Origin of the sequence: Streptomyces sp. NPDC004629 (assembly GCF_042873595.1) — a bacterium.
Classification (GTDB): Bacteria; Actinomycetota; Actinomycetes; order Streptomycetales; family Streptomycetaceae; genus Streptomyces.
The window spans coordinates 1-57,671 of sequence record NZ_JBIALO010000035.1; the positions used below are offsets into that span (position 1 = coordinate 1).

At 70.7% G+C, this 57,671-nt stretch carries 18 protein-coding genes and 3 pseudogenes (1 of these 21 running past the window's edge); 17 read left to right on the forward strand and 4 right to left on the reverse strand.

Annotated elements, in window-relative coordinates; translation table 11 throughout:
• Nucleotides 1–9: 9 nt before the first annotated feature.
• The 6 genes and pseudogenes from ACFYTE_RS35710 to ACFYTE_RS35735 all read left to right on the forward strand — a co-directional run bounded on the left by ACFYTE_RS35710 (nt 10) and on the right by ACFYTE_RS35735 (nt 38,028).
• Nucleotides 10–2,865 carry an SDR family NAD(P)-dependent oxidoreductase gene (locus ACFYTE_RS35710; protein WP_388719695.1) on the forward strand — a complete coding sequence of 952 codons (2,856 nt, stop codon included), beginning with the start codon at nt 10–12 and terminating at the stop codon, nt 2,863–2,865.
• Nucleotides 2,866–2,986: 121 nt separating this feature from the next.
• Nucleotides 2,987–6,487 (forward strand): annotated as a pseudogene (locus ACFYTE_RS35715) (type I polyketide synthase); the annotation flags it as partial.
• 117 nt (nt 6,488–6,604) lie between these two features.
• Nucleotides 6,605–7,270, forward strand: a pseudogene (locus ACFYTE_RS35720) (alcohol dehydrogenase catalytic domain-containing protein); the annotation flags it as partial.
• Nucleotides 7,271–7,279: 9 nt separating this feature from the next.
• Complete coding sequence (locus ACFYTE_RS35725; RefSeq protein ID WP_388719698.1) at nt 7,280–20,017, forward strand: type I polyketide synthase; 12,738 nt, start codon at nt 7,280–7,282, stop codon at nt 20,015–20,017.
• A gap of 18 nt (nt 20,018–20,035) precedes the next feature.
• Nucleotides 20,036–37,333, forward strand: a complete 17,298-nt coding sequence (locus ACFYTE_RS35730; RefSeq protein WP_388719701.1) for an SDR family NAD(P)-dependent oxidoreductase — start codon at nt 20,036–20,038, stop codon at nt 37,331–37,333.
• A gap of 164 nt (nt 37,334–37,497) precedes the next feature.
• Complete coding sequence (locus tag ACFYTE_RS35735; RefSeq protein ID WP_388719603.1) at nt 37,498–38,028, forward strand: carboxymuconolactone decarboxylase family protein; 531 nt, start codon at nt 37,498–37,500, stop codon at nt 38,026–38,028.
• A 64-nt stretch (nt 38,029–38,092) separates the two neighbouring features.
• Here the strand turns inward: ACFYTE_RS35735 and ACFYTE_RS35740 are convergent, their stop codons facing one another.
• Together ACFYTE_RS35740 and ACFYTE_RS35745 are read right to left on the reverse strand one after the other, a co-directional pair.
• Nucleotides 38,093–39,397 carry a LuxR C-terminal-related transcriptional regulator gene (locus ACFYTE_RS35740; protein ID WP_388719605.1) on the reverse strand — a complete coding sequence of 435 codons (1,305 nt, stop codon included), beginning with the start codon at nt 39,395–39,397 and terminating at the stop codon, nt 38,093–38,095.
• 548 nt (nt 39,398–39,945) lie between these two features.
• A pseudogene (locus ACFYTE_RS35745) lies at nt 39,946–40,092 on the reverse strand (IS5/IS1182 family transposase); the annotation flags it as partial.
• Between the two features lie 396 nt (nt 40,093–40,488).
• On the opposite strand from ACFYTE_RS35745, the gene ACFYTE_RS35750 reads away from it, so the two are divergent.
• Nucleotides 40,489–40,869: a hypothetical protein gene (locus ACFYTE_RS35750; RefSeq protein WP_388719607.1), complete on the forward strand. Its 381-nt coding sequence runs from the start codon at nt 40,489–40,491 to the stop codon at nt 40,867–40,869.
• Nucleotides 40,870–40,940: 71 nt separating this feature from the next.
• Here ACFYTE_RS35750 and ACFYTE_RS35755 read toward each other — a convergent pair whose 3' ends face one another.
• Nucleotides 40,941–43,073, reverse strand: a complete 2,133-nt coding sequence (locus ACFYTE_RS35755) for an alpha-galactosidase (RefSeq protein ID WP_388719608.1) — start codon at nt 43,071–43,073, stop codon at nt 40,941–40,943.
• 178 nt (nt 43,074–43,251) lie between these two features.
• On the opposite strand from ACFYTE_RS35755, the gene ACFYTE_RS35760 reads away from it, so the two are divergent.
• From ACFYTE_RS35760 to ACFYTE_RS35790, 7 genes are read left to right on the forward strand one after another with little or no spacing between them, the layout of a single operon-like run.
• Nucleotides 43,252–44,427: an ROK family protein gene (locus tag ACFYTE_RS35760; protein ID WP_388719610.1), complete on the forward strand. Its 1,176-nt coding sequence runs from the start codon at nt 43,252–43,254 to the stop codon at nt 44,425–44,427.
• An 18-nt stretch (nt 44,428–44,445) separates the two neighbouring features.
• Entirely contained in the window at nt 44,446–45,759 is a 1,314-nt protein-coding gene (locus ACFYTE_RS35765; protein ID WP_388719612.1) for an ABC transporter substrate-binding protein, read from the forward strand.
• 24 nt (nt 45,760–45,783) lie between these two features.
• Nucleotides 45,784–46,704, forward strand: a complete 921-nt coding sequence (locus ACFYTE_RS35770) for a carbohydrate ABC transporter permease (protein WP_388719614.1) — start codon at nt 45,784–45,786, stop codon at nt 46,702–46,704.
• 35 nt (nt 46,705–46,739) lie between these two features.
• Nucleotides 46,740–47,624 carry a carbohydrate ABC transporter permease gene (locus tag ACFYTE_RS35775; RefSeq protein ID WP_388719703.1) on the forward strand — a complete coding sequence of 295 codons (885 nt, stop codon included), beginning with the start codon at nt 46,740–46,742 and terminating at the stop codon, nt 47,622–47,624.
• Between the two features lie 48 nt (nt 47,625–47,672).
• Entirely contained in the window at nt 47,673–49,505 is a 1,833-nt protein-coding gene (locus ACFYTE_RS35780) for an alpha-galactosidase D (protein WP_388719616.1), read from the forward strand.
• Between the two features lie 53 nt (nt 49,506–49,558).
• Complete coding sequence (locus ACFYTE_RS35785; protein WP_388719618.1) at nt 49,559–51,937, forward strand: glycoside hydrolase N-terminal domain-containing protein; 2,379 nt, start codon at nt 49,559–49,561, stop codon at nt 51,935–51,937.
• The gene (locus ACFYTE_RS35790; protein ID WP_388719620.1) at nt 51,934–53,148 is read left to right on the forward strand and encodes an SGNH/GDSL hydrolase family protein; all 1,215 of its coding nucleotides are present in this window, start codon (nt 51,934–51,936) and stop codon (nt 53,146–53,148) included. The genes ACFYTE_RS35785 and ACFYTE_RS35790 overlap by 4 nt, the downstream gene beginning before the upstream one ends.
• Before the next feature lie 653 nt (nt 53,149–53,801).
• Here ACFYTE_RS35790 and ACFYTE_RS35795 read toward each other — a convergent pair.
• Nucleotides 53,802–54,524, reverse strand: coding sequence for a GntR family transcriptional regulator (locus ACFYTE_RS35795; RefSeq protein WP_388719622.1), 723 nt, complete (start codon nt 54,522–54,524; stop codon nt 53,802–53,804).
• A 243-nt stretch (nt 54,525–54,767) separates the two neighbouring features.
• On the opposite strand from ACFYTE_RS35795, the gene ACFYTE_RS35800 reads away from it, so the two are divergent.
• The 3 genes in view from ACFYTE_RS35800 to ACFYTE_RS35810 are tightly spaced (at most 32 nt apart) and all read left to right on the forward strand, a layout consistent with a single transcriptional unit that may run on beyond the window.
• Nucleotides 54,768–55,733, forward strand: coding sequence for a 2-dehydropantoate 2-reductase (locus ACFYTE_RS35800; protein WP_388719624.1), 966 nt, complete (start codon nt 54,768–54,770; stop codon nt 55,731–55,733).
• Nucleotides 55,721–56,809, forward strand: a complete 1,089-nt coding sequence (locus ACFYTE_RS35805) for a mandelate racemase/muconate lactonizing enzyme family protein (protein WP_388719626.1) — start codon at nt 55,721–55,723, stop codon at nt 56,807–56,809. Before ACFYTE_RS35800 ends, ACFYTE_RS35805 begins: the two co-directional genes overlap by 13 nt.
• A gap of 32 nt (nt 56,810–56,841) precedes the next feature.
• Nucleotides 56,842–57,671: the 5' portion of an MFS transporter gene (locus ACFYTE_RS35810; protein WP_388719628.1), read on the forward strand. The gene runs 529 nt beyond the window's last position; only the first 830 of its 1,359 coding nucleotides appear in the window; the start codon lies at nt 56,842–56,844; its stop codon lies off the right edge, out of view.

The following is a 57,671-nucleotide window of genomic DNA, read 5'->3' on the forward strand; positions in this document are numbered from 1 at the left end:
GTGCAGCCGGTGTTGTGGGCGGTGATGGTGTCGTTGGCTGCGGTGTGGCGGTCGTTCGGTGTGGAGCCGGCTGCGGTGGTGGGGCATTCGCAGGGCGAGATCGCGGCAGGGTGTGTGGCCGGTGGTCTGTCGTTGGCGGATGGGGCGCGGGTGGTGGCGTTGCGCAGCCGGGCGATTGCGGACTCTCTGGCCGGTGCGGGTGGGATGGTGGCTTTGCCGATGTCGGCCGGGCGGGTGCGTGATCTGCTTGCGGAGCATCCGGATGTGTCGCTGGCGGCGGTCAATGGGCCGGTGTCGGTGGTGGTCGCGGGCGAGAGCGGGGCTCTGGAGCGGCTGCTGGCGGAGTGTGAGGAGCGGGGTGTCCGGGCGCGGCGGATTGCGGTGGACTATGCGTCGCATTCGCGGCTGGTGGAGCGGATCGAGGAGCGGTTGCTGTCGGATCTGGCGCCGATCACGCCGCGGCGCGCGGCGATCCCGGTCTTTTCGTCCGTGACGGGCGATCAGGCGGACACCGCGGAGTGGGATGCGGGGTACTGGTACCGGAACCTGCGGAGCACGGTGCGGTTCGAGGAGGCGCTGACGGCGGCGCTGGACGCTGGTGACCGGGTGGTGCTGGAGGTGAGCCCGCATCCGGTGCTGGTGCCAGCGGTGCAGGACATTGTGGACGGTCGTGAGGACGCGGTGCCCGTCGCGGGCACGCTCCGCCGTGGCAAAGGGTCCCTGCGCCGCATGGTGCTGGCCCTCGCCCAGGCCTCCACCTACGGCCTCGTGGTGGACTGGTCCAAGGTGTTCGCGGGCCGGGACGCCGTGCGGGTGCCGCTGCCCACGTACGCGTTCCAGCACGAGCGCTACTGGCCCGATCCGGAACCGCTTGCCGCGCGGGTCGCGGTGGATCCGGCCGACGAGCGGTTCTGGGCCTCGGTGGAACAGCAGGACGTGCGGTCGGTGGCCGAGACGCTCGGGCTGGACAGCGGCGTGGTCGCGGCCATGGTGCCGGCGCTGGCGTCGTGGCGTGCCCGCCGCCGGGACGAGAACGCGGCCGACGGCTGGCGCTACCGGGAGACGTGGAAACCACTCGGTGGCAGCCACTTCCAGGTGACCTCCGGGCGCCGGCTGGTCGTGGTCCCGGCGGGGAAGAGCGACGACGCCTGGGTGAGTGACGTGGTTGCCGTGCTCGGCGCGGACACTCTCGTGCTGGAGCACAGCGACGATGCGGCGTTGAGCGGCAGGCTGCGGGCCGCGCTCGACGCCGACGTCCCGGTGACCGCCGTGCTGTCCCTCACCGCAGCGCTGGAACCGGACACGACCACCGCGCTCGCGAGCACCATCGCTCTCCTGCGGGCACTGCGCGACACCGGTGCGCCGCCACTGTGGGTGGCGACTCGGGGCGCGGTGTCGGTCGGCGGCCAGGATCCGGTGACGGCTCCGGGGCAGGGCGCCGCGTGGGGCCTGGGCCGCGTCGCCGCGCTGGACCAGCCCGGCCTGTGGGGCGGTCTGGTCGACCTGCCCGACATCCTGGACACGCGCAGCGGGCGCCTGGTCACCGCGGTGATGTCGGGCACCTCGGGTGAGGACCAGGTGGCCGTGCGCCCGTCCGGGTTGTTCGGCCGGCGGCTGGTCCACGCGCCGGCACCCCGGTCCCGCACCGGATCGTGGACGACCTCGGGGACGGCGCTGGTCACCGGTGGCACCGGCGGGCTGGGCGCATACGTGGCCCGGTGGCTGGTGGAGCGGGGCAGTGAACACGTCGTGCTGGTGAGCCGGCGTGGCCCCGACGCCGACGGCATGGAACAGCTGCGGCTGCAACTGGAGGCCGCCGGCGCCGACGTGACGGTGGAGGCGTGCGACGTGGCCGACCGAGCGGCGCTGGCCGACGTGCTCGCCGCCATTCCCGAAGACCGTCCACTGCGGACAGTCGTGCACGCCGCGGGGGTCGTGGGCGAAACGGCACCACTGCCGTCGATGACCCGGGACCAGCTCGAATGGCCGGTGCGGGTCAAGGTGGACGGCGCACGGCATCTGGACGAGCTGACCCGGGACCTGGACCTCGACGCGTTCGTGCTGTTCTCCTCCGGCGCGGCGGCGTGGGGCAGCGGCGGGCAGGCGGGTTACGCCGCGGGCAACGCTTTCCTCGACGCGCTGGCGCTGCACCGCCGTTCGCAGGGCCGGACCGCGACGTCGGTCTCCTGGGGGGCATGGGACCAGGTCGGCATGCTGAGCGGTTCGGGTGTGGCACAACGGGACCAGCTGGCCGCACTGGGCGTGGTGCCGATGCGGCCCGAGCTCGCGATCAGCCAGTTGGAGCACGCTGTGCGGGAGGGCGAGACCTCGCTCGTGGTCACGGACATGGACTGGGCGCGGTTCGCGCCGGTGTTCACCGCGATGCGACCGAGTGCGCTCCTGTCGGACCTGTCGGAGGTCCAGGCGGCGTTGAACGGTGGCGGGCAGGACGCCGAAGCACCCGGCGGGTTGCGAGGCCGGCTGACCGGTCTGTCCGAGGCGGACCGTGAGCGGGCGGTGCTGGAGCTGGTTCGCGGTTCCGCCGCGGTCGTGCTCGGACACAGCTCGGGCACGCAGATTCCGCGGGAGAAACCCTTCAGCGAGCTGGGCTTCGACTCGCTGACCGCGGTCGAGCTGCGCAACCGGCTGCAATCGGAATCGGGTGCCGCGCTGCCCGCCAGCGTGGCCTTCGACTATCCGACGGCGGCCCGGCTGGCCCATTACCTCAGCGGCGTCCTGGAGCTGGGTGCGGCCGTGGAAGCCGAAGACGTCGCGGCGCCGCCGGCGCTGCCGGACGAAGACGAGACGGCCCTGCTCGCCGCGAACGCGGACGACCTCATCGACCTCGCGCTGCGCGAAGACTGACCGGAACCGGGAGCTCACGATGACTGCGTCTGTGGACAAGCTGACGGAGGCCTTGCGCGCTTCACTGCTGGCCAACAAAAGGCTGAAGCAGGAGAACAAAGCCCTGACCGAGGCGGCGCACGACCCGGTCGTCCTCGTCGGGATGGCGTGCCGGTTCCCGGGCGGTGTGCGGGGGCCTGAGGACCTGTGGCGGCTGGTCGCGAACGGGGCCGAGGGCATCGGCCCGTTCCCCCTGGACCGAGGCTGGGACCTCGATGCCCTGCTGGGCACCGACGGCCCCGGTTCCGGGATCTCGGCGACGGGCGAGGGCGGGTTCCTTGAGGGGCCGGGTGACTTCGACGCGGCGTTCTTCCGGATGTCGCCGCGGGAAGCGCTGGCGACCGATCCACAGCAGCGGCTGTTGCTGGAGGTCTCGTGGGAGGCGCTGGAACGCGCCGGGATCGATCCCACGTCGCTGGCCGGGAGCCGGACCGGGGTGTTCGCCGGCGTCTACCAGTCCGGTTACAACGAACTTCTCTCGCATGCCGACGAGCAGCTGCGCGGTCACCAGATCACCGGCGGCGCGCCGAGTGTGATCTCCGGCCGGGTCTCCTACACCCTCGGGCTGGAGGGCCCCGCGGTGAGCGTGGACACCGGCTGCTCCTCGTCCCTGGTCTCGATGCACCTGGCCGCCCAGGCGCTGAGGGCGGGGGAGTGCACGCTGGCGCTGGCCGGCGGGGTCGCGGTGATGGCCGCGTCCGACGCGTTCGTCGGGTTCACGGCGCAGGGCGGCCTCGCCACCGACGGCCGGTGCAAGTCCTTCGCCGACGCCGCCGACGGCACGGGATGGTCGGAGGGTGTCGGGATCGTGGTGATGGAGCGGCTGTCCGTCGCCCGCCGCCACGGCCATGAGGCGCTGGCGGTGTTCCGCTCAAGCGCGATCAACCAGGACGGTGCCTCCAACGGCCTGACCGCGCCTAACGGGCCGTCGCAGCAACGCGTGATCCGGCAGGCGCTGACCGCCGCCGGTCTGTCCGCTTCGGACATCGACGCGGTGGAAGCCCACGGCACAGGGACGAGGCTGGGTGACCCGATCGAGGCGCAGGCGCTGCTGGCGACCTATGGTCAGGACCGCCCCGAGGGACGGCCGCTGTGGCTCGGCTCGCTGAAGTCCAACATCGGCCATACCCAGGCGGCCGCCGGTGTCGGTGGCGTGATCAAGATGGTCATGGCGCTGCGGCACGGAGTGCTGCCGAAGACGCTCCACGTGGACGCGCCGACCACGCAGGTCGACTGGACGCAGGGCGACGTGCGCCTGCTGACCGAATCCCGGCCCTGGCCCGAAAGCGGCCACCCCCGGCGTGTCGGGGTGTCGTCGTTCGGCGTCAGCGGAACGAACGCGCATGTGATCCTCGAAGCGCCCACCGACACCGGCTCGCCCGCCGCGGGCCCCTCCGGCCCCGGTGTTTTCGGCGCCGCAGGCGTGGTGCCCTGGATCCTGTCGGGGAAGACCGAAGACGCCGTGCGCGCTCAGGCGGCGAAACTGCTGGCACATCTGGACGGGGATCCGGCGCCGGGTCCGGTCGACGTGGGTTGGTCGCTGGTCACCACGCGGGCGATGTTCGAACACCGCGCCGTACTGCTGGGCAACGAGCGCGACGAACTGCTGACCGGGCTGAGGGCTGTCGCGTCCGGTGAATCCGCTCCGGGCACGACGCTGGGCACAGCGGCCGAGGACAACCAACTGGGTGTGTTGTTCACGGGGCAGGGTGCGCAGCGGGTCGGGATGGCGCGTGGGCTCTATGGGGAGTCGCCGGTGTTCGCCGCCGCGCTGGACGGGGTTCTCGCCGAGTTGGATCCGTTGCTGGATCGGCCGTTGCGTGAGGTGATGTGGGGTGATGACGCGGAGCTGATCAACGAGACCGGTTGGGCGCAGCCGGCGTTGTTCGCGGTCGAGGCGGCGTTGTTCGAGGTGTTGAGCGCGTTCGGCGTGACTCCGGATTTTCTGCTGGGGCATTCGATCGGTGAGGTGACGGCGGCCTACATCGCGGGTGTGTGGTCGCTCGGTGACGCGTGCCGGGTGGTGGCCGCGCGGGCGCGGTTGATGCAAGCGCTGCCTCCGGGTGGGGCGATGGCAGCGATTTCGTTGCCGGAGGCCGACGTTGTCGAGTTGCTGCCGGAGAGCGTGTCGGTCGCGGCGGTCAACACCGCGGATTCGGTGGTGATCTCCGGGCCGCGGCAAGCCGTGGACGGTGTCGTCGAGGTCGTGTCCGGGCAGGGACATCGGGTGTCGCGGTTGCGGGTGTCGCACGCGTTCCATTCGTCGTTGATGGAGCCGATGCTGGCGGGTTTCCAGCAGGTTCTGGAGTCGGTGAGCTTCGCGCCGCCGCGGATTCCGGTGGTGTCGAACCTGACAGGGGTCCGGGCGACGGACGAGGAGTTGTGTTCGCCGGAGTACTGGACCCGTCAGGTGCGGGCGGTGGTGCGGTTCGCCGATGGCGTGCGCTGGTTGGGCGAGCAGGGTGTAACGGCGCTGGTCGAGCTGGGGCCGGACGGTGTGCTGTCGGGCCTGGCGCGGCAGAGCTGCCCGCCGGAGACGGTCGTCGTGCCATTGCTGCGCCGCGAACAGGGTGACGTTCGGACCCTGGCGTCGGCGTTGGCCCACCTGTGCGCGCAGGGCGTCGAAGTGGACTGGACCACGCTGTTCGCCGGCCGTGACGCCACGCGGGTGCCGCTGCCGACCTACGCCTTCCAGCACCAGAGGTACTGGCACACCTCCAGCGGTTCGGCCGACGTGTCGGCGGCCGGCCTGACGGCGGCGGAGCATCCGCTGCTGGGGGCGATGCTGCCGTTGCCACAGACGGACGGGCTCGTGTTCACCAGCCGGCTCTCGGTGCGCACCCACCCCTGGCTCGGGGATCACATGGTGCGTGGTGCCGTGATGTTCCCCGGCGCCGGTCTCGTGGAGCTGGTGATCCGAGCGGGCGACAGCGCCGGCTGTGACCGGCTCGACGAACTGGTGCTGGAGACTCCGCTCGTCCTGCCCGCGCAAGGCGGAGCGCAGCTTCAGGTCGTCGTCGGCGAGGAGGATGCGCACCGGCGCGCTGTCGCGGTGTACGCCCGGCCGGACGGCGAAGAGACCTGGACCCGGCACGCCACAGGCACCGTGAGCACGGCCGCGACCGGGCCCGCGGACGACGCTCTGTTCGACGTGCTCGGTCGGCAGTGGCCCACGGCGGGCGCGGCGCCCCTGGACACCGAGCGGTTCTATGAGCGGCTCGACGGCGGTGAGTTCGCCTACGGACCGGCGTTCCGGGGTCTGCGCGAGGCATGGCGGGACGGCGACCGGATCCTCGCCGAGATCGAGCTGCCCGAGCCCGGCCGCGGTTCGGCGGAGTCGTTCGGAATCCACCCCGCTCTGCTGGACGCGGCATTGCACGCGATGGTCTTCGCGGACCTGGAGTCGGCCGGGGTCGGCTGGCTGCCGTTCAGCTTCGCCGACGTCGTGCTGCGGGCCTCGGGCGCCTCGCGGTTGCGGGTGGCGCTGACCCGGACGGGTTCGGACGAGGTCACCCTCGCGGTCGCGGACGGCACCGGGTCGCCCGTGCTGTCCATCGGCTCGCTCGCCGTGCGGCCGCTGGCCGCCGGCAGCCTCACCGCCGGTGACGTCGGCACTGTGCTGAAGCCGGAGTGGACCGCGATCACCGGCACCGCCGCCGCGGTGGACGAGTGGCTGATCGCGGATCCCGCCGACGTGACCGCCGTGGCGGCCGGCGCCGGGTCCCAGGCGGTGGTGCTGGCGGTTTCCGGCGACTCGGAGGCAGTGGTCGCTTCCACACACGAGCTGACGGGCCATGTGCTGCGGCAACTGCAGCAGTGGCTGTCGGACGACCGGTTCGCCTCGATCCCGCTGGTGGTCGCGACCTCGGGTGCGATCGCCGTGGAGCGGGAGCCGGTGCGCGACCTGGCCGCCGCGGCGGTGTGGGGCCTGGTGCGGTCGGCGCAGACGGAACACCCCGGCCGCTTCGTCCTGCTCGACGCCGACTCCGCCGTGGACGCCGACGTGCTGGGTCAGGTCCTGGCCGCCGGCGAGCCGCAGCTGGCGGTGCGGAAAGGGCAGCTCCTCGCGGCCCGGCTGACGAGAACCGGACCGGCCGACGAGCTGGCCGCGCCGCGGGACACGCCGTGGCGGCTTGAGTCCACCGAGAAAGGCATGCTGGAGAACCTCGCGTTGCTGCCGTGCCCCGAAGCGGCTGAGCCGCTGGAGAGCGGGCAGGTCCGGATCCGGGTGCACGCGGCCGGCCTGAACTTTCGCGATGTGCTCAACGCGCTGGGGATGTACCCCGGCAAGGCGGGACCGCTGGGCGGCGAGGCGGCGGGCGTGGTCACCGAGACCGGCCCTGGTGTGACCGGCCTGCGCGTGGGCGACCGCGTGATGGGCCTGGTCCCCGGCGGGTTCGGGCGTGTCGCGGTGACCGATCACCGGCTCCTGACGGTGGTGCCGGACGGATGGTCGTTCACCACGGCCGCCTCCGTGCCGATCGTGTTCCTCACGGCCTACTACAGCCTGGCCGATCTCGCGGGCCTTCGCACCGGGGAGTCGGTCCTGGTGCACGCGGGTGCCGGTGGAGTGGGTCTGGCGGCGATCCAGGTCGCGCGGCACCTCGGTGCGGAGGTCTACACCACTGCGAGCGAGGGTAAGTGGGACGTCCTGCGTGAGTGGGGTGTCCGGCCGGACCGCCTCGCGTCCTCGCGGGATCTGGGCTTTCGCGAGGCTTTCCGCACCGCCACCGCCGGACGGGGCGTCGATGTTGTGCTCAACTCTCTGGCGGGGGAGTTCGTGGACGCCTCGCTGGACGTGCTCGCGTCCGGCGGCCGGTTCGTGGAGATGGGCAAGACCGACGTCCGTTCGGCCGAGAGCCTCACGGACCGGTACCCCGGCCTGAGCTACCACGCCTTCGACCTGACCGACGCCGGCGCCGAGCGCGTCCAGCGCATGCTGCGCGAGCTGGTCGGCCTGTTCGAAGCCGGCGTCCTGCGGCCGCTGCCGGTGACCACGTGGGACGTGCGGCAGTCGCCGGAGGCGTTCCGGTTCATGAGCCAGGCCAGGCACATCGGCAAGCTGGTACTGACCGTGCCGCACGAGCCGGACGTCGCGGGCACCGTGGTGATCACCGGCGGCACCGGCGCTCTGGGCGCTGTGGTGGCGCGGCATCTGGTCGGCGAGCACGGTGTCCGGCACCTGATGCTGCTGAGCCGCCGCGGCCCGGATGCCCCGGGAGCAGCGGAGCTGGTCGCCGAGCTGGCCCGCCACGGCGCCGAGGTCACGGTGGCCGCGTGTGACGTGACGGATCGGCGGGTGTTGGCGGACGCGCTCGCGTCCGTCACCCCGGAGCATCCGCTGACCGGTGTGGTGCACACAGCGGGGGTGGTCGACGACGGGGTGCTCGGCTCCCTGTCACAGGACCAGGTGGACCGGGTCCTGTCGCCGAAGGTGGACGCGGCCTGGCATCTGCACGAGCTGACCCGGGACCTGGATCTCTCGCTGTTCCTGGTGTTCTCGTCGCTCAGCGGCATGCTCGGCAGCGGCGGCCAGGCGAACTACGCGGCGGGCAACTCGTTCCTGGACGCGCTGATGCAGCGGCGGCGGGACCTCGGGCTGCCCGGACTGTCGATGGCGTGGGGGCCGTGGACCACCGAGATAGGCATGGCCGGCGCCTTGTCGCGGACCGGCCTGAAGCGGCTCGCGCGTTCGGCGATGCCACCACTGACCAGGGAGCAGGGCATGGACCTGTTCGACCGGGCGGCGTGTTCCGCGCAGCCGGTACTGGGACTCGCCCGCCTGAATCTGCCGGCACTGCGCAAGCAGCACGACCTGCCCGTGTGGCGCACGCTGGCGGGCGGGCGCAGGCGCGCCGCGAACCGCCGCTTTGCCGGCAGGGGACTGGGCGGGCAGCTCGCGTCGATGTCCACAGCGGACCGTGAGCGGGCGCTGGCGGAGCTGGTCCGCGAATCCGCCGCCACGGTGCTGGGACACAGCTCGGGTGCCGGGATCGATCCGGCCCGGCTCTTCAGCGACCTGGGGTTCGACTCGCTGACCGCCGTCGAGCTGCGGAACCTGATCCAGGCCAGGACCGGGATCGACCTGGCGGCCGGCGTGGTGTTCGACCACCCGACCGTCACCCGGCTCGCCGGGCACCTGGCGGACCGGTTCGGCGACCCGCACACGACGGGGCCGACCGCCGTGCCGGAGCCGGTGTCCGTGGCCACCGAGCCGATCGTGCTGGTCGGGATGGCGTGCCGGCTCCCGGGCGGGGTCACGGGTCCGGACGACCTCTGGCGGCTCGTCAGTGAGGCGGGGGACGGGATCGGCCCGTTCCCGGTCGATCGCGGCTGGGACCTGGACGAGCTGGTGGGCCCGGACCGGACCGGCATGTCGGCCACCGGCGAAGGCGGCTTCCTCACGGGCGCCGACGAGTTCGACGCGCCGTTCTTCCGGATCTCGCCCCGCGAGGCGGTGGCGACGGACCCGCAGCAGCGGTTGCTGCTGGAGGTCTCGTGGGAGGCGCTTGAGCAGGCGGGCATCCTCCCCGAAACGCTGGCGGGCAGCCGGACGGGGGTGTTCACCGGCGCCTACCAGATGGGCTACGGCGAACTGGTCGCCCGGTCCGACGACCAGCTGCGGGGACACCAGATCACCGGCGGCGCGACAAGCGTGATCTCGGGCCGGGTCGCCTACACGCTCGGTCTTGAGGGGCCGGCGGTGAGTGTGGACACGGCGTGCTCCTCGTCGCTGGTCGCCATGCACCTGGCGGCGCAGGCTCTGCGCGCCGGTGAGTGCTCGCTGGCGCTCGCCGGTGGTGTCACGGTGATGGCCACGCCGGAGGCGTTCGTCGGGTTCACGATGCAGGGCGGGCTGTCCGCGGACGGCCGGTGCAGGTCCTTCGCCGAGACCGCGAACGGGACCGGCTGGTCCGAAGGCGTGGGCGTGGTGGTGATGGAGAGGCTGTCGGACGCCCGCCGCAACGGTCATGAGGTGCTCGCGGTTCTCCGTTCGAGCGCAGTGAATCAGGACGGTGCGTCGAACGGTTTGACGGCGCCGAACGGTCCGTCTCAGCAGCGGGTGATCCGGCAGGCCCTCGCCGCGGCCGGTCTGTCCGCTTCGGACGTGGATGCGGTGGAAGCGCATGGCACCGGGACGCGGCTGGGTGATCCGATCGAGGCCGACGCGCTGCTGGCGACGTACGGTCAGGATCGGCCGGAAGACCGTCCGTTGTGGCTGGGCTCGTTGAAGTCGAACATCGGGCACGCGCAGGCGGCCGCTGGTGTCGCGGGTGTGATCAAGATGGTGTTGGCGCTGCGCCACGGAGTGCTGCCGAAGACCCTGCACGCCGAGCGGCCGACCACGCAGGTGGACTGGGCGCGGGGCGAGGTGCGGCTGCTGACCGACGCCGTCCCGTGGCAGGAGGACGGGCATCCGCGCCGGGCCGGGGTGTCGTCGTTCGGCGTCAGCGGCACGAACGCCCACGTCATCCTTGAGGCCCCGGCCGAAACCGGCGCGCCGCACGAGGCCGCGCCGGGTACCGGTGTGGTCGGTGCCGACGGTGTGGTGCCGTGGGTGCTGTCGGGCCGGTCGGACGAGGCGGTGCGGGCGCAGGCCGCCCGGTTGCTGGAGTACGTGGAGGGCGCGCCCTCGGTGCGTCCCGTCGACGTCGGCTGGTCGCTGGTCACCTCGCGTACCGCGTTCGACCACCGGGCCGTGGTGGTGGGCGGCGACCGGGAGGAGCTGATCAGCGGAGTGCGTGCGGTCGCCGGCGGTGCGCCCGGTGTCGTACGGGGCACGGCCCGCAGCGGGCACCGGCTGGGTGCGCTGTTCACGGGGCAGGGTGCGCAGCGGGTCGGCATGGCGCGTGGGCTCTACGAGGAGTCGCCGGTGTTCGCGGCGGCGTTGGACGAGGTCTGTGCGGAGCTGGATCCGTTGTTGGACCGGCCGTTGTGCGAGGTGATGTGGGGCGATGACGCGGAGCTGATCAACGAGACGGGCTGGGCTCAGCCGGCGTTGTTCGCGGTCGAGGCGGCGTTGTTCGAGGTGCTGCGGGCGTTCGGGACGACCCCGGACTATCTGCTGGGACATTCGATCGGTGAGGTCACGGCGGCCTACGTCGCCGGGGTGTGGTCGTTGGCCGATGCGTGTCGGGTGGTGGCGGCGCGGGCGCGGTTGATGCAGGCGCTGCCGTCCGGCGGGGCGATGGCCGCGGTCGGGATGTCCGAGGCGGAGATCGCCGGACTGCTACCGGAGACGGTGTCGGTGGCGGTGGTCAACACCGCGGATTCGGTCGTGGTGTCGGGGCCGCAGGCCGATGTCGACCAGGTGCTGAGCCTGGCTTCGCAGTGCGATGCCCGGGTGTCGCGGCTGCGGGTGTCGCACGCGTTCCACTCGGCGTTGATGGATCCGATGCTGGAGGACTTCCGGCAGGTTCTGGGATCGGTGCGGTTTGCGCCGCCGCGGATTCCCGTGGTGTCGAACGAGACGGGGGTGCGGGCGTGCGACGAAGAGCTGTGTTCGCCGGAGTACTGGGTGCGGCAGGTGCGGTCGGCGGTGCGCTTCGCCGACGGCGTGCGGTGGCTGGGCGAGCAGGGTGTCACCACGATGGTCGAGCTGGGCCCGGATGGTGCGCTCTGCGGGTTGGCGCAGGACAGTTCGGCTGTGGCCGCCGTGCCGATGCTGCGCCGGCAGAAGTCCGGCGGGCAGTGCGACTCGGGCCTGGTGCTGTCGGCGATCGGGCAGTTGGCTGCCCACGGTGTGGCAGTGGACTGGACTGCGGCGTTCGCCGGTCGTGGCGCTGTCCGGGTTCCGCTGCCGACGTACGCCTTTCAGCACCAGCGGTACTGGCCCGACAAGGTGCGGGCCGCCCCGGAACCGTCCGAGGACCAGGCGGACCGGCGGTTCTGGGCGTCGGTCGAACACCAGGACGTGCAAGGCCTGGCCACGACGCTGGGACTCGACGGCGGCGTCGTGGCGCCGGTCGTGCCCGCGCTGGCTTCGTGGCGGGCCCGCCGGCACGAACAGTCCCTTGTGAACGGCTGGCGCTACCGAGAGGTGTGGAAACGGCTGGCCGTCGCGGGAGCGCCGACGACCGGACAGTGGTTGGTCGTGGTCCCGGAAGGCGCGCACGACGACGCCTGGGCGGCGGAGGTGGCGGAGGCCCTGGGCGCGAGCACACTCGTGCTCGACCACAGCGGGGCCGAGCTGACCGAGCGGCTGAAGGAAGCCGGTGACTGCGCTGCCGGAGTGACCGGTGTGGTGTCGCTGGCCGCCGTCCTGGAGCCGGGCATCACCGCCGGACTGGCGGCGACGACCTCGTTGCTGCGAGCCGTGCTGGACAGCGGCCTCGCCGCCCGGATCTGGGTGGTCACCCGCGGCGCGATGTCCGTCGGGCCCCACGACCCGGTGACCTCCCCGGCACAGGGCGGGGTGTGGGGCCTGGGCCGGGTCGCCGCACTCGAACTGCCCGCGCTGTGGGGCGGGCTGGCTGATCTGCCCGAGGTGCTCGATCCGCGCAGCGCGCGCTGGCTGGCCGCCGCGCTGCCGGGGACGACCGGCGAGGACCAGATCGCGGTGCGCCCGGCAGGTGTGTTCGGTCGCCGGCTCGTTCACGCGCCGGTGACCGGATCCCGTGCGCCGTCGTGGACGACGTCCGGGACGGCGCTGGTCACCGGGGGCACCGGTGAGCTGGGTGCGTACGCGGCGCGATGGCTGGTCGAGCGCGGCGCGGAGCACGTCGTGCTCGTGAGCCGCCGTGGTCTCGACGCCGAGGGCGCGGACGCGCTGCGGCTGGAGCTGGAGGTCGCCGGCGCCCGGGTCACCGTCGCCGCCTGCGACGTGACGGACCGGCAGGCGCTGGCCGAGGTGGTGGCGGGCATCCCGGAGGAGTGGCCACTGCGGACCGTCGTGCACGCGGCCGGTGTCGTGAGCGAAGACCGTGCGCTCACCTCGGCGACCGCCGACGACCTCGACCAGCAGGTACGGGCCAAGGTCCACGGCGCGCACCACTTGGACGCGTTCACCCGCGAGCTGGAGCTCGACGCGTTCGTGCTGTTCGGCTCCGGTGCAGGCGTCTGGGGCAGCGGCGGGCAGGCCGGATTCGCGGCGGCCGACGCGTACCTGGACTCGCTGGCCCGCCACCGCAGGGCGGCGGGACGCACCGCGACCGCGATTGCATGGGGTTCGTGGGACCAGGTCGGGGCGCTGAGCGATCCGGCTGCCGCGCAACGCGAGCAGCTCCGCCTGCTCGGGGTCGTGCCGATGCGGCCCGAGCTGGCGGTCGCCGCGTTGCAGCGTGCGGTGCACGACGACGAGACCGCGATCGTCGTCGCGGACCTGGACTGGGCGCGGTTCGCGCCCGTGTTCACCGCCGCGCGGTCGAGCGCCTTGCTGTCCGGGCTCCCGGAGGCCGAAGCGGCACTGACCGCAATGCGGGACGACACCGCGATCTCCGGAGAACTGCGGGACCGGCTCGCCGCACTGTCCGAGGTGGACCGCCGAGAGATGCTGCTCGGCCTCGTCCGTGACTCGTCCGCGGCCGTGCTGGGCCACGGGTCGAGCGCGGAGATCGAGAGCGACCAGCCGTTCAGCGAGCTGGGCTTCGACTCGCTGACGGCGGTGGAACTGCGCAACCGGTTGCAGGCGGCGACCGGGGTCGCGCTGCCCGCGAGCCTGGTGTTCGACTACCCCACAGCGAATCGCCTCGTGGACCACCTCGCCGGCCGGTTCGGCGTGACGGAATCGGCCGAACCGTCGGTCGTGCCGGCGTTGGTGCCGGCCGCCGACGATCCGATCGTGCTGGTGGGCATGGCGTGCCGGTTCCCGGGCGGGGTGTCGAGCCCGGATGCGCTCTGGCGGCTGGTGGCCGCCGGGGCGGACGGCATCACACCGTTCCCGGTCGACCGTGGCTGGGACCTGGACACGCTGGTGGGCACGGACGGTCCCGGTTCCGGGACGTCGGCGACGGGTGAGGGAGGGTTCCTCGACGAGGTCGCCGACTTCGACGCGGCGTTCTTCCGGATCTCGCCGCGTGAGGCGCTGGCCACGGATCCGCAGCAGCGGTTGCTGCTCGAAGTGTCCTGGGAGGCGCTGGAGCAGGCGGGAATCGATCCGACCTCGCTGGCCGGCAGCTCGACCGGCGTGTTCGCCGGCGCCTACCAGTCCGGGTATCTGGAGCTGGTTTCCCGGGCCGACGAACAACTGCGGGGCCATGCGCTCACCGGTGGTGCGGGCAGTGTGATCTCCGGGCGGATCGCTTACACGCTGGGCTTGGAAGGTCCCGCGGTGAGTGTGGACACGGCGTGTTCCTCGTCGCTGGTGGCGATGCACCTGGCGGCGCAGGCATTGCGCGCCGGCGAGTGCTCACTGGCGTTGGCCGGCGGGGTGACGGTCATGGCGGCGGCGGACACCTTCGTCGGGTTCAGTATCCAGGGCGGCCTGGCCGAGGACGGCCGGTGCAAGTCGTTCTCGGACGACGCGGACGGTACCGGGTGGTCCGAGGGTGTCGGTGTGGTGGTGCTGGAGCGGATGTCGGACGCGCGCCGCAACGGTCATGAGGTGCTGGCGGTGCTGCGGTCGAGCGCGGTGAATCAGGACGGTGCGTCGAACGGTTTGACGGCGCCGAACGGTCCGTCTCAGCAGCGGGTGATCCGGCAGGCCCTCGCCGCGGCCGGTCTGTCCGCTTCGGACGTGGACGTGGTCGAGGCGCACGGCACCGGGACGAAGCTGGGTGATCCGATCGAGGCGCAGGCGGTACTGGCAACCTACGGTCGGGACCGGCCCGAGGACCAGCCGTTGTGGCTGGGGTCGTTGAAGTCGAACATCGGGCACATGCAGGCCGCCGCGGGTGTCGGTGGTGTGATCAAGATGGTGCTGGCGCTGCGGCACGGCGTGTTGCCGAAGACGCTCCACCTGGCCGAGCCGACCAGCCAGGTGGACTGGTCCGAGGGCAACGTGCGGCTGCTCGCCGAGGCGATGCCGTGGCCGGAGCACGGCCATCCGCGCCGGGCCGGGGTGTCCTCGTTCGGCGTGAGCGGGACCAACGCGCACCTGATCCTCGAAGCCCCCGCCGACTCGCCTGCGCACCCGGCCGCCGCCGGCACCGACGGGGTGGTGCCGTGGGTGCTCTCGGGCAGGACCGAGGAAGCGGTGCGGGCGCAGGCGGAGCGACTACTGGAGTTCGTCGAGGCGGATCCCGCACTGCGTCCCGTGGACATCGGGCACTCGCTCGTCGGCTCGCGGACCGCGTTCGACCATCGGGTCGTCGTGGTGGGCGGTGATCGGGACGAACTCGTCGCAGGGCTGCGCGCCGCCGCTGCCGGTGAGCCCGCGCCGGCCGTGGTGCGGGGGACCGTGCGGACCGGGAACCAGGCCGTGTTCGTGTTCCCCGGCCAAGGCGCGCAGTGGCTCGGCATGGCGCAGGACCTGTACCCGCAGTCCCCGGTGTTCGCCGAGTCGATGTGGGAGTGCGCGAGGGCCTTGGACCCGTTCGTGGACTGGTCGCTGGAGCAGGCGCTCGGTGACGAGGCGGCGTTGGAGCGCGTCGATGTGGTGCAGCCGGTGCTGTGGGCGGTGATGGTGTCGCTGGCCGCGGTGTGGCGGTCGTTCGGCGTCGAGCCCGCGGCCGTGGTGGGCCACTCCCAGGGCGAGATCGCCGCCGCGTGTGTGGCCGGTGGTCTGTCCTTGGCGGATGGGGCGCGGGTGGTGGCGTTGCGCAGCCGGGCGATCGCGGACACACTCGCCGGGGACGGCGGGATGGTGGCCCTGCCGGTCTCCGCTGCCCGTGCCGAGGACCTGCTCGCGGAGCGGCCGGGAATCTCGGTGGCGGCGGTCAACGGGCCCACGTCGGTGGTCGTCGCCGGAGGCGCGGAGGCCGTGGACCGGCTGTTGGCCGACTGCCGGGACGACGAGATCCAGGCGCGCAGGATCGCCGTCGACTACGCCTCGCACTCACCGTCGGTGGAGCGGATCGAGCAGCGGTTGCTGACCGATCTCGCGCCGATCACGCCGGCGTCATCCGCGATCCCGGTCTACTCCTCGGTGACCGGGGAGGTGGCGGACACGGCCGGCTGGGACGCCGGGTACTGGTACCGGAACCTGCGCAACGCCGTGCGGTTCGAGGAAGCGCTCTCCGCGGCGCTGGCGGCCGGGCACGGCGCGGTGGTCGAGGTGAGTCCGCATCCGGTGCTGGTGCCCGCGGTGCAGGACATCGTCGACGAGCGCGGGGCCGCGGTGGCTGTGGTGGGCACGTTGCGCCGCGACGAAGGGACTCCGCAGCGGATGGTGCTCGCGGTGGCCCAGGCGTATGCGCACGGTGTGGCAGTGGACTGGACCCCTGCGTTCACCGGACGGGGTGCGGCGCGGGTCGCGTTGCCGACGTACGCGTTCCAGCATCAGCGGTACTGGCCCGAGTTCGCGAGTGGCCCGGCCGACGTGTCGGCGGCGGGGCTGACCGACGCGGAGCATCCGCTGCTGGGCGCGATGGTGCCTTCGCCCGAATCGGACGCGGTGGTCTTCACCAGCCGCCTGTCGGTGCGGACGCATCCGTGGCTGGCTGATCACGCGGTGCGGGAGTCGGTGGTGTTCCCGGGAACCGGTTTTGTGGAGCTGGTCATCCGGGCCGGCGACAGCGTCGGGTGCGACCGCCTCGACGAGCTGGTCCTGGAGGCGCCGCTGGTGCTGCCCGCCCACGGCGGAGTGCAGATGCAGGTGGTGGTCGGCGACAGCGAGGACGAGGCGCCGCGGCGGAGTGTGGCCGTCTACACGCGCCCCGACGGAGAAGATGCCTGGACCTGCCACGCCACCGGGTTCGTGGGCGCCGTCCCGCCGGGAGGCGGTGGGCACGACCTGTTCGGCATCCTTGAGCGGGCCTGGCCTCCGGCCGGCGTGACGCACGTGGACACCGAGGGGTTCTACGAGCAGCTGCGCGAAGGCGGTTTCCTCCGGTACGGCCCCGTTTTCCAGGGGCTGCGCAGGGTCTGGCGGAGGGATGGCCAGATCTTCGCCGAGGTCGAGCTGCCCGAGTCCGCACGCGATTCGGCCGAGTCGTTCGGGATCCACCCGGCGCTGCTCGACGCCGCGCAGCACGCGACGGCCTTCGCGGAGCTGGGCTCCGCCGGGACCGGCGGGCTGCCATTCAGCTTCGGCGGCGTCGTGCTCCGCGCCTCGGGTGCGGCACAGCTGCGGGTGGCGTTGACGCGGACGGGTCAGGACGAGGTCACGATAGCGGTCGCCGACAGCACCGGGGCGCCGGTGCTCTCGGTCGGCTCGATGGCGGTGCGGCCGGTGCCGGCCGGCGAGCTGGGCGCCGGCACCGGTGACCGGACACTGCTGAGGACGGAGTGGGTCGACGCCACCCTCCCGGCCGGGGCTTCGCCGGCGCATTGGCTGGCCGTCGGTCGGGCCGGCGAGGACCACACCGGAGTGGACGCGGTCGCCGCGGCCCTCGACGACGGCCTGCCGGCGCCGGACGCGGTCGTGCTGGCCGTTTCCGGTGACGCGGACCGGGTGGTCGAGTCCACGCACGAGCTGAGCGGCTGGGTGCTGCGCCAGCTGCAGTACTGGCTGAGCCAGGACCGCTTCGAGTCGATCCCGCTGGTGGTGACGACACGGGGCGCGATCGCCGCGCAGCCCGGCGAAACGGTGGCGGACCTGGCTGCCGCCGCGGCGTGGGGACTGGTGCGCTCGGCGCAGACCGAGAACCCCGGCCGGATCGTGCTGCTCGACACCGGCTCGGGCAGCACGCTCGACGCCGTGGTGCTGGGCCGCGTCCTGGCGTCGGACGAGCCGCAACTGGCGCTGCGCGACGGACAGCTCCTCGCGCATCGGCTCACCAGGGTCGGCCCGGCCGACGAGCTGGCGATGCCGCCGGACACCCCGTGGCGGCTCGACTCGACGGGCAAGGGTGCGCTGGAGAACCTGGCCCTGCTGCCGTGCCCCGAGACCGAGGATCCCTTGGCCTCCGGGCAGGTTCGCATCCGGGTGCACGCCGCGGGCCTGAACTTCCGGGACGTGCTCAACGCGCTGGACATGGTGCCCGACGTGCGTGCGCAGGGCCCGCTGGGCGGCGAGGTCGCGGGTGTGGTCACCGAGGTCGGCCCCGGGGTGTCCGATCTGCGGCCCGGCGACCGGGTCATGGGCCTCGTCTCGGGGGCGTTCGGCCCGATGGCCGTCACGGACCGGCGGTTGCTGGCCGAGGTGCCGACGGGCTGGTCGTTCGCGACCGCGGCGTCGGTGCCCATCGTGTTCCTGACCGCCTTCTACGGCCTGGTGGATCTTGCCGGGACGGGCCCCGGTGAGTCGGTCCTGGTGCACGCCGGCGCGGGCGGTGTCGGCCTGGCGGCGATCCAGCTCGCACAGCACCGGGGCGCGGAGGTCTACGCCACGGCGAGTGAGGGCAAGTGGGGTGTCCTGCGGGAGTGGGGAGTCCCGGTCGAGCGGCTGGCCTCTTCGCGCGACCTCGGCTTCCACGAGACCTTCCGGGACGCGGGTGTCAACGTCGTCCTGAACTCGCTCGCGGGGGAGTTCGTGGACGCGTCGGTGGATCTGCTGGCTCCGGGCGGGCGGTTCCTGGAGATGGGCAAGACCGACATCCGTTCTCCGGAGGACTTCCGCGACCGGCCGCTGAGTTACCACGCCTTCGACCTGATGGACGCGGGCGCCGACCGGATCCAGGAGATGCTGCGGGAGCTGGTGACGCTGTTCGAGGCCGGCGCGTTGCAGCCGCTGCCGGTCACGGGCTGGGATGTGCGCCGGGCACCGGATGCGTTCCGGTTCATGAGCCAGGCCAAGCACGTCGGCAAGCTCGTCCTGACCGTCCCGCAGGACCTCGACGGCGCGGGCACCGTCCTGCTGACCGGCGGGACCGGTGGCCTGGGCGGTGTGCTCGCCCGCCACCTCGTCGCCGAGCGCGGCGTCCGGCACCTGCTGCTGGTCAGCCGCCGCGGCGCGGACGCCCCTGGGGCCGCGGACCTGGTCGAGGAGTTGACGGCGCAGGGCGCGGAGGTGACCGTCGCAGCGTGTGACGTGACCGATCGGCAGGCACTGGCCGGGGTGCTCGCCTCGGTGTCGCCGGAGCATCCGCTCACCGGTGTGGTGCACACGGCCGGCGTCCTCGACGACGGGGTGCTCGGGGCGCAGTCGCAGGACCGGCTGGACCGGGTGCTGGCACCGAAGGTGGACGCGGCCTGGCACCTGCACGAGCTGACCCGGGACCTGGATCTCTCGCTGTTCGCGGTGTTCTCCTCCGTCGCCGGGCAGCTGGGCAACCCGGGACAGGCCAACTACGTTGCCGCCAACGTGTTCCTGGACGCCCTGATGCAGCGCCGCCGCCGCGAGGGCCTGGCCGGGCTCTCGATGGCCTGGGGCGCATGGACCACCGAGATCGGCATGGTCGGTTCGCTGTCGAGGACCGACCTGCGCCGCATCGCACGGTCGCCGATGCCGCCGTTGTCGGCTCTGCAGGGCATGGACCTGTTCGACCGGGCCGTCGCCACCGGGTTCCCACTGCTGGTGCTGACCCGGCTGAACATGCGCGCTCTGCGCGCCCAGCACGACCTCGCGCCCCTGTGGCGGTCGCTGGCGGGCGGAGCGCTGCGGCGAGCCGCCGACAATACGCGCCACGGGCGGGACGAACTGCGGCAGCGGCTGGCGGCACTGCCCGGTGCGGACCGGGAGGAGCTGCTGACCGAGCTGGTCGGCGAAACCGCCGCGGCTGTGCTGGGCCACGGCTCGGGTGTGCGGATCGATGTGGACCAGCCCTTCAGCGAGCTGGGTTTCGACTCGCTGACGGCCGTCGAATTACGCAACCTGCTGAAGGCCAGGACCGGTGCCGTGCTGCCCACCAGCGTCGTTTTCGACCATCCGACCGTCGCGCGGCTTGCGCGCTACGTGGGCACGTTCTTCGGTGAGGCCGAGGTTCCCGAACCGGCGGAGGTGTCGGAGGCGGCGGTGCGCGCGGCGCTCGGCTCGATCCCGCTGGAGAAGCTGCGGAAGGCCCGGCTGCTGGACGCGCTGCTCGAACTGGCCCGTGACGGCGACGAACCCGTGGTCGACCGGCGAGAAGAGGAAGAACTCCTGCTCGCGGCGGATGTCGGCGAACTCGTCGATATCGCGCTGAGGGCCGAATGACCGGAGGTCACGATGACTGTGCCCGTGGACAAGCTGACGGAGGCGCTCCGTGCTTCGCTGCTGGCCAACAGCCGGCTGCGCGAAGAGAACCGGGCACTGGTCGACGCCGCGAACGAGCCGATCGCGCTGGTGGGAATGGCGTGCCGGTTCCCGGGCGGGGTGCGCGGGCCGGAGGATCTGTGGCGGCTGGTCGCCGAGGGCGTGGACGGCGTCGGCCCGTTCCCCGCGGACCGCGGCTGGGACCTGGACACTCTGCTGGGCCCGGACGGCCCCGGTTCCGGGACCTCGGCGACCGGCGAGGGCGGGTTCCTGGACGAGCCGGGCGAGTTCGACGCGGCGTTCTTCCGGATCTCGCCGAGAGAGGCGGTGGCCACCGACCCGCAGCAGCGGTTGCTGCTGGAGGTGTCATGGGAAGCCCTCGAACGCGCGGGCATCGACCCGAGTTCGCTGGCCGGAAGCCGGACCGGCGTGTTCACCGGCGCCTACCAGTCCGGCTACGCCGAGCTGGTCGCCCGGGGCGGCGAGCAGTTGCGGGCCCACCAGATCACCGGCGGCGCGGGCAGCGTGATCTCGGGACGGATCGCCTACACGCTCGGGCTGGAAGGTCCGGCGGTGAGTGTGGACACCGCGTGTTCGTCGTCGCTGGTGGCGATGCACCTGGCCGCGCAGGCGCTGCGGGCCGCGGAATGCACGCTGGCTCTCGCCGGTGGGGTCACGGTGATGGCCTCACCCGGAATGTTCCTGGGTTTCACCGCACAGGGCGGGCTCGCCGCGGACGGCCGGTGCAAGTCCTTCGCCGACGGCGCCGACGGCACCGGGTGGTCCGAGGGCGTCGGTGTGGTGGTGCTGGAGCGGTTGTCGGATGCTCGCCGGCACGGCCATGAGGTGCTGGCCCTGTTGCGGTCCAGCGCGGTGAACCAGGACGGCGCTTCCAACGGCCTGACGGCGCCGAACGGGCCGTCGCAGCAACGCGTGATCCGGCAGGCGTTGGCTGCGGCCGGTCTGTCCGCTTCGGACGTCGATGCGGTCGAGGCGCACGGTACGGGTACGAAGCTCGGTGATCCGATCGAGGCGCAGGCGGTGCTGGCGACCTACGGTCAGGACCGGCCCGAGGGCCGGCCGCTGTGGCTGGGCTCGTTGAAGTCGAACATCGGACACACCCAGGCAGCCGCCGGCATCGGTGGTGTGATCAAGACGGTGCTGGCGCTGCGGCACGGGACACTGCCGAAGACGCTGCACGTGGACCAGCCGTCGAGGCAGGTGGACTGGTCCCAGGGCGACGTGCGCCTGCTCACGGAGGCGATGCCGTGGCCGGAGACCGGCCGCCCCCGCCGGGCCGGGGTGTCGTCGTTCGGCGTCAGCGGCACGAATGCCCACGTGATCCTCGAAGCCGCGGGCGAGGCCGTTGTCGGTCCCGCCGGGCCTCCTTCCGGGCCGCCTGCCGTCGAGGGCGTGGTGCCGTGGGTGGTGTCGGGCAAGTCGGCCGACGCCGTGCGGGCCCAGGCGGCCCGATTGCTCGAACGGCTCGAAGCGGAGCCGGCGCTGAGCCCGGCCGACGTGGGCTGGTCGTTGCTCACCTCGCGCGCGGCTTTCGAGCACCGCGCCGTGGTGGTGGGCGGCGACCGGACCGAGCTGATGGCGGGCCTGCGCGCCACGGCGGACGGCGAGCCCGCCGCGAGCGTGGTCCTGGGTACTGCCCGGAGCGGGGCCAAACTCGGTGTCCTGTTCACGGGCCAGGGTGCGCAGCGGGTGGGGATGGCCCGCGAGTTGTACGACCGTTCGCCGGTCTTCGCGGGAGCGTTGGACGAGATCCTCGCCGAGCTGGATCCGTTGTTGGACCGGCCGTTGTGTGAGGTGATGTGGGGCGATGACGCGGAGCTGATCAACGAGACGGGCTGGGCGCAGCCTGCGTTGTTCGCGGTCGAGGCGGCCTTGTTCGAGGTACTGCGCGCGTTCGGCGTGACCCCGGCCCATCTCCTGGGACATTCGATCGGTGAGGTCACGGCCGCGTACGTGGCCGGGGTGTGGTCGTTGGCCGATGCGTGTCGGGTGGTGGCGGCGCGGGCGCGGTTGATGCAGGCGCTGCCGTCCGGCGGAGCGATGGCCGCCGTCGGGCTGCCCGAGGCGGACGTCGCCGGGTTGCTGCCCGAAACCGTGTCGATCGCCGCGGTCAACACCGCGGATTCGGTGGTGGTCTCGGGGCCGCGAGAAGCCGTGGACTCAGTCGTCGCGGTCGTGTCCGCTCGTGGTGCCAAGGTGACGCTGTTGCGGGTGTCGCACGCGTTCCACTCGTCGTTGATGGATCCGATGCTGGAGGACTTCCGGCGGGTTCTGGGATCGGTGCGGTTTGCGCCGCCGCGGATTCCCGTGGTGTCCAATCTGACCGGGGAGCGGGCGTCCGACGAGGAGTTGTGTTCGCCGGAGTACTGGGTGCGGCAGGTGCGGTCGGCGGTGCGGTTCGCCGACGGTGTGCGGTGGCTGGCCGGCCACGGCGTCGCGGCGATGGTCGAGCTGGGCCCGGACGGGGTCCTGTCGGGCCTGGCGCGGCAGAGCTGCACGTCCGTCGCGGTGCCGATGCTGCGCCGGCAGGAAACCTCCGAACGCGGCGAGGCCGCGACGGTGGTGGCGGCCCTCGCGCAGCTGCACGCGCAGGGCGTGCCGGTGGACTGGAGCACTCTCTTCGCCGGGCAGGCCGCCGTGCGGATTCCGTTGCCGACGTACGCGTTCCGGCATGAGCGCTACTGGCTCGACGGCTCGAACCGGGCGGTCGACGTGTCCTCGGCCGGGCTGACCGCCGCGGAGCACCCGTTGCTGGGTGCGATGCTGTCGCTTCCGTGGACGGACGGGTTCGTGTTCACCAGCCGTCTGTCCCAGCGCACGCATCCCTGGCTGGCCGAGCACCCGGTGGGAGGCTCGGCGGTGCTGCCGGCCACCGCCTATGTCGAGCTGGCCGTGCGCGCCGGTGACAGCGCCGGGTGCGACCGGCTGGACGAGCTGGTGGTGGAGACTCCGCTGGCGCTGCCCGCCCGCGGCGGTGTCCAGCTGCAGGTTGTGGTCGGCGACCGCGTGGACGGGCGCCGCGAGGTGGCGGTGTACGCCCGGCCGGACGGTGAGGAGACCTGGACCCGGCATGCCAGGGGGACGCTGAGCACCGGATCATCCGATAGGGACGGCGGCGAACCGTTTGCCGCGTTGGGCCGGGAATGGCCGGTGCCCGGTGCGACGGCCGTGGACCTCGGCGACATCTGTGGGCGCGGCCCGCTCGTCCCTGACGTGACCGGGGTCTGGACCCGCGGCGATCAGGTGTTCGCCGAAGTCGAGCTGCCGAAGTCCGAGCACGATCTGGCAGCGTCCTTCGGCATCCACCCGGCGCTGCTGGACGCGGCTCTGCGGGCGGCCTTCGCGCAGCCGGCGCAGCGCGCGGCGGTCCCGGCCGCCTTCGGCGACGTGGTGTTGCGCGCGTCCGGCGCGGCGCGGCTCCGCGTGGCCTTGACCCGGACCGGCCCGGACGAGATCTCGGTCGCCGTGGCGGACGGCGCGGGACTGCCGGTGTTGTCGATCGGGTCGGTGATCGCGCGGCGGATGGACAGTGCGCCCCCCAGTACGGGCGACCGGTCCGTCCTCGCCGTGGAGTGGGTCGGGATCACTCCGGCGGCCGGCGCGGACCTGCGTGACTGGCTGCTGGCCGGCCCGGACGACGCTCGCTTCGCGGACCTGACCGCGCCCGGCGAGGAGAGGTCGGTACCGCAGGCGGTGGTGCTGGCCGTGTCCGGTGCCGCGGACGCGGTGGTGGAGTCGACGCATGAGCTGACCGGACGCGTCCTGCGGCTGTTGCAGCACTGGTTGGCCGACGGCCGGTTTTCGGCTGTCCCGCTGGTGGTCATGACGTCGGGAGCCGTCGCCGCCGGGCCGGACGAAGGGGTGCGGGACCTGGCCGCGGCCGCGGTGTGGGGCCTGGTGCGGTCGGCGCAGACGGAGAATCCTGGCCGGTTCGTGCTGCTCGACTCGGACGCCGAGCCGGACACCGCGACTGTGAGCCGGATCCTGGCCTCGGGTGAACCGCAGGTGGTGATCCGCGAAGGCAGGATGCACGCGGCCCGGCTCGTCCGCACCGAGCCCGGCGAACACGCCTTCACGCCGGCCGAGCCGGGCACCGTGGTGATCACCGGTGGGACCGGCGCTCTGGGCGGTGTCGTGGCCCGGCACCTCGTCGGTGCGCGCGGGGTCCGGCATCTGTTGCTGCTCAGCCGTCGGGGAACGGCCGCCGCGGGAGCCGCGGACCTGGTCGGGGAGTTGGCGGCGCAGGGTGCGGAGGTGACCGTCGCGGCGTGCGACGTGACGGACCGGCAGGCCCTCGCGGAGGTGCTGGGGGCGGTTCCGCCGGAGCGGCCGGTGACCGGTGTCGTCCACACGGCCGGTGTGGTCGACGACGGCGTGCTCGGTTCCTTGTCACAGGAGCAGGTCGACCGGGTGCTGGCGCCGAAGGTGGACGCGGCGTGGCACCTGCACGAACTGACCCGGGACCTCGATCTCTCGCTGTTCGCGGTGTTCTCCTCCATCGGCGGCTCGCTCGGCAGCGGCGGGCAGGCGAACTACGCGGCGGGCAACGTGTTCCTGGACGCGTTGATGCAGCAGCGCCGGCACGCCGGGCTGCCGGGGCTGTCGATGGCGTGGGGTCCGTGGACCACGGAGATCGGCATGACCGGCACGTTGTCCGACGGGGACCGTCGGCGCATCGCCCGCTCGGCGATCCCGCTGCTGACGCCCGCGCAGGGCATGGAGCTGTTCGAGCGTGCACTGGTCACCGATCGGCCCGTGCTGGTGCTGACCCGGTTGAACCTGGCCGCGTTACGCGCTCAGACGGAGGTCGCGCCCGTGTGGCGTGCGCTCGCCGGTGGCGTGCGCCGCCGGCGGGCGCACGACGCGACCGGCGGCCAGGACGGCCTGCGGCAGCGACTCGCCGGACTGTCCGAAGCGGACGGACTGCGGCTGCTGATCGGTCTCGTCCGGGACAGCGCCGCAGCGGTGCTCGGTCACGCGCCGGAGGCACGGATCGAGGCGGACCAGCCGTTCAGAGAGCTGGGCTTCGACTCGCTGACCGCGGTCGAGCTGCGGAATCTGGTGCAGGCCAGGACCGGGCTGGCGATGCCCGCGAGCCTGGTGTTCGACTACCCGACCGTCGGCCACGTCGCGGGTTACCTCGCGGCCGAGTTCGGCGACGTGGGCCCGCAGGTGCCGCCCGCCGTGCCGGAGTTGGTGTCGGTCGCCGACGATCCGGTTGTGCTGGTGGGGATGGCGTGCCGGTTCCCGGGTGGGGTGTCGGGTCCGGAGGATCTGTGGCGCCTGGTCGCCGATGGCACCGACGGAATTACGCCGTTCCCGGCCGATCGCGGCTGGAACCTGGATGCCTTGCTGGGACTTGACGGCTCCGGATCGTCCGCGACCGGGGAAGGCGGGTTCATCGACGCGGCCGGCGACTTCGACGCGGCCTTCTTCCGGATCTCGCCGCGGGAAGCGCTGGCCACCGACCCGCAGCAGCGGTTGCTGCTGGAGGTGTCGTGGGAAGCCTTGGAACAGGCCGGGATCAAGCCCGCGTCCCTGGCCGGCAGCTCGACCGGCGTGTACGTCGGCGCGTACCAGTCCGGGTACGCCGAGTTGGTCTCCCGCTCCGACGGACAGTTGCTGGGCCACGCCCTCACCGGCGGCGCAGGCAGTGTGATTTCCGGCCGGATCGCCTACACACTGGGCTTGGAAGGCCCTGCGGTGAGCGTGGACACGGCCTGTTCGTCGTCGTTGGTGGCAATGCACTTGGCGGCTCAGGCACTGCGGGCGGGGGAGTGCTCGCTCGCGCTGGCCGGTGGTGTCACACTCATGGCTTCACCGGACACATTCGTCGGCTTCAGCGTGCAGGGTGGCTTGGCCGCCGACGGGCGGTGCAAGTCGTTCGCGGATGCGGCCGACGGCACCGGCTGGGCCGAGGGCGTCGGCGTGGTGGTGCTGGAGCGGCTCTCCGATGCCCGGCGGAACGATCACGAAGTTCTGGCTGTGCTGCGTTCGAGCGCGGTGAACCAGGACGGTGCGTCGAACGGGTTGACGGCGCCGAACGGTCCTGCGCAGCAACGGGTGATCCGGCAAGCACTGGCCGCGGCAGGACTGACTGCTTCGGACATCGATGCCGTGGAAGCCCACGGTACGGGTACGAAGCTCGGTGATCCGATCGAGGCGCAGGCGTTGCTGGCGACCTACGGCCAGGATCGGCCCGCGGAGCGGCCGTTGTGGCTGGGCTCGTTGAAGTCGAACATCGGCCACACGCAAGCGGCGGCCGGTGTCGGTGGTGTGATCAAGATGGTCATGGCGTTGCGGCGTGGTGTGTTGCCGAAAACGCTGCACGTGGACGCGCCGTCGACGCAGGTGGATTGGGCGCAAGGCGACGTGCGGCTGCTGACGGAGTCGGTGCCGTGGCCGGAAACAGACCACCCTCGGCGGGCCGGGGTGTCCTCGTTCGGCGTCAGCGGCACCAATGTGCACGTCATCCTCGAAGCGGCCGGCACTGCCGCCGCCCCACCCGGCGTCGACCCCGGCGGTGTCGTGCCGTGGGTGCTGTCCGGCAAGACGGAAGAGGCGCTGCGGGCGCAGGCAGCGCGCTTGCTGGCGCACCTCGAATCCGATGCGTCGTGGCGTCCGGTGGATGTGGGCCGGTCGCTGATCGACTCGCGGACGGTGTTCGAGCACCGGGCTGTCGTCGTGGGCACCGATCAGGACGAGCTGCTGACCGGAGTGCGCGCTGCCGCCGCCGGCGAACCCGCCGCGGGTCTCACCGAAGGCGTCGCCCGGGCCGGTGACGCAGTGGTGTTCGTGTTCCCGGGCCAGGGTGCCCAATGGGTGGGGATGGCTCAGGACCTGCTGGCCGAGTCGCCGGTGTTCGCCGAGTCGATGCGCGAGTGTGCGGCGGCGTTGGCGCCGTTCGTCGACTGGTCGCTGGAGCAGGTGCTCGGTGACGAGGCCGCGTTGGCGCGAGCCGACGTCGTGCAGCCGGTGTTGTGGGCGGTGATGGTGTCGTTGGCGGCGGTGTGGCGGTCGTTCGGGGTCGAGCCGGCCGCGGTGGTGGGGCACTCGCAGGGTGAGATCGCGGCCGCGTGTGTGGCCGGTGCCCTGTCCTTGTCGGACGGTGCTCGTGTTGTGGTTCTCCGCAGCCGCGCGATCGCCGACACCCTGGCCGGTGGTGGGGGCATGGTGGCCTTGCCGATGGCGGTCACCGAGGTCGGGGAACTGATCTCGCAGCGGCCGGCGGTTTCGGTGGCCGCGATCAACGGCCCGGCATCCGTGGTGGTCGCCGGGGATCCGGACGCCCTCGACCGATTGCTGGCCGACTGCGAAGGCGACGGGATCCAGGCGCGCCGGATCGCGGTGGACTACGCCTCGCACTCCCCGTCGGTGGAGCGGATCGAGGATCGGCTGCTGGCGGACCTGGCCCCGGTCAGCCCCCGCTCGTCGACGGTTCCGGTCTACTCGTCGGTGACCGGGCAGCTCGCGGACACCGCGTCGTGGGACGCCCGGTACTGGTACGACAACCTGCGCAACCCGGTCCTGTTCGAAACGGCGCTCGCGGCCGCTCTCGACGCCGGTCCCGACCTGGTGATCGAGGTCGGTCCGCATCCGGTGCTGGTCCCCGCGGTGCAGGACATCGCGCAGCAGCGAGGGAAACCCGCGGCCGCGGTGGGAACACTGCGCCGCGACGAAGGAACCCTGCGGCGAGTGGTCTTGTCGGTGGCCCACGTGTGTGCTCTGGGCGTCGAGGTGGACTGGGCTCGGGTGTTCGCCGACCGCGGTGCGCGGCGGGTCCCGTTGCCGACGTACGCCTTCCAGCACCGGGTTTTCTGGCCGGACACGACCGGCGGCCGGGTCGATGTGTCCGCGGCCGGGCTGACGGCCGCGGACCACCCGCTGCTGGGGGCGACGCTGCCGCTGCCGCACACCGACGGGGTGGTGTTCACCAGCCGGCTTTCCCTGCGGACGCATCCGTGGCTGGCCGATCACGCGGTGCGGGACGCGGTGGTCTTCCCCGGCACCGGGTACGTGGAGCTGGCGATCCGGGCAGGCGACAGCGTCGGGTGCGACCGCCTCGACGAGCTCGTGCTGGAGACGCCACTCGTGATGCCCGCGCACGCCGGGGTTCAGCTGCAGGTGGTCGTGGGGGACCTCGATGCTCCTGCCGCGGCCGGAGCGCGCAGCGTCGCGGTGTATGCGCGAGTGGACGGCGAGGAGTCCTGGAGGCGCCATGCCACGGGCGTGGTGAGCGCAGGCTCGGGTGAGGCAGACGGCACCGAGCTGTTCGACCCGGTGAGCGGGGACTGGCCCGGGCCGGGCGCGAAGGCACTGGACACCGACCACTTCTACGACAGGCTCGCCGACGAGGGTTTCCTCCGGTACGGACCGGTGTTCCGGGGGCTCACCCGGGCCTGGCAGTGCGGGGACCGGGTGCTGGCCGAGGTCGAGCTGCCGGAGTCCGGGCGTGGTCCGGCCGAGTCGTTCGGGATCCATCCGGCGCTGCTGGACGCGGCGTTGCACGCCTCGGTCTTCGCGGGGCTGGAAGCGCGAGCGGCGTTGCCGTTCAGCTTCACCGGCGTGGTACTGCGCGCCTCGGGTGCGTCCCGGCTCCGGGTGGCGTTGACCCGGACCGGACCCGACGAGGTCGGCGTCGTGGCGGCCGACAGCAGCGGCTCACCGGTGTTGTCGATCGGCTCGCTGGCTGTGCGGGCCATGTCGACCGGCAGCCTCGCATTCGTCCCGGGTGACGGTGCCCTGCTGAAGCTCGGCTGGATTGCCGCCGAGGGTCCGGTGGTGGCGGTGGCGGACTGGCTCCTGGTCGATCGCGCGAGTTCGACCGGCACCGCGTACGCCGACCTCGCCGAGGTCAGTGCCGCACCGGCGGACGGTGCTCGTCCGCAGGCGGTGGTACTGGCTGTGGCCGGCGACCGGGACGCGGTGGTGGACTCCGTTCACGAACTGACCGCCTGGGTGCTGGGGCAGCTGCAGCACTGGCTGGCCGAGGATCGCTTCGCCTCGATCCCGCTGGTGGTGGCGACGCGGGGCGCGGTCACGGTCGAGTCCGGCGAGCCGGTACGGGACCTGGCCGCGGCGGCGGTGTGGGGGCTGGTGCGCTCGGCGCAGACCGAGAACCCCGGCCGGATCGTCCTGCTCGACACCGACACCGAGCTGGACCACGACGTCCTGGGCCGGGTTCTGAGCACCGACGAGCCGCAGCTCGCGTTGCGCGGCACGCAACTGTACGCCGTCCGTCTGACGAGGGTCCGGCCGGCGGACGATCTGGTCGCACCGGAGACGGAAGCCTGGCGGCTGGAGTCCGTGGAGAAGGGCACGCTGGAAAATCTCGCGTTGGTGCCGTGTCCCGAGGTGACGAATCCCCTGCGGCCCGGGCAGGTCCGGATCGAGGTGCGCGTGGCCGGCCTGAACTTCCGCGACGTGCTCAACGCCCTCGGCATGTACCGCGGTCAGGCCGGCCCCTTGGGCAGTGAGGTCGCCGGGGTGGTCACCGAGGTCGGCCCGGAGGTGACCGGGCTGGCGATCGGCGACCGGGTGATGGGCCTGGCCTTCGGCGGCTTCGGCCCGGTGGCCGTGACCGACCGGCGGTTGCTGACGGTGATCCCGGCCGGCTGGTCGTTCGCCGTCGCCGCGTCGGTTCCGATCGTGTTCCTGACGGCATACTACGGCTTGGTGGACCTCGCGGGTCTGCGGGCGGGTGAGTCGCTGCTCGTGCACGCTGGTGCAGGTGGCGTGGGCCTGGCGGCCATCCAGCTCGGCCGGCACCTCGGCGCGGAGATCTACGCAACCGCCGGCGAAGGCAAATGGGGTGTCCTGCACGAGTGGGGTGTCGACGAACGCCGGGTGGCTTCGTCGCGAACCTTGGACTTCCGGGAGCGCTTCCGCGCCGCCACGGACGGGCGCGGCGTCGACGTGGTGCTCAACTCGTTGGCCGGCGAGTTCGTGGATGCCTCGCTGGACCTGCTCGTTCCCTCCGGCCGCTTCGTCGAGATGGGAAAGACCGACATCCGCTCGGCCGAGGACCTGCGGGAGCGTTGCGCCGACGTGAACTACCAGGCGTTCGAACTGACCGACGCCGGGTTCGAACGCATCCAGCAGATGCTGCGGGAACTGGTGAGCTTGTTCGAGGCCGGTGTGCTGCGCCCGTTGCCGGTGCGCAGCTGGGACGTGCGCCAGGCCCAGGACGCCTTCCGGTTCATGAGCCAGGCCAAGCACGTCGGCAAGCTGGTGCTCACCGTCCCACGGGCACCGGACTCTTCGGGCACGGTCGTGATCACCGGCGCCGGCGGCCTGGGCGGTGCCCTGGCCCGCCACCTGGTCGGTGAGCACGGTGTCCGGCACCTGCTGCTCGTCAGTCGGCGCGGCTCGGCCGCGCCGGGTGCTCCAACGCTGGTCACCGAGTTGGCGGCGCAGGGCGCGACGGTGACGTTCGCGGCGTGCGACCTGACGGATCGGGAAGCCCTGGCCGCGGTGCTGGCCGGGGTTCCGGCGGAGCGACCGGTGACCGGGGTGGTGCACACCGCCGGGGTCCTTGAGGACGGCGTACTCGGCTCGCTCTCGCCGGATCAGCTCGATCGCGTGCTGGCGCCGAAGGTCGACGCGGCGTGGCACCTCCACGAGCTGACGCGGGATCTGGACCTGTCGTTCTTCGTGGTGTTTTCCTCTCTCGCCGGGCTTCTGGGCAGCGGCGGCCAGGCCAACTACGCCGCGGGCAACGTGTTCCTCGACGGTTTGGCGCAGCACCGTCGTGAGCAGGGGCTGCCGGGTTCGTCGATGGCCTGGGGTGCCTGGACGACCGAGGTCGGGCTGGTGGGCACCTTGTCCTCGGCGGACCTTCGCCGCATCGAACGGTCGGCCCTGCCGCCGTTCTCGGTGGCGCAGGGCATGGACCTGTTCGACCGGGCGATGCGCTCCAGCCGGCCGGTGCTCGGACTGGCCCGGTTGAACGCACGGGCGTTGCGGGCTCAGCAGGACGTGCCGGCCCTGTGGCGGTCGCTCGCCGGCGCCGTGCCGCGCCGCACCGCCGACAACACCCGCGACGGTCGGGGCGGGCTGGGCAAGCGGTTGGCGGAACTGTCCGTGGGGGAGCGTGAGCAGACGCTGGCGGAGCTGGTCCGGGAGTCCGCCGCGGCGGTGCTGGGCTACGGCTCGGGGGCACAGATCGACGCGGACCGACCGTTCCGGGAGCTGGGCTTCGACTCGCTGACGTCGGTGGAGCTGCGGAATCTGCTGCGGGCCAAGACGGGTGCGGTGCTGGCGGCGAGCGTGGTGTTCGACTATCCGACGGTCACGCGGCTGGCGAGACACCTGGCTGCCGGGTTCGGTGCCGGGCAGCCGGCGGAGCCGACCGCGGTGCCGGCGCCGGTGTCGGTTTCCGACGATCCGATCGTACTGATCGGGATGGCCTGCCGGTTCCCGGGTGGTGTCGCGGGTCCGGACGACTTGTGGCGGCTGGTCGCCGATGGCGTCGACGGCGTCACCCCGTTCCCGGCCGATCGCGGCTGGAACCTGGACACCCTGATCGGGCGTGAGGGACCTGGTTCCGGAACCTCGGCGACGGGTGAGGGCGGGTTCCTCGCCGGTGTCGACGAGTTCGACGCGGCGTTCTTCCGGATCTCGCCGCGTGAGGCGCTCGCCACGGATCCGCAGCAGCGGTTGCTGCTGGAGGTGTCGTGGGAAGCCCTGGAACAGGCGGGAATCGATCCGACCTCACTGGAGGGCAGCCCGACCGGCGTGTTCGCCGGCGCTTACCAGTCCGGATACGGCGAAATGGTCGCCCGCGGCAGCGACCAGCTGCTGGGCCACCAGATGACGGGTGGCGCGACCAGCGTGATTTCCGGCCGGGTGTCCTACACGCTCGGACTGGAGGGCCCGGCGGTGAGCGTGGACACGGCGTGTTCGTCGTCGTTGGTGGCGATGCACCTGGCCGCGCAGGCGTTGCGGGCGGGCGAGTGCACGCTGGCGCTGGCCGGCGGGGTGACCGTGATGGCCTCGCCGGACACGTTTGTCGGCTTCACCGTGCAGGGCGGAATGGCCGCGGACGGCCGCTGCAAGTCCTTCTCCGACGCCGCCGACGGCGCCGGCTGGGCCGAGGGCGTCGGTGTCGTCGTGATGGAACGGCTGTCCGAGGCCCGCCGAAACGGGCACCAGGTGCTGGCTGTTTTCCGGTCGAGCGCGGTGAACCAGGACGGTGCGTCGAACGGGTTGACGGCTCCGAACGGTCCGTCGCAGCAGCGGGTGATCCGCCAGGCGCTCGCGGCAGCCGGACTGTCCACCGCGGACATCGACACCGTGGAGGCCCACGGCACGGGCACCCGGCTCGGCGACCCGATCGAGGCGCAGGCGGTGCTGGCCACGTATGGTCAGGACCGGCCCGAGGGCCGGCCGTTGTGGCTGGGGTCGTTGAAGTCGAACATCGGCCACGCGCAGGCGGCCGCGGGCGTCGGCGGCGTGATCAAGATGGTGATGGCGCTGCGCCACGGAGTGCTGCCGAGGACGTTGCACGTGGACCGGCCCTCCACCCAGGTCGACTGGACCCAGGGTGACGTGCGGCTGCTGACCGAAGCGGTACCGTGGCCCGAAACCGGCCGTCCGCGGCGGGCCGGCGTGTCCTCGTTCGGGATCAGTGGCACCAACGCGCACGTGATCCTTGAGGCGCCCGCCCGCACCGACGTTGTGCCGGCCGCCGACACCGGCGCTGTGGTGCCATGGGTGCTGTCCGGCAAGTCGGCTGAGGCGGTGCGGGCCCAGGCGTCCAGGTTGCTGGGGTTCGTGGCGGCGGACCCGACCCTGCGTCCGGTGGACGTGGGCTGGTCGCTGCTCGGTTCGCGGGCGGTGTTCGACCACCGCGCCGTGGTCGTGGGCGGCGAGCGGGCCGAGCTATTGGCGGGCCTGCGTGCGGTCGCGGCCGGTGAATCGGTGCCCGGTACGGTTCGGCCGGGCACTCGGCTGGGTGTGCTGTTCACGGGTCAGGGTGCTCAGCGGGTGGGGATGGCTCGGGACTTGTTCGACCAGTCCCCGGTTTTCGCCGCCGCGGTGGAAGAGATCCTCGCGGAGCTGGATCCGTTGCTGAATCGGCCGTTGCGTGAGGTGATGTGGGGCGAGGACGCGGAGCTGATCAATGAGACAGGGTGGGCGCAGCCGGCGCTGTTCGTGGTGGAAGCCGCTCTGTTCGAGGTGCTGCGCGCCTTCGGTGTGACCCCGGATTACCTGCTGGGGCATTCGATCGGTGAGGTGACCGCGGCGTATGTGTCAGGTGTGTGGTCGCTGGCTGACGCGTGTCGGGTGGTGGCCGCGCGGGCGCGGTTGATGCAGGCGTTGCCATCCGGCGGCGTGATGGCCGCACTGGAGATTTCCGAGGCCGAGATCGCGGACCTGCTGCCGGACGGCGTGTCGGTGGCGGCGGTGAACACCGACGATTCGGTTGTGGTCTCGGGTCCTCGGGCCGAGGTGGACCGGGTGACGGCGGCTGTGGGCGAGCGTGGCCGCCGGGTGTCGCGGTTGCGGGTGTCGCACGCGTTCCATTCGGCGTTGCTGGACCCGATGCTGGGCGAGTTCACGCGGGTGCTGGAGTCGGCGCGGTTCGCGGAGCCGCAGATTCCGGTGGTGTCCGATGTGACCGGTCGGATGGCGACGGCTGAGCAGTTGTGCTCGCCGGAGTACTGGGCCCGCCAGGTCCGAGTGCCGGTGCGGTTCGCCGACGGTGTGCGGTGGCTGGCCGAGCAGGGTGTGACGGCGATGGTCGAGCTGGGTCCGGACGGCGTGCTGTCCGCGCTGGCGCAGCGCAGCTGTGCTCCGGGGACGGTGGTGACGCCGGTCCTGCGGCGCGATCACGACGACACGTCGACGCTGTTGTCGGCGATCGCACAGCTGTACACGCGAGGCGTGGCCGTGGACTGGACCACGGCGTTCGCCGGTCGAGGAGGCACCCGGATCAGCCTGCCGACCTACGCCTTCCAACGGCAGCGCTTCTGGCCCGACGCGGCCGGCGGCCGGACCGAGGCATCCGGCGGATTGCGGTCCGCGGACCACCCGTTGCTCGGGGCGGTGCTGTCGTTGCCGCAGTTCAACGGCGTGGTCTTCACCAGCAGCCTGTCCCTGCGGACCCATCCGTGGCTCGCCGACCACGCGGTGCTCGACGAGGTGGTGTTGCCCGGTGCGGCGTACGTCGAGCTGGCGGTCCGCGCCGGCGACAGCGTGGGCTGCGGTCGGCTGGACGAACTGGTGCTGGAAGCGCCGCTGGTGCTGCCCGTTCGAGGCGGCATCGAACTTCAGGTCGTGGTCGGCGGTGCCGACGCCCCCGGACCCGAGGGGCGGCGGAGCGTCACGATCCACGCCCGCCCGGACGGTGAGGAGACCTGGACCCGGCACGCCACCGGCGTGGTGAGCGTGGCTTCGTCGCCGACTCGGGCGGACGGGTTGTTCCAAGCCGTCGGCGGGACCTGGCCGGTGCCCGGTGCGACACCGGTGGATGTCGAGCGGGTCTACGACCGGCTCGCCGACCTCGGGCTCGAATACGGCCCGGTGTTCCGGGGCCTGACCGAAGCCTGGGAGAGCGGGGACCTGATCTTCGCCGAGGTGGATCTGCCCGAGCCCGCCCGCGGGACGGCGGGTTCGTTCGGGATCCATCCGGCTCTGCTGGACGCCGCTTCACATCCGGTCGCCGTCGCGGGCGTGGATCCCGCCGGTTCCGGCCGGTTGCCGTTCCGGTTCACCGACGTGGTGTTGCGAGCCTCGGGTGCCGCTCGGCTTCGGGTGGCGCTGATGCGTCTCGGGCCGGACGAGGTGGCGATGGCCGCCGCGGACGACACCGGCATGCCGGTGCTGTCGATCGGTTCGCTGGCCGTGCGGGCCCCGGTGGCAGGCAGCCGCATCGCCGGCGACGAGGCGCTGCTGCGGATGGAGTGGCACGAGACCACCCGCACCGCGGCTCCGGTGAGCGAGTGGCTGACCATCGAAGCCGCCTTCGAGCGGGAGACGGCACCGCAGGCTGTCGTGCTCACCGCGTCCGGTGACCCGGACGCCGTCGTGGTGTCCACCCACGACATGACCGGCCGGGTCAGGGGTCGGCTGCGGCACTGGCTGGACGAGGGCCGGTTCGCCGCCGTCCCGCTGGTCGTGGTCACACGGGGTGCCGTCGCGGTAGAGCCCTGTGAGCCGGTGAGCGACGTGGCCGCGGCCGCCGTGTGGGGTCTGGTGCGTTCGGTGCAGGCCGAGAACCCCGGCCGGCTCATCCTGCTCGACACGGATGCCGACCTCGACGCCGACGCGCTGGGGCGAGTCGTGGCCGCCGACGAGCCGCAGCTGGCCCTGCGCCGGGGCCGGCTCCACGCCGCCCGGCTCACCCGGACCGGCGACACCGACGGACCGGTTACGTCACTGGTGTCGGGTACGGTCGTGATCACCGGCGGTGAGCGGGCCCGCGTGGTCGCCCGGCATCTGGTCGCCGAGCACGGTGTCCGGCGCTTGCTGCTGCTCGGTCGACACGGTCCGGACGAGCCGGAAACGGCGGAGCTGGTGGCGGAATTGGCTCAGCAGGGCGCCCAGGTCACGGTCACCGCGTGCGAAGTCACCGATCGGCGAGCCTTGGCCGAGGTGCTGGCCTCCAGTCCCGCGGATCAGCCGCTCATCGGCGTCGTGCACACCGCCGAGCCCCGCTCGTTGCCCGAGGAGGGCTCGGACTCGGTGTCGGGGCCGACGGTCGACGCGGCTTGGCATCTGCACGAACTGACCCAGGATCGGGATCTGGCACTGTTCGTGATGTTCTCGTCGTTCGCGGGCCTTGAGGGCAGCGGCCAACAGGGCGGCGACGCCGCGTTTCTGGCCGCGCTGGCGTGGCACCGCCGTGGTCAAGGCTTGCCGGGCCTGTCGATCGCCTGGGACGACCGGGCGGGCGAGCCGGAGTTGTCCGCGGCGCAGGAGATGGCGCTCTTCGACCGGGCGCTGGGCACCGGTGACGCGGTTCTGGCAGTGACCCGGCTGGATGTGTGGGCGATGCGGGCCCGGCCGGAAATCCCGGCGCTGTGGCGGTCTCTGGCCGGTGCTCCACGCCGGCGGGCGGCCGACAGCAGTGGACCCGGTCGCGAGGGGCTGCGGCAGCGGCTCGCCGGGCTGTCCGAAGTGGACCGCGAGGAGGTGCTGATCGACGTGGTCCGCGAAGCGGTGGCGGCGGTGCTGGGCCACACCTCGGGTGTGTCGATCGATCCGGACCGGCTCTTCGGCGAACTGGGTTTCGACTCGCTGACGGCGGTCGAACTGCGCAACTCGCTGCAGGCCAAAACCGGCGTGGAGCTGGCTGCGACCCTGGTGTTCGACCACCCGGACCTGCGCAGCCTGGCCACGGAGCTGAACGCGGTGTTGTCCGAGCTGCCGCGGGTCGGCGACGGCGGTGGTCCGCTTCCGGAACACCACGACCTGTTCGGTGAGCTCTACCTTGAGGCGATCGAGAACGGCCGGCCGGAGCTCGGCGACGAACTCATGATCAAGGCCGCGCGGTTGCGCGAGAAATTTGACGACCCGGCGCAGGTGAAGGCGAAGCCGGCCGTGGTCCGCGTTTCCCCTGCGGGGGACGGGCCGCACTTGATCTGCGTGTGCCCGACCATCATGACCACCGGGCCACAGGTTTACCTACGGCTCGCCGCGGAGCTCACGGCCCGGGGAAACCAGGTGTCGGCCCTGGTACCTCCGGGGTTCGCCGCCGGAGAGCCTCTGCCCGCGACCCGGGCCGCGTTGGTGACCGGTCTGGCCGATACGGTCGAGGATTTCGTGGGTGAGACGGAGTTCTCCCTGGCCGGGCACTCCTCCGGTGGGGTGGTGGCGTACGAGCTGGCCCAGGAACTGCACGCTCGTGGCCGGGCTCCCGCCGGCCTCGTGCTGCTCGACACCTACACCTTGAATCTCAAGGGCGAGCGGGGCGTGTTCGACGACGAGGACCTGCAGCACGCGTTGAGCACCAGGCTGGTCGAGTACGCGCGCCGGATGGGCTTCGACACGCTGTCCGAACGGATCACCGCGCAGCTGTGGAACCTCGATCTGCTCAGGGGCTGGCGGCCTGCGGGGATTTCGGTGCCGTCGCTGTACATCCGCTCGACGCAGGCTCTCGCGCACGGGGCAGGGGACGAATGGCGCGATGAAGTGGCCGCCGCGGCGGACTCGGTCGTCGAGGTGCCCGGTGACCACTTCACCATGCTGGAAGCCGAGCAGGTGGGCTCGACCGCCGGGGCCGTCGGGGAATGGCTGGAGAATATGCGGTGAAAGCGGCCGCGGTGCGGGTATCCGTAGGCCGGGATTTGCCGTGGATGCCCGTATTTCCGGCGGCAGAAGAGGGTCGCGTTTTCGAGGCCGGCGAGTGCGTTCGGGCAGCATCGGGGAACCAGTGCTTCTTTACCCGTGACCGAGCTTCCTTTACCATTTTGGATATGGCCCGTGTTCCCTATCTCACTTCCTCAACCGCTTCCGAAACCATCGCCGAACCGCTGTCGAAGCTGCCGTCGCTCCACGTTTTCGGATTGATGGCCCACGCCGAGACCGCGTTCCGGCCGTGGCTGCGCTTCAGCGGAGCGCTGCTCAATCACCTCGCGCTGGACCCGGTGCTGCGCGAGTTGGCGATTCTGCGGGTCGGGCAGCTCGCCGCCCGCTACGAGTGGGACCAGCACGTGCCCCTCGCGCTGGCGGTGGGCGCGACTCAGCAGCAGATCGACGCGCTGGATCGGGGTGACCTCGACGCGCTGGAGCCGTTGGTGCGCGCCGTGGTCGACTTTGTGACGGGTGTCGTGCGCGACGAGGTCGACGACGCGACCTACGCGTCGGTCAGCGCGTTTCTGGACGACCGGGAAGTCGTGGAGCTCACGCTCGTCGCGGGCCACTACCTGATGGTGGCCCGGATGATGACGACCCTGCGTATCGACCCCGACCCGGCGGCCGGAGCGGACGCGCTGTTGCTCGGCTGATCCGGACCGCGATCGCGGGGGCGGCCTGAGCCGGACCCGCGATCGGGACTGTGGTGGTCGGCCGTCAACCGGCGGTTCGCTGATCCGAGGTGAGGCTCACCCACGTGCGGGCCAGTTCCACCCGCGAAGAGACCTCCATCTTGCGGAAGACCTTCTTCAGATGGAACGCCACGGTATGCGCGGAGATGTAGAGCTGGCGGCCGACCTGCACGTTCGTCAGGCCCTGGCTCACGAGGTTGGCCACCGCGAACTCGGTGTCCGTGAGGGAGCCGGTGCGGTGTCCGTCGCTTCGCATCGGCCGCCGCACGCGGCCCGATCGCACGCCGAGTTCCCGAAGCTTGCTCGCGACCCGAGCGAGGTCGCGGGTCGCACCGGCCCGCTTGTAACCGGCGGCCGCGCGTTTGAACTGTTCGACGGCGCGATCCTGGCCCAGGTGCAGCGAGGACCAGGTCTGGGCCAGGTCTTCGGCGGCCGACGCCGACGCCCATCCGTCCGAATACAGTTCGCAAGCGGCGCGCAGTCTGTCAGGATTCCTTTCGAACAGCCCCTTGGCGTGCAGTGCCGCCGCATGGAGCGAACGAAGACCCCACGACTTCACGGTGAGCGATTCGGCTCGCACTACACACTTGAAGGCGAGCCGCTCGTCTCCGATGCTTCGTGCGAGGCGGACGAGCCACGCTGCGGCGGCGGGCTGGGACGCGAGGAGTTCCTGTGTCAGCTGGTCGTCGGAGATCAGGCGCTCGACGAGGTGACTGACGCAGGCCGGACCGCCGTTGGCCTCGAACGCCTGGGCGGCGGCCCACACGCACTGCCCGCGCATGTGCGCGGTGCGGCCGAGCAGAGCGTCATCGCCCAGGTTACGCGCGAATCGCAGGCCGGTCGACGTGGTGGACTGCCGGACGGCGCTCAGCGCCAGGACGACGTGCAGGTCCGGCAGCAAGGCGTAGGCGCCGACCCCTTCGACCAGCCCGAGGCCGACGTTCGCCTCGGCGAACGCGCTGCCGGCGTCACCCGCCGCGAGCGCGAACTCGGCGCGGCAGGTGGTCAACGCGGCTGAGACACCCGCGTCGTCGGTGACGTCGTACGAGGTGGTCAACTCGTCGAGCACCCGCGTGGCTTCCGGAAGTTCGCGGACGCGGGTCAGGAGCCGGGCGTGCCAGATCTTGGCGAGCCTCGGGTCGTTCTCGTCGTCGCCGGGTGTGGCGGCCAGCTCGATGGCCCGGCGGACCTCACCGGCGAGCCAGGCGGACAAAGAGCGGGTGAGCGGGTTGTCTCGTTGGTCGTCGGCCGAGATGGCGGTAAGATCTTCAGGCGGTGTTTGGGGTAGCTGGGTGTGCAGCTGGCACCGGCTATAACGCATTACGCCCATCTACCTTTCTCTGAAACTTCAATACCGTGCGCGTGAGCGCTTCGAGTGGTCTCTTTATACTCACCTGAAATTTCCGATCCACGGTTCTCTGCAATAGCTACGTTGCGTCAGGCGCCATTGTCGGACTGAGCCGGCCACGATTTCCAACGGTTGGTCCTGCCAGTGCATCTGCTCACGGATCATGGTGCCTAGCTACGACGGACGCCGTCTGAACACAGAGGGGAGGCGGGGGAGTGGACGGCGCCGAGGCCATCCTCCTCCTGAGTGCCGTCATCAACAACGGCGACTTCGAGAACTACTGGCGCTTTCCCACCTACTTGTTGGCGTATACACTTACGCCCTCGGCTTCGTGCGGTTGAAAAGGATAGATGCCGGCCTCGATCCTTTACGGATCTTGGACGAGGGCGGGGGGACATCGAAGGGCGCGGTCCGTCATGATCATGTGATTCCACGGTCAACTCGGCGTCGAGGTTCAGGAGTTGTGCACGCCCGCAAAACTCCCCTCGCTCCTGGAGGCGGTCGGCGCCCTGCCCGACCGTTGAGGTCTTTCAGCGCTGCCGCTCCAGGGTGAGGACCGCTGCGGCGATTGACGTCATTCGATTCGGGCTGCACCGCGATCTGCGGAAGATGCGCCAGGACTTCAGGCGGGCGACTCCACGTTCGACCGGGGCCTGCGCCCTGGACAGCGCCCGGTCGTAGCAGCGACCCGGCAGGGCCGGGGACAGTTTGATCTGTACCCTCACGCTGTCACGAGGCGGGCTGTCCGGCTGGTGATCAAGAAATGACGGTGGAGCTGAGGGCAGTCTGATCCGGGTGGTGCCGGTGAGTGCGGGAAGCGGTCCTGACAGAGCTGGGACGTGTGAGCACTGCCAGATGGTGCGGGTCCGGCAAGCGGGACGGAAAGGAGTACGAGAGGAACCGGCGTTTACGTCCCTCCATCTTGCACCGGCTCAAATCTGGCGGATATGGGCCGGAGGCGGTGCGCACCCACCGGATATCGGCGGGTAACGCCTGAGCCGGATAGGACGGCTGGCAGGGCTGGGATGGGGCGGAGCCGTCGTAGTACTCCGAGCCAGGGAAAGCCCGGTCACATGGGGAAGGGCGGCAGCGCTCGCGCGCCCGGGTATCGAGGATCGCGCGAGCTGGGCACGCTGTTGTTCAACCCCTCCACGCGTCAGGTCTCCCTCGCCGAGGCCGGCCGGCACCTGACCGAGCACGCGCGGACACTGGTCGCCGAGGAAGAACGCGCACGCGTCCACATGACAGAGCCGGCCACAGGCCGCGCGGGCCGCGTCGCCGTCGGTTTCATCGGCACCGCCACCTACGACGTACTCCCTCGCGTCGCCCGCACCGTGCGCGCGCCGCTCACCGAGACGGAGTGCGTCGGCCTCGTCCTGGCCTGCCGCGCACAGGGCAACTCGCCGGCCACGGAACAGGTCGCTTCAGTGATTCGACAATGCGTACAAGACTGATGCACAGTTCGGAAGGACCTGTCGTGACGCCTGCGTGGTATGCCCTGACCCCGGACGCTGTGGCAGGTTCCTCACGTGTCGTTCTGTATCCGCACCAGGTGCACGGCCGCACTGGCCCAGTCTCCGGTCGGCAGATCGAGGTGCAGTCCGTACTCGGTGAGCACGGTGGAGTGGTGGACGGTGCCGCTCTCCGCGTTGCGGTAGCGCGTGCCCGGTGGCAGGTCGCGCAGGCGGACGGGCAGGCGCGGGGTGCCGTAACGGGGACTGTGCTGATAGGCGAGAATCAGCAGCTCGTCGGCGTCCTCGGCGAGGTACTGCACGACGGTGGGGCCTTCGCCGAGCGGCTCGGCCAGCCGGTACTGACGTCCGTGCTGCACGAGGTGGCGTACCGCCTTGTAAGCGGCCACCAGCGCGGCACCTTCTGCAAGTTCCGCCTGCGACCACCGGGTCAGGTCGCCTCCTACGCCCAGCAGTCCGGCCATGGCGGTGTGGAAACGGAAGCGCAGTGGCACCGAGAGGTGGGTGAGTTGGTTGGGTACGTCGGTCACCCATGCGGACATCACACGTGTCGGGTAGACCTGGGTGAAGCCGTGCTGGATGACCAGTCGGTCCACTGCGTCGGTGTTGTCGGATGCCCATGCCTGGTCGGTGCGGGCGAGGATCCCCAGGTCGACTCGGCCCCCGCCGCCGCTGCACGTCTCGATCCGCAGCTGTGGGTGATCGGTGCGGACTCGATCGATGACGTCGTAGAGGTTGCTCACGTAACGGGTCCACAACCGATCGTTGCCATGGTCTGGTTCTGACCAGCCGGTCTCGCCGAAAGCACGGTTCATGTCCCATTTGAGGAAGTCGACGTCGTGGTCGGCGACGAGCCGGGTGAGCCAGTCGTAAGCCCAGTCGGCGACGTCTTGGCGGGCGAAGTTGAGGACGAGCTGGTGGCGCATCTCGGTACGGGTACGGCCGGGCACGTGCAGCACCCAGTCGGGGTGTGCCCGGTACAGTTCGCTGTCAGGGTTGACCATCTCCGGCTCGACCCAAACACCGAACCGCATACCGAGCCGGTGAACCGCGTCGGACAGCGGGCCGAGCCCGGCGGGGAAGCGGTCCGGTGCAGGGGCCCAGTCACCCAGGCCCGCGCGGTCGCTGCGGCGGGTGCTGAACCAGCCGTCGTCCACGACATACAGTTCCACGCCGAGTCGCGCGGCGCGCTCGGCCAGGGCCTTCTGCCCGGCTTCGTCGACGTCGAAGCCCGTCGCTTCCCAGGAGTTGTACAGCACCGGTGCCGTCTCCTCGGCGTGGGCCAGGACATGGGTCCGGGTGTACGAGTGCCAGGCACGACTCGCTTCACCGAAACCGCCGTCGCTGTACAGACCGGCGAAGACCGGGGTGACGAACTCCTCGCCCGGAGCAAGCGGTACGCACGTTCCCTCATGGCCGATGCCACCCGTCAGGCCGGCGCGGCCGTCGGGTGTGCGCTGAACTGTGAGACGCCAGCTCCCGCTCCAGGCGAGAGCGGTGCTCCAGACGCGGCCGTGGTCCTCGGTGGCCGTGCCGGTGTCGAGCATGACCCAGGGGTTGGCGTGGTGGCTGGTGATACCGCGTCGGCTGGTCAGTACGGTCTCGCCGTACGGCAGGTGGTCTCGGCGCAGCCGGCTCTCGGCCGACCACTGGCCTGTGACATGGCTCAGCCGGTAGTCGGGCAGGGGCGGCAGCGTCCACGCGGCGGAGTCGGCACGCAGCAGGTCCAGATGCTGCCCGCCGGTGTTGCGCAGGACGGTCCAGCGCTCGATCACATCGGTGTCCTCGTGCACCCGGTAGTGCAGGGCGACCTGCAGGGGACAGAGCCGATCGCGGAACTCCAGGATCAGCTCCGCGCTGCCGGGTGTGTTGTGCAGGACGTGGTGGCCGGTGGGCTGCCATTCGAAGGCGTGTGAGCCGTCTGCGTAGCGCACCTGCAAGGACGGCGGGCCGTAGCGGGTGCCGCCGTCGACCGGCAGTTCTTCACCCACCGCAGGGCGGCCTTCGAAGCTGCTGGGGGGTTCTCCGGACGGCACGATGAGCGCTTCCGCTTCCGCCATCGTCAACCGTGCTCCCCAGGCGATGTGACACGGTGCGCCGCTCTCGTCGATCCGCAGCGCGTACGCGGTGTGCGGGGTGGTCAGCAACCAGGCACCGGTGGTCGAGGAGCGGGAGATGAGCGGCATGAGGCCTCACGATCAGGACGTCAGCGAGTACTCCTAGAGGCAAGCGTGTCCATGGATCAACTGTCAACCCGTCGTCTCAGTCAGGTGTTTGAAGGCTGAGGCGCGGTGACGAGCACTCATTGGATGGATGCTGTTTCTTTTATTGACAGCAGAAAATAAGCCCCCTAGGTTTCCGGCCATGCAGTCGACCTCCCGTGCCGAGGCGTTCCCGGCGAGCACCCCGGCCGTCTCCCAGATCTTCACCACGGTTCTTTCCCATGGCCCTCTCACACGCCTTGAGGTGGCGCGCAGGACCGGTCTGTCCCCGGCGGCCGTCACCAAGGCCGTGCGGCCCCTGATCGAGGCCGGATACCTGGTGGAGGACAGCGCCGAGGAGGGGCGCGCTGCGCTCGGGCGGCCGGCGAACCCGCTGCGTGTCGACGGCGGACGGGCCCTGTTCACCGGATTGAAGGTGACCGGCGACGAGATCATCGGCGTACTCGTCGACCTGTGCTGCCGCATCCGTACGGCCCGGCGCGTTCCGCTGAACGGCCGCGCACCCGAAGAGGTCCTGGCCGCGGCTGCGGACCTGGTGCAGGAACTGCTGATCGAGGCCGACGGCTACGGCGTAGGGGTGCTGGGGCTCGGCATCGCCGTCTCCGGCGACGTGGACCGGGCCGAAGGCACAGTGCGCTACTCGCCCTTCCTGGAGTGGCGCGATGTGCCGCTGGCCGAGCTTGCCGGCACGACATGCGGATTGCCGGTGACCGTGGACAACGACGTACGCGCTCTGACGGTGGCCGAGCAGTGGTTCGGCGACGGCGTGGGGCTGTCGGACTTCGCCGTGGTGACCGTCGGAGCCGGCATCGGGTGCGGTCTCGTGGTGCACGGGCAGGTCGTCGCCGGCGCGCACGGTGTCGCCGGAGAGATCGGCCATGTGACGGTCGACCCGGCCGGCCCGCCCTGTCACTGTGGCAACCGCGGCTGTGTGGAGGCGATCGCGGCGGACGGCGCGATCGTCACCCAGGTCCGCGAGGCCACCGGCATGGAGATCGCCGATACCGCCGAAGCCGTCGACCTCGCCCACCGGGGCAACGCGGGCGCCCGCGCGGTGTACGCGAAGGCGGGCGAGGCGATCGGCCGGGGCATCGCCACCGTGGCCAACCTGCTCGGCCCCGAACGAGTGATCATCTCAGGGGAGGGGCTGGCGGCCTACGACCTGTTCGCCGAGCAGATCCGTGACGCCTTCGCCACGGCGGCCTTCGGGTCCGCCGCCCAGTGCGAGGTCCGTACCCGCCCACTGCCCTTCGAGGAGTGGGCGCGCGGGGCCGCAGCCACCGCCATCCAGTCCTTCATCACACCAGACCCGAACTGACACGTACGAGGAGCAGCAATGACGCAGCAGAGCCGCACATCCCTGGTTCCGCGTGGCCCCGGACGCCGTCAGATCGTCAACGGCATGCTCGCAGTCGGTGGTGCTGCCCTGGCCGCGCCGGTCCTCGCCGCCTGCGGCGGGGGAGCGGGAGCCGATCCCAAGACGGTCACCTTCGGCTCCAACGGAGCTGATGCCACGCCCAAGGCCGCCTATGCGGCAGTGACCGAGGCGTTCACCGAGGACTCGGGGCTGAAGGTGAAGACGAACACCGTCGACCACGACACCTTCCAGAAAAGCATCACCAGCTACCTCCAGGGCACCCCGGACGACGTCTTCACCTGGTTCGCCGGCTACCGCATGCAGTACTTCGCCAAGAAGGGACTGTGCTCACCGCTCGACGACGTGTGGGACAAGATCGGTGATGGCTTCGGCGAAGCAGTCAAGCAACTCTCCCGCGGCGAGGACGGCGCGTACTACTTCGTGCCGCTGTACACCTACCCATGGGCCGTCTTCTACCGCAGAAGCCTCTTCGAGGAGCGTGGATACCAGATCCCGCAGAAGTGGGACGAGTTCGTGGCCCTGGCCAAGCGAATGAAGCGGGACGGCCTGTCCCCGATCGCCTCCGGCTACGGAGGCGGCGACAGCTGGTCCGTCCTCGGCGCCTTCGACTACCTCGACCTGCGCGCCAACGGCTACGACTTCCATATGCAGCTCATGCGCGGAGAGGCCTCATGGACCGACAAGCGCACCGCCCGCGTCCTCGACCTCTGGCGCGAGCTGTCCCCTTACTACCAGAGCGGTGCCGGCGGCCGTTCCTGGCAGGACGCCGCCCAGTCGCTGCTCGACAAGAAGTCAGGCATGGCCATCATCGGCCTCTTTCTCGGCCAGCAGATCACCGACGAGAAGATACGCGCCGACATCGACTTCTTCCCCTTTCCCGAGATCGACGCCACCCACGGGCAGGACTCCGTGGAGGCGCCCACCGACGGCTTCATGCTCAGCCGCAGGCCCAAGAACGAGAACGGCGCGAAGAAGTTCCTGGAGTTCCTCGGCAGCGCCCGGGCCGAAGAACGGTACATGGGGGTCGACCCGAGCAACCTCGCCGTCAACGAGCGGGCAAGCACGTCCTCGTACAACGCCTTGCAGAAGAAGTCCGCCGACCTCATCACCTCCGCGAAGCACATCAGCCAGTTCGCCGACCGCGACAGTGACCCCGGCTTCGTCTCCACCGTCGTGCTGCCCGGCCTCACCCAGTGGCTCGGCCACCCCGACGACGGCACGGACACACTGAAACAGATCGAGTCGCAGCGCGCACGATTCTTCACGGTCTGACCAGGACCGGAAAGGCCCCCCACCGTGCCTTCTCCCACTGCCCCGCATCGCTTCGGCCGCCTGAGCACGGGTGACCGCCTGTTCCTGACGGCCGTCATCGGCATCCCGCTTCTCGCCCTGCTGGTTCTGGTCTGGCTTCCCGCACTCGCCTCGGTGGGTCTGTCCTTCACCGCCTGGGACGGCATCGACCTCACTGACATCCACTGGACCGGGGGCGACAACTACCATCAGATCCTCACCAACTATCCGCCGTTCTGGCCCGCGGTGCGGCACAACATCGTGTGGTTGCTGTTCACGGCACTGCTGCCCACGCCGTTCGGCATCTTCCTCGCCTACCAGCTCGACAAGAAGATCCGCTTCACCAGGATCTACCAGACCGCGATCTTCGTGCCGATGGTGCTCTCCCTGGCCGTCGTCGGGTTCATCTGGGAGATCATCTACAACCCCGACACCGGACTGCTGAACAGCGTCCTCGGGGCGGCCGGCGCCTCCCACCACATTGACTGGCTGGGCAACCCCGACATCAATCTGTGGGCAGTGCTGGTCGCATCGGGTTGGCGGCACACCGGCTACATCATGATCCTTTACCTGGCCGGCCTGAAGAGCTTCGACCCCGCTCTGAAAGAGGCTGCCGCACTCGACGGCGCCAATGGGCGCCAGACCTTCCTGCGTGTCGTCTTCCCGGCGCTGAAACCGGTCAACGTGATCATCCTCGTCGTGACTGTCATGGAGTCACTGCGCGCCTTCGACATCGTCTACGTCCTCTCCGGCGGCGTCGGCAGCAAGCCGGGCATGGAACTGCTCTCCCTGCTGATCACCGACAACATCATCGGCGAGTCCGGCCACATCGGTTACGGCTCCGCGCTCGCGGTCGTGCTCCTCCTGGTCTCCCTGGCCGCGATCGGAACGTTCCTCGTCCAGACCTTCCGCAAGGAGGAACAGTGACCACGGCCACGGCAGGACCGCCCACCAGGACACGAGTGGCATGCCCGCCCGAGCAGGGCAGCCCCTCACGCCCGCCGCGCAACGTCGGTCGTCACGTCCTGCTCGCCGGCATCAGTGTGCTCTGGCTGATCCCGCTGCTGTGGGCCGTCTACACCTCACTGAGGGCGTACGCCGACACCGCGAAGAACGGCTACTTCTCCTGGCCGCGCAGCCTCGGCCTGGAGAACTACTCAGACGCCTGGACCCAGTCCGGCATGCCGCACTTCTTCTTCAACTCCCTGCTCATCACCGTCCCCTCGGTACTGGGCACCTTGCTGTTCTCGGCGGCCGTGGCCTTCTTCGTCTCCCGCTTCAGCTTCCGGTTCAACATCGTGCTGCTGATGCTGTTCACCGCGGGCAACCTGCTGCCCGCGCAGGTGCTCATCACGCCCCTGTACCGGCTTTACCTGCTGATCCCGCTGCCGCCGTGGATGAGCGACTCCCTACTGCTGTACGACTCCGCCTGGGGCATCATCGCGATCCACATCGCCTACCAATGCGGCTTTTGCACCTTCGTCCTCAGTAACTACATGAAGACGATCCCCAAGGAGATCTTCGAAGCCGCAGTCGTCGACGGCGCCCAGGTGTGGCGCCAGTTCCTCCAGATCGTCCTGCCGCTGTGCCGGCCGGCCTTCGCTGCCCTGGCGACGCTGGAGTCGATCTGGATCTACAACGACTTCTTCTGGCCGCTCACTCTCATCGAGACAGGTGACAAGCGCCCCATCACCTCCGCACTGGCCAACCTCCAGGGCCAGTACTTCACCAACCCCAACCTGATCGCGGCAGGGGCTCTCATGACCGCGATCCCCACCCTCTTGGTGTACTTCGCCCTCCAGCGCCAGTTCATCAGCGGCCTCACCATCGGCTCGGGCAAGGGCTGAGCCGCTCCCCTCACTTCCCGCCGAACCCACTTACCGGAGGTCCGACCCATGCGGTCATCCTCGTACCCTGCCATGCCCGCGCGCGCCCTGAGAACCGTCACAGCCCTGGCACTCGCCGCAGGCCTGGCCGCTGTCGCCCCCGCGGCCTCCGCCGAGACCGCAGCCCCCGCACAGGACGAAGCCCGCTCAGCGGGTACCGCCCCCGCACTTGCGGCCAAGCCATACATGGGCTGGTCGAGCTGGAGCATGCAGTCGTCGAAGTACCCCGGCCTCAACCCCGACGGCGACTACAGCTACCTCACCGAGGCGAACGTGCTGAAGCAGGCCGACGCCCTGGCCGCCAAGCTGAAGAAGTACGGATACGAGTACGTCAACATCGACGCCGGCTGGTGGCGCGACAAGGACTGGACACCGCAGTTCGACCGGTACGCCCGCCAGAAGGCCGACCCTGAGCGCTTCCCCCGCGGCATGAAAGCCGTCGCCGACCACATCCACGCCAAGGGGCTCAAAGCCGGCATCTACCTCCCCGTCGGCCTGGAGAAGGAGGCCTACAACGACGGCAAGTCGCCGATCCGCAACGCCGAAGGCTGTACCACCGCCGACATCGTCCACTCCGACCTGCGCACCACCAACGGCTGGGACAGCGCCTACAAAATCGACTTCTCCCGTCCCTGCGCCCAGAAGTACATCGACTCCCAGGCGCAGATGTTCGCCGACTGGGGCTATGACTTCCTCAAGCTCGACGGCGTCGGCCCCGGTTCCTTCAAGAGCGGCGACCAGTACGACAACGTGGCCGATGTAGCCGCCTGGCAAAAGGCCATCGCCGCCACCGGGCGCCCCATCCATCTGGAAGTCTCCTGGTCCCTGGACATCGGCCACGCCGAGGACTGGAAGAAGTACTCCAACGGCTGGCGCATCGACACCGACGTCGAGTGCTACTGCAACACCCTCGTCAGCTGGGAGAACTCCGTCGACGACCGCTTCAACGACACACCGGCCTGGACACGGCACGCCGGCCCCGGCGGCTGGAACGACCTCGACTCCCTCAACGTCGGCAACGGCACCATGGACGGCCTCTCCAAAGCCGAGCGGCAGACCTACGCCACCTTGTGGGCCATCGCCAAGTCACCCCTCTACACCGGCGACGATCTCACCCGCCTGGACTCCTACGGCCTGTCCCTGCTGACCAACCGCGAGGTCATCGCCGTCAACCAGGGTGCCGCACCGCCCGCCCGGCCTGTCACCCCCTCCGATCCCCAGCAGGTGTGGGCCGCGAAGAACCCCGACGGCACCTACACCGTCGCCCTGTTCAATCTCGCCGACGCACCGGCCGCGGTGAGCGCCGACTGGGCGACGCTCGGCTTCACCGGCAAAGCCGGAGTCCGGGACCTGTGGAACCACGAAAACCTCGGCACCCACAAGAACCGGATCACCCAGGCCCTGCCCGGGCACGGCTCCCGCTTGTTCACCATCACCCCGCGCGGCGGCCGGCTCGGTTGGACCGGTATCGAAGCCGAAGCCCCGGCGAACACACTCGCCGGGAACGCCTCCGTCGTCGATTGCCCGGCCTGCTCCGGCGGCCGCAAGGTCGGCAACCTGTACCAGGGCGGCAAGCTGACCTTCGGCAACATCGTCGTTCCCAAAGCCGGCACCTACCAGGTCAAGGTCTCCTACATCAGTGGTGACGCCCGCTCGGTGAACGTGTCGGCCAACGGCGCAGGCGCCACGAGCCACCTGTTTCCCTCCACCGGTGACTGGGGCACGGTCAGCACTGTGCACGTACCGGTGACGCTCAAGGCCGGCGCCAACACCCTCACCTTCGACAGCGGGTCCGGCTATGCGCCGGACATCGACCGGATCGACGTGCCGACGACATCCTGAAGCCCCGGGGGCCCGGTGCCGGCCCGGGCCCCGCTCAGTCCTCTGGAGCCGCCATGACCCCCCGACCGACCGACCCCAGCAGAAGAACCCTGTTCTCCCTCGCCACGACGGCCGGCCTGACCGCGGCCCTCGGTTCCCTGCCTACCTTCACCGCCACAGCCGCACCCCGACGTCACTCCGAGACACCTCCGTTCACCGGCACGGCGCGCGACCGGCTCTGGTGGCGGGCGCCCGGCAACGAGCACTCCATGATCGAGCAGGGCCTGCCCGTCGGCAACGGCCGCCTCGGCGCCCTCGCGAGCAACGATCCCGGCCGCGAGCTTCTGCTGATCACCGACGCGACGATGTGGACCGGTGGTCTCAACGACACGCTCGACGCCGACGGCCAGTTCCCTTACGACCACCGCACCGGCTTCGGCTCCTTCACCCTGCTCGCCCGGCTGACCGTGGACATCCCCGACCACGACCTGGCCGGCGTCAACGACTACCGCCGCACCCTCGATCTCGCCCAGGGCCTGATCACCAGCTCCTACGTTCGCTCCGGCGTCACCTACCGGCGCCAGATCTTCGCCAGCCGCCCCGACGACGCGATCGTCCTGCACTTCACTCAGGACGGTGGCGGCCGCTACACCGGCACCATCAGCCTGGAGGGCACGCACGGAGAAAGCCCTTCGAGTGCCGAATCGTTCGCGGCGTCCTTCCCCAACGGCCTGTGCTACGGCGCGGCGCTGAAGGCCTACGGCAACGGCGGCCGCATCCGCACCCGTGGCACACACATCGACTTCTCCGACTGCAAGAGCGTCACCATAGTGGTCAGCGGTGGCACCAACTACGCCCCCGACGCCCGCACCGCCTACCGCGACCCCTCCCTCGACCCCGAGAAACTGGCCCGCACGAAGGCCACCACCGCCGCCCGGCACTCGGCCGACACGCTCCTGCGCACCCACGTCGCCGACTACCACTCCCTCTACAAGCAACTCAGCCTCTCCCTGGGCACGTCCACGGACACCCAGCGCTCCCTCGACACCTGGGAGCGCCTCGCGGCGCGCGCCCGCGACAAGGCCCCCGATCCCGAACTCGAAGCGGCCTACCTGCAATTCGGCCGGTACCTGATGATTTCCGGATCACGTGGCAGCCTGCCCCTGAACCTGCAAGGACTATGGCTGGACGGCAACGACCCGGACTGGATGGGCGACTACCACAGCGACATCAACCTCCAGATGAACTACTGGATGGCGGACCGGACGGCCCTGTCCTCGTGCTTCGAGACATTCACCGACTACTGCCTCGCCCAGCTGCCGTCCTGGACCGACCTCACCCACCGGCTCTTCAACGACCCGCGAAACCGCTACCGTAACTCCACCGGAAAGATCGCAGGCTGGACCGTCGCCATCTCCACCAACATCCACGGCGGAAACGGCTGGTGGTGGCACCCCGCAGGCAACGCCTGGTTGTGCAACAGCCTGTACGAGCACTACGAGTACACCCAGTCACGTACACACCTGGCGAAAATCTACCCACTGCTGAAGGGCGCCTGCGAGTTCTGGGAGGCACGGCTACTGACCACCACCCTCCCGGGCAACTCCGAGGAGGTACTGATCGCCGACAGCGACTGGTCCCCCGAACACGGCCCCCTGGATGCCAAGGGCATCACCTATGCCCAGGAACTGGTGTGGCAACTGTTCGGCAACTACTGCGCCGCCTCCGCCCAACTGAAGAAGGACACCAGCTACGCGGACACGATCGCCGCGCTGCGCAAAAAGCTCTACCTGCCGCAGGTGAGCCCGAAGACGGGCTGGCTTGAGGAGTGGATGTCGCCGGACAACCTGGGCGAGACCACGCACCGGCACCTGTCCGGCCTGATCGGCCTGTTCCCCGGTGACCGCATCCGCCCCGACGGCTCCACCCCGAAGGAGATCGTCGACGGCGCCACCGCGGTGCTCACCGCCCGCGGCATGGAGAGCTTCGGCTGGGCGAACGCCTGGCGCGCCCTGTGCTGGGCGCGACTGAAGGACGCGGACAAGGCCTACCGGCTCGTCATCGACAACCTCCGCCCCTCCATCGACGGCACGAACGGCACCGCGTTCAACCTCTTCGACATCTACGCAGTCGAACAGGGCCGCGGCATCTTCCAGATCGACGCGAATTTCGGCACACCGACAGCGATGATCGAAATGCTGCTGTACTCCCGCCCCGGACACGTGGAGCTGCTTCCCGCGCTCCCCGACGCATGGGCCGCCTCCGGCTCCGTCCAGGGCGTCCCCGTACGCGGCGGGTTCATCGTGGACCTCACATGGCGCAAGGGCCGGCCGACCAAGGCACGCATCCGCAGCGTCGGCGGCCGCACCACCGAAGTCGTGTACGCGGACGTTTCGCGAACAGTGACGCTCGAACCGGGCCGGATCGTCACATTGAAGGACTTCACCGCATGAGGACTCGCCACGCCCGGCTGCGCCGGCTGCTCGTCACGGTACTCCTCGCCGTGGCTGTGCAGGCCGTCCCCTCTGTGGCAGGGGCGGCAGAACCGAAGCACGACGTCGTCACCTGGGGCGCCGGCGCCGACCGCTTGGGCGAAGGAGTGGCCGGCCGCGGCTACCGGCTCGTCATCCACACCAGCGTCGGCGGCGACGACCTGCGGATCCGGCTCTCCAACTCCTTCGGCGACCGCCCCGTGACGTTCGACAGCGTCTACGCGGGCATCCAACGGGCAGGCGCCGAAGTGCTGCGCGGCAGCAACCGGCGACTGACCTTCGGCGGGGCACGGTCCGTCACCGTCCCAGCCGGTTCCACCGTCCGCAGTGATCCGCTGCCGGGCAGGACGGCCCCGGGGACAGACCTGGTCGTCAGCTTCCACACTCCTGACGCGGCGGGTCCGGCCACGGGCCACGGGATGGCCATGCAGACGTCGTATGTGACCCAGGGCGATCACACCGCTGAGGAGGAAGCGGCCAACTGGACGGACACCATCAGCTCCTGGTTCTACCTGGACGCGGTGACCGTGCGCACGTTCACTGCCACGGGAGCGATGGTGGCACTCGGTGACTCCATCACCGACGGCTGGCAGTCCAGTATGGATCTCAACCGCCGCTGGCCCGACTACCTGGCACGCCGACTGCAGAAGTCCACCACCACGACCATCGAGGGCGTGGCCAACGAAGGGATCTCGGGAAACAAGGTCCTCGCCGACGGCGCAGGCCAGAGTGCGCTGAGCCGGCTGGACCGCGATGTGCTGTCCCATCCGGGAGTGCGCACAGTGTTCCTCTTCGAGGGAGTCAACGACATCAAAGCCCACACCGGCGTCAAGGCCGAGGAGATGATCGCCGGCTACCGGGAGATCATCGACCGCGCCCATGCGTCCGGGCTCTGCGTCGTGGGGGCCACAATCGGTCCGTTCAAGGGCTGGCCGGAGTGGGACCCCCAAGCCGAGGCCCTACGGCAGGACGTCAACGAGTTCATCAGGAACAGTGCCGAGTTCGACGCAGTGACCGACTTCGACCGCGCGCTGCGCAGTCCCTACGATCACGAACGCATGCTGCCGTTCTTCGACAACGGTGACCATGTGCATCCCAACGACAAGGGCATGCAGGCGATGGCCGACGCGGTCGACCTGACGGACATCGACTGCCCAGCCATGCCCGACTGATCCATGTGCTGTGTAAGAAGGTGACTGACGGAACTGCGTGAGAGCGGCCTACTGAAGATGGACGACGCCGCAGTCGACGGCTCCCATGGCAGAGCCCTCAAAGGGGACGCACGCCGACCTTCGCCGCTCGACTGTCTGCCGGGTGCTTCAGCTGTCCCCGTCGACGTACTTCGCGCGCAAGCAGCGGCCGAAGTCCGCCACGCAGGCTCCGCGACGAGGAACTGATCCCGCTGGTCACGGCCATGAATCGCTGCTGCGCGTCGCCGTCGGCCAGGCATATCCCGCTTGCGAGCGGAGTCCGACGGACGGTACCTGCGACTCGGCCCGGCGATCCTGCCGGCGCATGCCGCCGAACAGATCACCCACGGCGGAATCACCGCCCTGCCCGTCCCGGGCCACTACTTGGTCCGCTCACTGCGCCGCGGCGGCGCCGACGCACCCGGTCCCCGCGGCCGAGGCCGCGGTGGGGGCACTGCAATCCGCACTGCTGCACACCGCCGAGTCCCTCGCCTCCCGCGGCCTGGTCGCCGGCGAGCCCCATGTCTCCGCCGTGCCGGAGGGCGCCTGTCGGGCAACTTGCCTGCTCAGGCGCCGTTCTGCTCCTCACGCGTCGGTCCGCGAGAGGGTGACTACCACCATGGAACCGGCACCTGTCACGACGGACGCCGCCGGGGCGTGCCGCCCGTCGGCACTCGGCGGGACGCCGCCCGGCCACGCGCCGAGGGCTGCGGGCGGTGACGCACCCGACTGGAGCGCAGATGCCTGGCCATCGCATCGGCCGCCCTGTCCGGGTTGCGCTGCACGAGGGCGTCCAGGATGTGCTGGTGCTCGGCGACGGTGGCGTCGACAGATCCGGGCGCGCTGTTCAGCCGCAGCATGTGCAGATGGGCATGGAGGCGGTTCACTGCGTCGGCGAGCAGCGGCCGCCCCGCGGCCCGAGCCAGCACGTCGTGGAATTCCTGGTCGAGCGCGGCGAATCGGCGATAGTCCGAGTACTTCTCGCCCAGGTCGGGCTGGCGGTGCATCTCCTCGACGAGGGAGCGCAGTTGGCGCAGTTCGTCATCGCTCGCGTTCTCTGCCGCCAGTGAAGCGGCCCGGGGCTCCAGCAACAACCGCATCTCGAACAGGTCGAGCAAGGCGTCGGAGTCGAGCAGGTCGGTGGCTCGATAGCCGGCGTTGGCCCGCTTGACCACAAGCCGCTCCGACTCAAGCCGGGCGAGCGCCTCTCGCACCGGGGTCGCCGACACGTCGAGCTGACGGGCCAGTCCCTCGATGCTCACGCGGGCACCAGGTGCGATCTCGTGGTCCATGACCATCGCCTTGACGCTTTCGTAGACGCGATCGGTCAGCGCATCCTGTCGAATCCCATCAGCCATGACACGAATCATAGAGAATCCCTGCTCATACGGGGTCCGCGCGCCAGTCTGTGTACGGCGGGGGCACGCCCTGGCCGCCGACGCCTCGGCGCCCCTTTCCATAGTCGAACCCCTTCGCGTGATGCCCGTCGCAGGCGAGCCGCCAACTCTAGGCGCCGGTGCGCGCAAGCCATTGCCACAGGCCAATTCCTATAGCATTCTGTCGTCCAGCGTCATTTCCTATAGGAAACGAGGTGTGGAGGGATGCTGAGCACCCCGGGATACGACCCCGTCGCGGTAGTCGGTCCAGGAGCCGTCGGTCTCGCGCTCGCGGCTCGGCTGGCCGGGCAGGGACACCCGGTGACGCTGTGCGGAAGACCCGGCACAGCGCCGGTGACGGTGGTGACGTCGAGCGACGAGCACGGGACACGGACTGTCGATGTGGAGTGGCACAGCGAACCAGCCCGTGTGCACCCCTTCCGCTGGGTGGTGGTGGCGACCAAGCTGCATCAGAAGGACGCGGCACGCGCCTGGCTTGAGCGGCTGGTCGACAGCGACACCCTGGTCGTCGTCGCGCAGAACGGCATCGAGCACCGGGAACTGGTGGCGCCCCACGCCACACACCGCCAAGTGGTGCCGACCCTCGTCCAATTCAACGCCGAACGGCATGGCAGGGACCGGGTGGGATTGCGACAGGACGGTCCGGGCCTGGTCATCGGCGGTGACGCGCCGGGGCGCCGCGCCCGCCCACTCCTGGACCGGACCGGGCTCGGCGTGCACACCGTCGCCGACTTCACCACCGCAGCCTGGCGCAAACTCATGGTCAACGCGGTTGCCAACCCCCTCACGGCCCTCACCTGCCGCCGCGTCGAGGTTTTCGGTGACCCGTCCGTTCGGAACCTGGCGGCCACGATGCTCGCCGAAGTGGCTGCGGTGGGCCGGGCCGAAGGCGCCCGGCTGCCGGCCGAAGCCGTCGACGAGGCCCTCGCATGGATCGACACCCGCCCGGCCGGGGCCGGTTCGTCGATGCTCGCCGACCGCCTCGCCGGACGTCGCCTCGAATACGACGGGCTGCTCGGTGTCGTCGTCCGCAGGGCCCGCACGCACGCGCTCACCGCGCCGGTGTGCGCCATGGTGCTGGCGCTCGTCGCCGCCCTTGACACCGCGCCGTCCGCGACAGCAGCGGCGCACGACACCTTCAAAGATCAGGAGCAGCAGTGGCACAAGTGATCAAGGCGGAGGCCTACCTCGTGGACATCGAGGTGGAGACGGTGCGTACGGACGCCAAGCAGGCGTTCCTCAAGCAGGAGACCCTCTTCGTCGAGCTGACGACGGCCGACGGACTGACCGGCACCGGCTATTCGTACACGATCGGCACCGGCGGCCGGGCCGTCCTCGCGATGCTGCGCGACCACCTGCTGCCCTCGCTCATCGGTCATGACTCCCGTGAGATCGAGAGCGCCTGGCGGACGATGTACGACAGCACCCGGGCCACGATGGTCGGAACGATCACCGCGTTGGGCCTGGCCGCCGCGGATCTGGCACTGTGGGATCTGCGCTGCCTGCGAGCGGGTGAGCCACTGTGGCGTGTGGCCGGGGGATACCGGTCGGCCGTGCCGGTGTACGACACCGAGCACGGCTGGCTCCAGCTCGACGAGGGCGAGTTGGTCGCGGGCGCCCTCGAAGCGCGTGACCAGGGCTTTTCCGGAGTCAAGGTAAAGATCGGCAAGCCGAGTCCCAAAGAGGACGCAGCGCGTATCCGGGCCGTCCGTGAAGCGGTCGGCCCCGGCATGGACATCATGGTCGACGCGAACCAGGCCTTCACTCCCGCCGAGGCGGTGCGGCGCGCCGCCCTTCTCGAACCGTACGATGTCGGCTGGTTGGAGGAGCCGCTGCCCGCCGACGACGTGGCCGGGCACGAACGACTGTCCGCCTCGACGACCGTCCCCGTGGCGGTCGGGGAGTCCATCTACTCCCTGGGCCACTTCCGCGAGTACCTCCAGCGCGGCGCCGCCGGCATCGTGCAGCCGGACGTCTCCCGGATCGGCGGCATCACCCCGTGGCTCAAGCTCGCCCATCTCGCTGAGGCGTTCGGGGCCGAGGTCTGCCCACACTTTCTGATGGAGATCCACGTCAGCCTCAGCGCCGCAGTGCCCAACGCCCGCTACGTCGAGTACATCCCCCAACTCCGCGCGGTGACCACCCGCCAGCTGCACATCGCAGACGGCCTCGCACACGTGCCCCAGGAGCCGGGACTCGGTATCGCCTGGAGCCGCGACGCCATCGACGACCGGCGGGTCGCCTGAGCCCCGTCCCTTTCCACCACAGGAGGACAACGGTGTCCACCCTCTCCACTGTGAAACCCGTTCCCGCCGCCACCGCGCACCGCCGCAGAGTCCTGCTGGCCTCCCTCGTCGGTTCGGCCCTTGAGTGGTACGACTTCTACCTCTACGGCACGGCCGCGGCCCTCGTCTTCAACAAGATCATTTTTCCGTCGTCCGACCCCACGGCCTCACTCCTGGCCTCCTTCGGCACACTCGCCATCGGCTACTTCGTCCGGCCGCTCGGCGGTCTCCTCTTCGGTCGCCTCGGCGACCTGTTCGGCCGTAAGCGCGTCCTGGTCATCACCCTTCTGGTGATGGGTGTCTCCACCGTCGGCATGGCATTGATCCCGACGTACGAGCAAGTGGGCGTCCTCGCCCCCGTCCTGCTGGTCGTCCTGCGCGCCGTCCAAGGGCTCGGGGCCGGAGCCGAATACGGCGGGGCGGCCATCCTGGCGGCCGAGTTCTCCCAGCCGCGGCGACGCGGACTGTTCGGTGCGGCACCCAGCGTTGGTGTCTACATCGGGATCCTCCTCGCCTCGGGCGCCTTCGCGCTGGTGACGCAGCTGCCGGAAGAGCAGTTCCTGACCTGGGGCTGGCGCATCCCGTTCGCGGCAAGCGTGCTGGTGATCGCCGTGGCTCTGGTTATCCGCCTGCGGTTGACCGAGAGCCCGGCGTTCGAAGCCGCCCAGGAAGGATCGAAGACCACCGAGGTCTCCCCTGTACGAGAGGTCGTGCGCACCGAATGGAAGGCCGGCCTGGTCGTCTTCGGCCTCCAGACCGCGCAGAACGTCGTCGCCTACCTGAACCTGACGTTCCTGGCCGCCTATCTCACCGACACCCTGGA

Coding starts and splice junctions, on each gene's coding strand:
- ACFYTE_RS35725 (WP_388719698.1), top strand. CDS start 7,280: ATGGGCCTGGTCCCCGGCGGGTTCGGGCGTGTCGCGGTGACCGATCAC.
- ACFYTE_RS35735 (WP_388719603.1), top strand. CDS start 37,498: ATGGCCCGTGTTCCCTATCTCACTTCCTCAACCGCTTCCGAAACCATC.
- ACFYTE_RS35740 (WP_388719605.1), bottom strand. CDS start 39,397: ATGGGCGTAATGCGTTATAGCCGGTGCCAGCTGCACACCCAGCTACCC.
- ACFYTE_RS35750 (WP_388719607.1), top strand. CDS start 40,489: ATGGGGAAGGGCGGCAGCGCTCGCGCGCCCGGGTATCGAGGATCGCGC.
- ACFYTE_RS35755 (WP_388719608.1), bottom strand. CDS start 43,073: ATGCCGCTCATCTCCCGCTCCTCGACCACCGGTGCCTGGTTGCTGACC.
- ACFYTE_RS35760 (WP_388719610.1), top strand. CDS start 43,252: ATGCAGTCGACCTCCCGTGCCGAGGCGTTCCCGGCGAGCACCCCGGCC.
- ACFYTE_RS35765 (WP_388719612.1), top strand. CDS start 44,446: ATGACGCAGCAGAGCCGCACATCCCTGGTTCCGCGTGGCCCCGGACGC.
- ACFYTE_RS35780 (WP_388719616.1), top strand. CDS start 47,673: ATGCGGTCATCCTCGTACCCTGCCATGCCCGCGCGCGCCCTGAGAACC.
- ACFYTE_RS35785 (WP_388719618.1), top strand. CDS start 49,559: ATGACCCCCCGACCGACCGACCCCAGCAGAAGAACCCTGTTCTCCCTC.
- ACFYTE_RS35790 (WP_388719620.1), top strand. CDS start 51,934: ATGAGGACTCGCCACGCCCGGCTGCGCCGGCTGCTCGTCACGGTACTC.
- ACFYTE_RS35795 (WP_388719622.1), bottom strand. CDS start 54,524: ATGGCTGATGGGATTCGACAGGATGCGCTGACCGATCGCGTCTACGAA.
- ACFYTE_RS35800 (WP_388719624.1), top strand. CDS start 54,768: ATGCTGAGCACCCCGGGATACGACCCCGTCGCGGTAGTCGGTCCAGGA.